Origin of the sequence: Pseudarthrobacter sp. NPDC092202, assembly GCF_044755505.1 — a bacterium.
GTDB lineage: Bacteria > Actinomycetota > Actinomycetes > Actinomycetales > Micrococcaceae > Arthrobacter.
Map to the genome: position 1 here is coordinate 168,608 of NZ_JBIVRG010000001.1, position 54,901 is coordinate 223,508.

A 54,901-nucleotide genomic window follows, 5' to 3' on the forward strand; every position below is an offset into this window, starting at 1 on the left:
AAGTCGTTGGTACGTCCGCTGCCCAAAAAGGGCGGCCGTAACAACACCGGTAAGATCACCACCCGTCACAAGGGTGGCGGACACAAGCGCCAGTACCGTCTGATCGACTTCCGTCGTCACGACAAGGACGGCGTGGACGCCCGCGTTGCTGAAATTGAGTACGATCCGAACCGTACGGCTCGCATCGCCCTCCTGCACTACGTTGATGGCACCAAGCGTTACATCATCGCCCCGAGCAAGCTGTCCCAGGGTGACTTCGTAGAGGCCGGCGCCAACGCTGACATCAAGCCTGGCAACAACCTGCCCCTGCGCAACATCCCGGTGGGTACCGTTATCCACGCAGTTGAACTGCGTCCGGGTGGCGGCGCCAAGATGGGCCGCTCCGCCGGCGCATCGATCCAGCTCGTTGCAAAGGAAGGCCGTTTCGCCCAGCTGCGCCTGCCTTCCGGCGAAATCCGCAACGTTGACGTGCGCTGCCGCGCAACCGTCGGCGAGGTCGGCAACGCCGAGCAGTCGAACATCAACTGGGGCAAGGCCGGCCGCATGCGCTGGAAGGGCGTCCGCCCGACCGTCCGTGGTGTCGCCATGAACCCGGTTGACCACCCGCACGGTGGTGGTGAGGGTAAGACGTCCGGTGGACGTAACCCCGTCAACCCCAACGGTCAGCGGGAAGGCCGCACCCGCCGCCCCAACAAAGAGAGCGACAAGCTTATTGTTCGTCGCCGTCGTACTGGCAAGAACAAGCGATAGGAGCCTGGACACATGCCACGCAGCCTGAAAAAAGGTCCTTTCGTCGACCAGCACCTCTTTGTGAAGGTAGCCAGGGAAAACGAAAAGGGCACCAAGAACGTCATCAAGACCTGGTCCCGCCGTTCGATGATCATCCCCGACATGCTCGGACACACGATCGCCGTACACGACGGACGCAAGCACATCCCGGTGTTTGTCACTGAGTCGATGGTCGGGCACAAGCTCGGCGAATTCGCTCCCACGCGGACATTCCGCGGCCATGTCAAGGACGACCGTAAGGGCAAGCGCCGCTAGGCGCCTGCACTTACGTCAAAGACGAGAGAAGGAAAGCAATGGAAGCCAAGGCAATTGCGCGCCACATCCGCGTAACGCCTATGAAGGCCCGGCGCGTCGTCAACCTTGTTCGTGGATTGCAAGCGAATGAGGCTCTGGCAATTCTGAAGTTTGCCCCCCAGGCAGCTTCAGAGCCGGTATTCAAGGTAGTACAGTCGGCAATCTCCAACGCCCGGGTCCTCGCGGACCGCGATGGCGTGGCGTTTGACGAAGGTGACCTCATCATCAGCGAAGCGTTTGTTGATGAAGGCCCGACCATGAAGCGGTTCCAGCCGCGTGCCCAGGGTCGCGCATTTCAGATCAAGAAGCGCACGAGCCACATCACCGTGGTAGTCGCTACCCCGGAGAAAGAGGAGGCTCGCTAAGTGGGACAGAAAGTAAACCCGCACGGGTTCCGACTCGGCATCACCACCGATCACGTATCGCACTGGTTCGCTGACAGCACCAAGGCCGGCCAGCGGTACAAGGACTTCGTTCGCGAAGACATCCGCATCCGCCAGCTCATGTCCACGGGCATGGAGCGCGCCGGTATCGCCAAGGTTGAGATCGAGCGCACCCGTGACCGCGTCCGCGTGGATATCCACACGGCCCGTCCCGGCATCGTCATTGGCCGCCGTGGAGCAGAAGCAGACCGCATCCGCGGCGAGCTCGAAAAGCTCACCGGCAAGCAGGTCCAGCTGAACATCCTCGAGGTCAAGAACCCCGAGATGGAAGCACAGCTTGTTGCCCAGGGCGTTGCTGAGCAGCTGACTTCACGTGTGGCATTCCGCCGCGCCATGAAGAAGGCCATGCAGTCCGCGCAGCGTGCAGGTGCCAAGGGCATCCGTATCGCCTGCTCCGGTCGACTGGGTGGCGCTGAAATGTCCCGCTCGGAGTTCTACCGCGAAGGCCGTGTGCCCCTGCACACCCTCCGCGCGAACATCGACTACGGCTTCTACGAAGCCAAGACCACCTTCGGCCGCATCGGCGTGAAGGTCTGGATCTACAAGGGTGACGTCACCGCCAAGGAACTGGCCCAGCAGGCCGCTTCCGCCCCGTCCCGCGGACGCTCCGGCGACCGTCCGGGCCGCCCGGGTGGCGCTGACCGTGGTGACCGCCGCCGTCGCAACGACCGCCCGGCCGCTGACGCAGCTCCTGCTGCCGAAGCACCGGCAGTTGAGGCAGCACCTGCTGCTGCAGAAGGAGGACAGGCTTAAATGCTTATCCCACGTCGAGTCAAGCACCGTAAGCAGCACCACCCGGGTCGTTCCGGCGCTGCTACGGGCGGTACCAAGGTCTCCTTCGGTGAGTACGGCATCCAGGCCCTGAGCCCGGCATACGTCACCAACCGTCAGATCGAGTCTGCCCGCATCGCGATGACCCGCCACATCAAGCGTGGCGGCAAGGTCTGGATCAACATCTACCCGGACCGTCCCCTGACCAAGAAGCCTGCCGAAACCCGCATGGGTTCCGGTAAGGGTTCACCGGAATGGTGGGTCGCAAACGTTAAGCCGGGCCGGGTTCTCTTCGAGATCTCCGGTGTCGAGGAATCGGTAGCCCGCGAGGCACTGCGCCTGGCAATCCACAAGCTCCCGTTGAAGGCACGCATTCTGCGTCGCGAAGGTGGTGAATAGAAATGGCAGTAGGATCCAAGGATCTGGCTCCCGCACAGCTGGACGGTTTCGACAACGAGCGTCTCGTTGAAGAACTCCGCAAGGCCAAGGAAGAGCTGTTCAACCTGCGTTTCCAGTCCGCCACCGGACAGCTGGAGAACCACGGTCGTCTGCGCGCGGTAAAGAAGGACATCGCCCGCATCTACACCGTTCTCCGTGAGCGCGAGCTGGGCATTCGTGCCGAGGTTGCCGCACCGGTTGTGGAAGCCAAGGAAGAAAAGAAGTCCAAGAAGGCAGCAACCAAGAAGGCCCCCAAGGCTGAGACGGTTGAGACCGAGGAGGATGCCAAGTGAGTGAAAAGGACGAGAACGTGACGGAAACTGCTACCGCAGCCACGGCTGAGCAGCGCGGTTACCGCAAGACGCGTCGCGGCTACGTGGTCTCTGACAAGATGGAAAAGACCATCGTTGTTCAGGTTGAGGATCGCGTGAAGCACGCCCTGTACGGCAAGGTCATCCGCCGTACCTCCAAGGTCAAGGCACACGATGAGAACAACACCGCCGGCATCGGCGACCTTGTTGTCATCGCCGAGACCCGTCCGCTGTCCGCCACCAAGAACTGGCGGCTCGTGGAAATCCTCGAGAAGGCCAAGTAGCACCTGCTGCTTAGCTGGAGGCCCCTGCTCCCTTCCGGGAGCGGGGGCTTCCTCGCGTTAAAGGGCGGCCTGCCGTCACACTGGCCCGGTTTTTGGGGCTTGCACGACGGCGGCGCCGCGGTTTCGCGGGGGAGTGGCACCAAAAGTGGGCCAGAAGGCTGCCGTACGTGGCGCCGTCGTTCCCCTCCCCGACGCTCTCTCACTTGATGTCGGTTTTCGGCGGACGCTCTCTCACCTCGCCGCCGAAAGTGAGAGAGCGTCGCCAGAAAACACGCATCAAGTGAGAGAGCGTCCGACGGCGGTGGGGCGGCTTCCGGGGGAGCGGCAGCAGACGCGGGACGTCTGCCGTGCGTGACGCTGTCGTCCGTCTTGCGGGGAGCGGCGCCGGGTGATATTGGGACTGACCGGAACTGTGCTAAGATTTTGAGTTTGTATGGCGCCTTTCGTGCGCCGTCATCAACCTCGTAAACAAGCGTGCCACGGCATAGTGCCCCCTTGCGCCCAGGACCAGTCCTGGACCGGATGGGAGCAACTGCTTCTGGCACGGGAGTTTAGGCCTGGTCTGGCAAAATCCAGGCAGGTCAAGAGACACCCCGATCAACCGTTCCGCAAGGCTCATTCCGTAGGAAGATTTTCGGTCTGAGAACCGGCGCGACGCAAGGAGTAAATAGTGATTCAGCAGGAGTCGCGACTCAAGGTCGCCGACAACACGGGTGCTAAGGAAATCCTTACCATTCGCGTTCTCGGTGGATCTGGCCGTCGCTACGCAGGCATCGGTGACGTCATTGTCGCCACCGTCAAGGATGCAATCCCGGGCGGCAACGTAAAGAAGGGCGATGTTGTCAAGGCAGTCATCGTCCGTACCAAGAAGGAACGCCGCCGTGCGGATGGTTCCTACATCAAGTTTGACGAGAACGCAGCTGTGATCCTGAAGGGTGACGGTGACCCCCGCGGTACCCGTATCTTCGGACCGGTTGGTCGTGAACTGCGTGACAAGAAGTTCATGAAGATCGTTTCTCTGGCTCCGGAGGTGCTCTAGTCCATGGCTGCAAAGATCAAGAAGGGTGACCTGGTTCAGGTCATCACTGGCGCCAAGGCTGAGCGCGGCGGCGACCGCGGCAAGCAGGGCAAGGTCCTGCGCGTCTTCACCGACACCAACCGCGTGTTGGTCGAAGGCATCAACCGCGTAACCAAGCACACCAAGGTCGGTCAGTCGCAGCGCGGCACCAAGACCGGTGGCATCGAGGTTGTTGAAGCCCCGATCCACATCTCCAACGTGGCTCTGGTTGACCCGTCCACCAAGAAGCCCACCCGCGTTGGCTTCCGCACTGAAACCGTTGAGCGTAACGGCAAGAAGCGCGAAGTCCGCATCCGCGTGGCCAAGAGCTCAGGGAAGGACATCTAATGACTGAGACTCTCGAGACTCCGGCAACGAAGATCGTTCCTCGTCTGAAGACCAAGTACGCAGAATCCATCAAGAGCACGCTCATTGAGGAATTCAAGTACCAGAACGTCAACCAGGTTCCCCGCCTCGTGAAGGTCGTTGTGAACATGGGTGTTGGAGATGCCGCCAAGGACTCCAAGCTGATCGACGGCGCCGTCCGCGACCTCACCCAGATCACCGGCCAGAAGCCGCAGGTAACCAAGGCCCGCAAGTCGATCGCACAGTTCAAGCTGCGCGAAGGCATGCCCATCGGTGCACACGCTACCCTGCGTGGCGACCGCATGTGGGAATTCCTGGATCGTCTTGTCACCCTGGCGCTGCCCCGAATCAGGGACTTCCGCGGTCTCTCCGGCAAGCAGTTCGATGGCAACGGCAACTACACCTTCGGTCTGACCGAGCAGGTTATGTTCCACGAAATCGACCAGGACAAGATCGACCGCGTCCGCGGTATGGACATCACGGTTGTTACCACTGCCAAGACCGATGACGAAGGCCGCGCGCTGCTCAAGGCGCTTGGTTTCCCGTTCAAGGCCGAAGACTAATCTAACTACGTAAAAGGTCCGGCGGCATGGCTTCTGACTCCGGTCAGCTGGCAGCACCGCGGAAACCGTTACGAGGAAGGGCACGAGCCCACCATGACAATGACAGATCCTGTCGCAGACATGCTTACGCGTCTGCGCAATGCAAACTCGGCATACCACGACACCGTGACCATGCCGTACAGCAAGCTCAAGGCACGCGTTGCTGACATCCTCAAGGCTGAAGGCTTCATTGCCGGCTGGAAGGAAGAAGACGCGGAGGTTGGCAAGAAGCTGACCATCGAGCTCAAGTTCGGACCGAACCGCGAGCGTTCAATCGCTGGCGTTCGCCGTATCTCCAAGCCGGGCCTGCGTGTTTACGCAAAGTCCACCAACCTGCCGCACGTGCTCGGTGGCCTGGGTGTCGCAATCCTGTCCACCTCTTCCGGCCTCCTGACTGACAAGCAGGCCGGCAAGAAGGGCGTGGGCGGCGAAGTCCTCGCGTACGTCTGGTAACGGGAAAGGAAGAGAATAATGTCACGTATTGGACGTCTCCCCATCACCGTTCCTGCCGGCGTTGAGGTCAAGGTTGACGGCTCTGTCGTCAGCGTCAAGGGCACCAAGGGCGAGCTGAACCACACTGTGGCCAGCCCGATCGAGGTCACCCTGGATGCAGACACCCTGACCGTCGCCCGCCCGAACGACGAGCGCGCCTCCCGTTCACTCCACGGCCTGACCCGCACCCTGATCTCCAACATGATCGAGGGCGTTACCAAGGGCTACGAGAAGAAGCTTGAAATCGTCGGTACCGGTTACCGCGTTCAGGCCAAGGGATCCGACCTGGAGTTCGCTCTTGGTTACAGCCACCCGGTCAACGTCACCGCACCGGACGGCATCACCTTTGCAGTTGAGACCCCGACCAAGCTCTCTGTTTCAGGTATCAACAAGCAGCAGGTCGGCGAGGTTGCTGCCAACATTCGCAAGCTGCGGAAGCCGGACCCCTACAAGGGCAAGGGCATCCGTTACGCCGGCGAAGTCATCCGCCGCAAGGTCGGAAAGGCTGGTAAGTAACCATGGCCATCTCAATTAACAAGAAGCGTACGAACAAGAGCAAGTCTGCTTCGCGCAGCCGCCGCCAGCTTCGTATCCGTAAGCGCATCTCCGGTACGGCTGTACGTCCGCGTCTGGTCGTCAACCGTTCCGCACGCCACGTATTCGTCCAGGTTGTCGATGACACCAAGGGCCTGACCGTAGCGAGCGCCTCCACTCTGGAAGCCGACCTTCGTGCATTCGACGGCGACAAGACCGCCAAGGCCAAGCGCGTTGGCGAACTGGTTGCCGAGCGTGCCAAGGCTGCCGGTATCGAAGCTGTTGTCTTCGACCGCGGTGGTAACAAGTACCACGGCCGGATCGCCGCCGTCGCTGACGGTGCACGTGAAGGTGGGCTGTCACTGTGACGGAAGCAAACAAGGAAAAGGACACTGTGTCTGCAGATCAGAAGGCTACTGAAGCCACAGCTGCCGCTGAGACCACTGCCCCCGCAGCTGCCGACGACCGCCGTGGCGGCGCTCGTCGCGGCGAGCGTGGCGACCGTGGCCAGGGCCGCGGCGACCGTGGTGGCCGTGGCGGCCGCGACGGCGGCCGTGAAGCCGAGAAGAGCCAGTTCGTAGAGCGCGTCGTTACCATCAACCGCGTTTCCAAGGTGGTCAAGGGTGGTCGTCGCTTCAGCTTCACCGCCCTGGTCGTCGTTGGTGACGGCAACGGCATGGTCGGCGTTGGCTACGGCAAGGCTAAGGAAGTTCCTGCCGCAATCGCGAAGGGCGTTGAAGAAGCTAAGAAGTCCTTCTTCCGCGTTCCCCGCGTTGGCAGCACCATCCCGCACCGCGTTCAGGGTGAGGCTGCAGCCGGCGTCGTAATGCTGCGTCCGGCTTCCGCCGGTACCGGTGTTATCGCCGGCGGCCCGGTCCGTGCAGTACTGGAGTGCGTGGGTATCCACGACATCCTCTCCAAGTCGCTCGGTTCCTCCAACGCCATCAACATCGTTCACGCGACCGTTGATGCCCTGAAGCGCCTCGAAGAGCCGGCAGCAGTGGCAGCACGCCGCGGCCTGCCCCTCGACGAGATCGCTCCGGCGGCCCTGGTGAAGGCACTCCTGAACCCGAAGGCAGGTGCCTAGTTATGGCTAAGAACCTGGTTCCCTCCGACGCTCAGTTGGAGATCACTCAGATCAAGTCCGCCATTGGCGGCAAGCAGAACCAGCGCGACACCCTCCGGTCCCTCGGCCTGAAGCGTATCGGACAGACCGTTGTCCGCACCGCCGATGCCGTGACCGTTGGAATGCTCAACACGGTTCCGCACCTGGTAAAGGTAGAGGAGGCGAAGTAAATGGCAGAGAAGAACACTGCTGACAAGGCACAGGCTGCTGAGAAGCAGAACGCCCTGAAGGTTCACCACCTGCGTCCCGCCCCGGGTGCCAAGACCGCCAAGACCCGTGTTGGTCGTGGTGAAGCATCCAAGGGTAAGACCGCTGGACGTGGCACGAAGGGTACTGCAGCCCGCTACCAGATCAAGGCTGGCTTTGCCGGCGGCCAGCTGCCGCTGCACATGCGCCTGCCGAAGCTGCGCGGCTTCAAGAACCCGTTCCGGGTTGAGTTCCAGGTTGTAAACCTGGACAAGCTCAACGAGCTGTTCCCCGAAGGTGGCGCAGTCACCGTGGAGAACCTGGTCGAAAAGGGCGCCGTTCGCAAGAACCAGCCCGTCAAGGTGCTGGGCACCGGCGATATCACCGTCAAGGTGGACGTCACCGCCCACGCATTCTCGGCCAGCGCTGCTGAGAAGATTGCCGCAGCAGGCGGAAGCGCCACCGCTCTCTAGAGCCGGTGGGCGCCTAGCCCGTTGTTGAACTCCCGGTCCTGGGGCTACCGCCCCGGGGCCGGGAGTTTTTCCATCCGCCCGGCGTTTTTTCGATGCCATCCGGCGCAGCGGCGCCCGGGCGGATTGTTCGCAGGGCGCATCCACCCGTTAGACTCGGTTGTCGGGATTTATAGATCCCCATCACACCACTCTTATTCACACCACAGGAGGACGCTTGCTTAGCGCATTTGGCCGGGCCTTTCGCACGCCTGATCTGCGACGCAAGTTGTTGTTCACGCTGGGAATCATCACCATCTTCCGCTTGGGTGCCTTCATTCCCTCGCCTGGTGTGAACTACCAGAATGTCCAGCAATGCTTGCAGAACGGTCAGACGGCAGAGGGGCTGTACCAGCTCGTTAACCTGTTCAGCGGCGGCGCGTTGCTCCAGGTGTCCATCTTCGCGCTGGGCATCATGCCGTACATCACGGCCAGCATCATCGTCCAGCTGCTCCGGGTGGTCATTCCCCGGTTCCAGCAGCTCTACGAAGAGGGCGCTTCAGGCCAGTCCAAGCTGACCCAGTACACCCGGTACCTCACCATCGCGCTGGGCCTCCTCAACGCCACCACGCTGGTATCGCTCGCGCGCTCCGGGCAGCTTCTTCCGGGGTGCAACCTGCCGATCATTCCTGACAGCAGCGTTATCACCACCATCCTGCTCATCATCACCCTGACGGCCGGCACCGGCCTGATCATGTGGATGGGCGAGCTCGTGACCGAGAAGGGCGTGGGCAACGGAATGTCCCTGCTCATCTTCACGTCCATCGCCGCCACGTTCCCCACGTCCCTGGGCGCCATCTGGAGCTCGCAGGGCCCCGGAACCTTCTTCATTGTCCTCGCGGTCGGCCTGCTGACAGTGGCCCTGGTTGTCTTTGTCGAGCAGTCGCAGCGCAGGGTCCCGGTGCAGTACGCCAAGCGGATGATTGGCCGCCGCACCGTGGGCGGCACCAGCACCTACATCCCCATCAAGGTGAACATGGCCGGTGTTATCCCGGTGATCTTCGCCTCCTCGATGCTCTACCTGCCGGGCCTGATTGCCCAGTTCAACCAGCCCGCGCAGGGCGAGCAGCTCCAGCCGTGGGTCGAATGGATCAACAACAACCTGGTCCGCGGCGACCAGCCGATCTATATGGTGCTGTACTTCGCCATGATCGTGTTCTTTACCTACTTCTATGTCGCGATCACCTTCAACCCTGAAGAGGTCTCGGACAACATGAAGAAGTACGGCGGCTTCATCCCGGGTATCCGCGCGGGGAAGCCGACCGCTGACTATCTGCAGTACGTGCTCTCCAGGATCACCCTGCCCGGAGCCCTGTACCTGGGCTTCGTGGCGTTGATCCCGCTGGTGGCACTGGTGCTGATCAACGCAAACCAGAACTTCCCGTTCGGTGGCACCTCGATCCTGATCATGGTGGGCGTTGGTTTGGAGACCGTCAAGCAGATTGATGCGCAGCTACAACAACGTCACTACGAAGGGCTTTTGCGATGACGAGAATGCTGATTATTGGACCTCCCGGTTCCGGAAAAGGAACGCAGGCGGAGCGGATTTCAGAGCGCCTCGGCGTTGTGGCCATCTCCACCGGCGACATCTTCCGCGCCAACGTGAAGGGCGAGACGCCGCTTGGCATCGAAGCCAAGAAGTACATGGACAACGGCGACTTCGTCCCTGACAGCGTCACCAACAAAATGGTCCGGGACCGGCTCAGCGAGTCCGACGTCGAAAACGGCTTCCTGCTGGACGGCTACCCCCGCACCACCGCCCAGGTGGACTACCTGGACGAGATCCTTGCCAAGGGTGAGGAAAAGCTCGACGTCGTCCTGCAGCTGACTGCCGACGATGAGGAACTGGTCCACCGCCTCCTGGGCCGGGCCAAGGAAACGGGCCGGAGCGACGACAACGAAGCCGTCATCCGCCACCGCCTTGACCTCTACCACGAGCAGACCGAAGCCGTGGTGGCGAAGTATGCCGAGCGCGGCATCCTGACCCAGGTGGACGGCATCGGCGGCATCGACGAAGTCACCGACCGCGTCATGCAGGCCATCAAGGCGGCACAGGCAGCCTGATTCAGGCGAACGTATTCCGAGGCTCCTCCCGGCAACCGGGAGGAGCCTCAGCCATTTGAAAGAAGGAACACCATGGCCTTTGGCCAGCCCCGCATCGAATACAAGACCAACGCCCAGATGCGCACCATGCACGAGGCAGGCCTTGTCCTGAGCCGTGCACTGGACGCAGCCGTTGCCGCAGCAGTGCCCGGTGCCACCACCAAGCACCTCGACGACGTCTTCGCCGCTGTCCTGAACGAAGCGGGCGCCAAGTCCAACTTCCTTGGCTACCACGGCTTTCCGGCCACGATCTGCACCTCGGTCAACGAAGAAGTGGTCCACGGTATCCCGGGCAGCCGGATCCTCAATGACGGGGACATCATCTCGATCGACGGCGGCGCGATCGTGGACGGCTGGCACTCCGACTCGGCCAGGACCGTCATCGTGGGCACGGCTGACCCGGAGGACCAGCGCCTCTCGGACGTGACCCGGGCAGCAATGTGGCACGGCATTGCAGCGTTGGCCACCGGAAAGCACGTCGGCGATATCGGGGCCGCGATCGACGATTACGTTTCGTCCGTTCCCGGCAAACCGCTGGGGATCCTCGAGGACTATGTGGGCCACGGCATCGGTTCAGAAATGCACATGGCTCCGGACGTGCTGAACTACCGCACCACGCACCGCGGCCCGAAGATCAAGCCAGGTCTGTGCCTGGCGATCGAGCCCATGCTGGTGCGCGGCGGCATTGAAACCGCGGTCCTGGAGGACGACTGGACAGTTGTCACCACGGACGGCAAGCGGTCGTGCCAGTGGGAGCACTCCGTGGCGGTCCATGAGAAGGGCATCTGGGTGCTGTCAGCGCCCGACGGCGGTGCGGAGCACCTGGTGCCCCTCGGCGTCACCCCGGTGCCCATCCCGTAGGCCGCAGCCAGCAGCGCGGCAGGCCCACAGCCCCACGGCTCAGCCCCAAGCAGCCCCAACAGAAGCGCCAGGTGCCGTTGTGATCCCACAACAACACCTGGCGCTTCTTGCATTCGGGAAAGTTACCCCAGCTTCGGCTTGACGTCCTTCTCGTAGATGCCTTCCAGCGTCTTCTTCAGGCTGGCCATGGTGGCCTTCACGTCCGCCTGCTGGGTGAGGATGGCAGCTGCCGCCTTGGCCAGTTCCTGGTCGGCGCCTGGGAGGAACACCCGGGCATTGTCCTGGACCCGGGTGACAGCCAGCTGGTCCACGGCGGTTTGGATCTGCGGCGTCTGGGCCAGGACCGCCTTCATGTCCGCCGACTCTCGGGTGGGCATGTAGCCGGTGGCCGCCGAGAAGGCTGCGCTGTTTTCCGGTTCGGTCATGAACTTCAGGAAGGTTCCGGCAGCCAGCTGCTCTTCCTTGCTGATGCCGCTCGGGATGCCCAGGCCGGCGCCGCCGGTGGGGCAGACGTTGGTCTCAGCCTTCGGTCCGCCGGGAAGGAAGCCCACGCCCACATTGAACGGTGCCGACTTCAGGACGCCAAGGAGGGACCCGGTGGAGGAGATCGTGGACGAGGTCAGACCGGCGGAGAAGTCGTCTGCAGCTTCCTTGGAGGAGACGCCGGCCCAGCCGTTCTTGTAGATGGAGTCCTGGGCCCACTGCAGCGCTTCGACCGCTTCGGGCGAATCGCAGGTGATTTCCCATTCCTTGGACCAGGAGCCGCCCCACCCCCACAGGTTGTTCTGCAGCGTCCAGCCCGCGTATCCGGCCAACGCCGGGTAGATGTAGGCGTACTGCGCTCCGGAGCTGGCTTTGAGCTTAGGTGCCCACTCACCGAATTCCTGCCAGGTTTTGGGTGCCCTGTCCGGCAGGCCGGCGGCCTGGAAGTGGTCCTTGTTGTAGTAGAACAGCGGAGTCGAGCGGCCATAGGGGAGGGCCCACTGCTTGTCGTTGTACTTGTAGTCGTCCACGAGCGACTGGCGGAAATCGTCCAGCTTGATGTCCAGCTGCTTGACGAGGGCATCCACCGGGATGATGCTGCCGTTGGTGAAGTACCGGAACCACCACACGTCGGAGAGGACCACGACGCCCGGGAGGCCCGATTTTGCCGCCTGGGAGGTCTGGAACTTCTGCGCGATTTCCTCGTAGTTCGCGCCGGCCGTGACCAGGTTGACCCTGATGTCCGGGTACTTGGCATGGAACTTCTCAATAATGGACTTTTCGACGTCCTGCGACTTACCGGGGTGGTTGGACCAGAAGTCGATTTTCGCGGCCGGCTTCACTCCGCTGAAGTCGAGGTCGGCGGCTTCGCTGGCCACGGGGGTGCCGCTGGTGGACGGGCCGCCGCAGGCTGCCAGGGCAGCGGCGGACGCCGTGACCCCGGCGAGTCCCAGGAAGTGCCTCCGATCGAGGTGCTGTGTCATTGCAGGTCCTTTCGTTGGGTGCCACATTGAGGAGTTGGGTGCTTCTTCTGTGATGAACGACGGCGGCACGGGCTTACCCGGTGACGCTGCCTTGGGTGAGCCCGGCCACGATGTAACGCTGGAGGGCTGCGAAGACGATGAGGATGGGGACGATCACCAGGACGGCCCCGGCCATGAGGATGCCCCATCCGGAGGCATTGCTCTCTGAGTTCTGGAGCAGCGTCAGGCCCACCGGCAGGGTCATGGTGTCCGGGCGGTCCGTGATGATTAGCGGCCAGATGTATTCGTTCCATTCGCTGACGATGGTCACCAGTGCCACCGTGGCGATGGAGGGAACGGAGATGGGCACCACGATCCGCCACAAGCGGCGCCAGTGGCCCGCCCCGTCGATTTCAGCCGACTCAAGGATGGAGTTGGGAAGGGTGAGGAAGTGCTGCCGGAGGAGGAAGGTGCCGAAGGCGGTGCCGAGGCCCGGCAGGATGATGCCCCACAGCGTGTTCTTCCCGCCCATGCCCGAGATCAGGATGTAGTTGGGCAGGATGGATACCTGGGGCGGCACCATGAGTGCAACCAGGATGAGCATGAAAATGGCGTTCTTGAACGGGAAGCGCACGAACACCAGTGCGTAGGCGGTGAGGATGGCCAGGACGACCTTGACGCTGGCGCCCGCCGCCGTGACGATGGCGCTGTTGAGGAAGAACTGGCCGAACGGCACGGTGGTCATGGCGATCTGGTAGTTCTGCAGGTTGAGGCCTTCAGGCAGGATCTCAAGATCCATGGTGATGATTTCACCGGGCTGCTTGAACGAGCTGAGCACCATCCACAGCAGCGGCAGGAAAACCACCAGGGTGGCCAGGATCAGCGGGACGTACCCGCCCAGGACGGCCTGTACCAGGTTGCGCCGGGAGAAGGGCCGGTCCCGGGCAATGGCCTGTTCTGCCGCCTGCGTGGGCGGGGCTGTGGGGTCCGGATTGACCGGTGACAGGGAGCTCACGAGTAGTGCACCTTCCGTTCCACGAAGCGCAGTTGGAACACGGTGATCACCAGGAGGATCGCGAACAGGATCACCGAGATGGCCGCGGAGTAGCCCGCCCGGTTGAAGGCGCCGAACGCCTGGAGGTAGGCCTCGTAGATGAGGGTGCTGGTGCCGGTTCCCAGCGGCGTCATGATCCTGATCAGGTCAAAGGCCTGCAGCGAACTGAGCATGCTGGTGATCAGCAGGAAGAATGTGGTGGGGGACAGGAGCGGCAGCGACATGGTGATGAAGCGCCGGAACCCGTTGGCGCCGTCGAGTGATGCTGCCTCCATGACATCCTGCGGCAGGGACTGCAGTCCTGCCAGGTACACCACCGCGCAGTATCCGAGGTTTTTCCAGACGTAGACCAGGATGACCATGACCAGGGAAAGCTGGGGGTCGTTAATCCACTGCGGGCTCTGCTGGCCGATGCCCCGGAGCAGCCAGGCGAGCACGCCGTAGCCGGGATCGAAAATGAAGAGCCACACCAGTCCCACGCCGACGCCGGACAAGACATAGGGAGCGAACACCGCGGAGCGGGCGAATGTGGTTCCCCGGACTTTCGCATTCAGTGCCAGGGCGATGAGCAGTCCGAGGATCATGGATCCGCCCACGGTCACCACCGTGAAGATTGCCGTGGTGCCCAAGACTTTGGAGGCGTCGTCGCTGGTGAAGAAGGTGACGTAGTTGTTGATGCCCACCACCGTGGCGGATGGCGACCCAAGGGTCCAGTCCAGCGTTGAGTAGTAGATGTTGCTGATCAGTGGCCGGTACGTGAAGACGGCGATCAGCACCAGGTTCGGTAAGGCGAGGGCGAGGAACACGAAGAAGTCACGCCGGGTTCTCTGCGTCCAGCGCCGGCGTCGGGGGATGGCTGCCGGCCCGGGCTTGGTGGGCTTGGTGGAAGGATGGGGTGCGAGTTGACGTGTCATGCGGTCTCTCACGGGATTCGTGCCTGCTCGTGGCTGGCCGTGGTCGGGGAAGTCTAGCCATTACTTCACCACAAGGTCAGCAGGCAGAAAGCCGCATTTGCCCTCGTCAGAGGACTGTTAGACGAGGCTTCGTTGCCCGTTAACGCTGTGTTGGATGCAGTCTTGCACAAAGTTTGGTTGAAAGGCAGGGACCCGCCCGTATTCATCCGTTTGATGGCCAAAAGGGGAGAATGGGTGCCATGGGAGCAATCACTGACGTACCCGGCCTGCGGGTGGGGCACCAGCAGAAGTCCGACGACGGTTGGCTGACTGGTGTCACGGTGGTCCTGCCGCCGCCGGGCACCTGCGGGTCGGTGGACGTGCAGGGCGGCGGACCTGCCACCCATGAAACTGATGCCCTGGATCCCACCACACTCGTCAGCACGGTGGACGCCGTTGTCCTCACCGGGGGCAGCGCCTATGGCCTCGCCTCCGCCGCCGGCGCCCAGCGGTGGTGTGAGGAGAACGGCCGCGGTTTTGCGGTGCCCGGGGGAGTAGTCCCTATCGTGCCGGCAGCCGCGATCTTCGATCTCGGCAGGGGCGGGGACTTTTCGGCGCGTCCGACGGCGGAGATGGGCTACGCGGCAACCGCCGCCGCTGCGGCGCAAACGGAAGGGCACGACGTCGGACGCGGCAACGTGGGTGCCGGCACCGGGGCAGTCATGGCCCGGACGTACAAAGGCGGGATAGGCACAGCTTCGGCCACGCTCGACAACGGCGTCGTGGTCGGTGCAATTGCTGTCGTCAACGCTCTTGGACTGCCGGTAACTCCGTCGGGGAATAGCGAACCTTCCGCGCGCTCGGTCGTGCCGCCCCAGGAGCCCCCTAACCTCGCAAGCTCGGCCAGGGAGCCCGGCTCGCGTGGGCCCACCTTAGACGCGCGCTTCCGGGCCGCGGAACCTGCCCACCTGGACGCGCCGTTCAATACCACCCTTGTTGTCGTGGCGACCAATGCCGTCCTGGATGTAGCCGAGTGCAAGAGAACCGCTTCTGCTTCGCATGCCGGGATTGCGAGGGCCCTGAACCCGTCGCATACGCTCGCCGACGGCGACACTGTTTTCTGCCTGGCTACCCAGGCCGTGGCACTCGACCGCAGCGATGAAGCTGCCCGCCAGCTCAGCCTCATAACGCTGCAGAGCGCGGCAGCCGACGTCGTACGTTTGGCCATCCTGGATAGCGTAGCCAGCGCGGAGGCCGTGAGCACTCCCGCCGGTGATTATGGTGTGTACGGCGCCCGGTAGGTTACCATTGCCGATTTAACTTTTCCGGTGATACCGAGTAGTGTTGTTTGTTGGTTGTCTGGACTGCCACGCCCTTTTGGGTCTGGAGCCGGCAATCGATCCAACCAAAACGTTCGTGGCCATGTCCGGTGCAATCCGGCGGGGCTGCGGCAACAACAGTTAGCGGAGGGTATGGCCAAGAAGGACGGGGTCATTGAGATCGAAGGCGTTGTGACCGAGGCGCTGCCTAACGCGATGTTTCGCGTTGAGCTCACCAACAAGCACATCGTTCTGGCACACATCTCTGGAAAGATGCGTCAGCACTACATCCGAATCCTCCCTGAGGACCGCGTAGTGGTGGAGCTGAGCCCGTACGACCTCACCCGTGGTCGTATCGTCTACCGCTACAAGTAAATTGCTGGGCGGCTTCAGTGCGAGCTGACTGCCGCTCCAGTTGACCAACTGTTACACGCAAAGGAATGCCATGAAGGTCAAGCCGAGCGTCAAGCAGATCTGCGAAAAGTGCAAAGTGATCCGCCGTAATGGCCGGGTCATGGTGATCTGCGAGAACCCGCGCCACAAGCAGCGCCAGGGCTAATTCCCTTCATCGGGAAATCCTGGGTTGCTAACCCACGCAAGTAAATAAAAGGCAGCACAAGCTGATCTGGGACGTATGGAGCCCGGGCAGCTAACCCCCGGTCGGAGGCTGGGGCCGTACAGCACGTGCGGGTGTACTGCCTACGACCTCCGGTTTATCAAGGAGTACTGCCACTATGGCTCGTCTCGCTGGCGTAGACATTCCCCGCGAAAAGCGGCTGGAAATTGCGCTTACTTACATCTACGGCGTGGGCAAGACCCGTGCACACGAAACCCTGGCTGCCACTGGCATCAGCGCCGACGTTCGCGTCAAGGACCTGACTGATGCACAGCTGGTTGAGCTGCGTGACTACATTGAAGGCAACTACAAGGTTGAGGGTGACCTTCGCCGCGAAGTAGCAGCAGATATCCGCCGCAAGGTTGAAATCGGCAGCTACGAAGGCCTGCGCCACCGCAAGGGCCTGCCCGTACGCGGACAGCGTACGAAGACCAACGCCCGTACCCGCAAGGGCCCGAAGCGCACCGTCGCCGGCAAGAAGAAGGCCCGTTAAAATCCCCGCCGGGATTAACGGACTTTCCCCCAATAACTTTCTGTAGGAGAAATAATGCCCCCGAAGACTCGTGGCGCGGTTCGCAAGCCGCGTAAGAAGGACAAAAAGAATATCGCGCTGGGCCAGGCGCACATCAAGAGCACCTTTAACAACACCATCGTTTCCATCACGGATCCGAGCGGCGCTGTTATCTCTTGGGCTTCCTCAGGTGAGGTTGGCTTCAAGGGCTCGCGTAAGTCCACCCCGTTCGCAGCCCAGATGGCTGCCGAAGCTGCTGCCAAGCGTGCCCAGGAGCACGGCATGCGCAAGGTTGACGTTTTCGTCAAGGGACCGGGTTCCGGACGCGAGACCGCGATCCGTTCGCTGCAGGCCGCAGGCCTCGAGGTTGGCTCCATCCAGGACGTCACCCCCGCTGCACACAACGGCTGCCGCCCGCCGAAGCGCCGCCGCGTCTAAGGCTGCCAACGCCGCATGAGCTTGCCCGGACCGCTGACGGTCCGGGCAAGCCCAGCGCGTTAAGTCTTCAGACCGAATTTCCACCACCTGTGTTGCGTCATATAGCGGATGCTCGCCGAAAGGAAACCTAAGTGCTCATTGCACAGCGCCCCACCCTCTCCGAAGAGGTAGTCTCCGAAAACCGTTCGCGTTTCATCATTGAACCGCTGGAACCGGGCTTCGGCTACACCCTCGGAAACTCCCTCCGCCGTACCCTGCTCTCCTCCATCCCCGGTGCTGCCGTAACCAGCATCCGGATCGATGGCGTGCTGCACGAGTTCACCACGGTTCCGGGTGTCAAGGAAGATGTCACTGAGATCATCCTGAACATCAAGAGCCTCTCGGTGTCCTCCGAGCACGATGAGCCGGTTGTTGCCTACCTGCGCAAGCAGGGCCCCGGAGTCGTCACCGCCGCGGACATCGCTCCGCCGGCCGGCGTCGAATTCCACAACCCGGATCTGCACATCGCCACGCTGAACTCGAAGGGCAAGTTCGAACTCGAACTGACCATCGAGCGCGGCCGCGGCTACGTTTCGGCAGCTCAGAACAAGTCCGGCGACGCAGAGATCGGCCGTATCCCGGTCGACTCCATCTACTCGCCGGTGCTGAAGGTTACTTTCCGCGTGGAAGCAACCCGTGTTGAGCAGCGCACCGACTTCGACAAGCTGATTGTCGACGTCGAGACCAAGCAGGCCATCGCCCCGCGCGATGCCGTCGCTTCCGCAGGCACCACCCTGGTGGAGCTCTTCGGTCTGGCACGTGAGCTGAACACCGCAGCTGAAGGTATCGAGATCGGCCCGTCGCCCACCGACGCTGCCCTGGCAGCCGACATGGCACTGCCGATCGAGGATCTGGACCTCACCGTCCGTTCCTACAACTGCCTCAAGCGTGAGGGCATCCACACCGTGGGTGAACTCGTTGCCCGCTCCGAGGCTGACCTGATGGACATCCGCAACTTCGGTGCCAAGTCCATTGACGAGGTCAAGGCAAAGCTGGTTGAACTGGGCCTGTCCCTCAAGGACTCGCCTCCCGGTTTTGACCTCGCAGCACGCGCCGCAGCAATCGAAGAGGACGACGCCGCCTTCGGCGACGACGAACTCTAAACCAGACCTTGGCCGGCGGGCCGCACCACGGTGTGCAGCCCACGGCTTCCATTTGAGGAGAAACAACTATGCCTACCCCCACTAAGGGTCCGCGCCTCGGAGGCGGCCCGGCTCACGAGCGCCTCATGCTCGCGAACCTGGCAGCATCCCTGTTCGAGCACAAGCGGATCACCACCACGGTGACCAAGGCCAAGCGCCTGAAGCCGTACGCAGAGCGCCTGGTGACCTTCGCCAAGCGTGGCGACCTCGCTTCCCGCCGCCGGGTCCTCGGCCTGATCAGCAACAAGGGCGTCGTCCACGAGCTGTTCACTGACATCGCCCAGGCTGTGGAGAACCGCGACGGCGGCTACACCCGCATCACCAAGATCGGCAACCGCAAGGGCGACAACGCTCCCATGGCCGTCATCGAACTGGTGCTTGAGCCGGTTTCCGCCAAGCAGGCCGTTGTAGCCGAGGCTACTTCCGCCGCCAAGCGCGACGCCGACAAGAAGGAAGCCGCTGCTGCCCCGGTTGCAGAAGAGGCTCCCGAGGCTGAGGCCGCCGAGGCCCCCGCAGCTGACGAAGCTGCTGAGGCACCTGCTGCTGAAGAAGCTGCAACCGAAGAGGCCCCGGCCGCTGAGGAAGCACCCGAGGCTCCCGCAGCCGAGGAAAAGGACGCGAAGTAATTCGCTGATTTTCTTCGCATAGACTTGAGTCTATGAACGACCAAAAACCCGCGGCCCCCGTATTGGGGGGCGGCGGGTTTTTGCGTGTCCGGCTTGATGTGTCCTACGACGGCGGCCCCTTCAGCGGGTGGGCGCTTCAGCCGGGCCGGAAGACCGTGCAGGGCGTCCTTGAGGAAGCCCTGCACCTGCTGGTCCGCCGGCCCATCCGCGTGACGGTCGCCGGCCGCACAGACGCCGGGGTGCATGCCCGCGGTCAGGTGGTCCACCTGGACCTGACGGAAGCCGAGTGGCAGGGACTGCCGCGGGGGCACGAACTCGATCCCGCCGTCGCCATGCTGCGCCGCATCCGGGGCGCGCTGAGCCGGATCCTGGGGGACTTGACAGGCGCCGTGGAGGTGCACAGCATCTCGCTGGCGCCGGAGGGCTTCGACGCCCGCTTCTCAGCCCTCTGGCGGCGGTACAGCTACCGGATCGCGGACGGCCCGGCCCTCTGGGACCCGCTGGAACGCTACTTCACCCTGTGGCACAAGAACCCGCTGGATGTGGTGCTGCTGAACGAGGGCGCGTCAAAGCTGCTGGGGCTCCAGAACTTCCTGTCCTTCTGCAAACCCCGCGAAGGTGCCACCACCATCCGTGAGCTCCAGCGCTTCGAGTTCGCGCGGGGGGAGGATGGCGTCATTGTGGCCACGGTGCAGGCCGATGCGTTCTGCCACAACATGGTGCGCGCCCTGATCGGTTCTGCCCTGTACGTGGGGGAGGGTCTCGAGGAACCCGGCTGGCTGCATGAGCGGCTCCTGGCGAAGAAGCGGGACGCGAAATCGGTGCTGGCCGCGCCGCATCCCCTCGTGCTGGAAGAGGTCGCCTATCCCTCGAACGACGAGCTGTTGGCCCGGGCGGAGCTGACCAGGGCGCTGCGCGAGCACTAATCCCCACCCGCACCCTAGCCTCGCAAGCTCGGCCAGGGAACCCTGCGGGCGTGGGCCCAGCCTTCAGAACGACGGCGGCGGCCCGTCCGCAGGCAGGGTCACGGTGAAGGTGCTGCCCTTCCCCTGCCCGCTCTCGCAGCTGATGGTGCCGCCGTGGCCCTCCACGATCATCTTGGTAATGGACAGGCCCAGCCCCGCCCCCGAAATGGAGGCTTTCTGGGCCGCTTCCGTGCGGAAGAACCGTTTGAAGACCCTGGCGCTGTCCTCCCGGGAGATCCCCATTCCGGTATCGCTGACGCTGAGTTGGACCCAGTCCCCACCGGCACGGGCGCTGATGCTGACCGTGCCGCCATCGGGAGAGTACTTAATGGCGTTGGAAACCAGGTTGTCCAGGGCCTGGCCGATCCGGAGCGGATCCGCGTAGGCCCACAGCGGCGAGGGAACGTCCGCAGTGAGCTGGATATGGGCCCGCTCGGCCAGGGCCTGCGCCGACCCCAGGGTGGTTTCCACCAGGCTGGCGAGGTCCGTCCTTTTCGGGTGCACGTTCAAGGCAGCCGACGCCGATGCGGACAGGTCCGCAACCAGCGCCAGCAGCCGCTCCGCGTTGCGCTGGACCACCCGCAAACGGTGGGTAAGCTGCGGCGGCAGTCCGCCGGCGTCGTCCAGCACCAGGTCTATGTTGCCGATGATGGAATTCAGGGGCGTCTTGAACTCGTGGGACACGTTGGAGACGAGCTCCTGGTTCGCTGCCAGCGCCTCCACCCAGCCGGTGACGTCGGTGTACACCACAACGGCGCCGTTGAAGCTGCCGTCGTCGCCCACCAGGGGCCTGGCCGCCGTCGACACCGCGCGCTGTTCCGCTCCCTCTCCGGCCCACACCAGGTAGTCCGCGAAGGATTCTCCCGCAATGGCGCGGCTGATGGGACGTTTCTCCGGCGGCAGCAGGGTCCGACGGTCCTGCCCGAAGATCAGCTGGTGCCCCTGTCCCGGTATGGCGCCATCCGCCTTGGTGGACGCGCGGAAATGCCGCTGTTGGTTGTTGGACACCAGGAAATGCCCGTAACGGTCGACGGCGGCAATGCCTACGTCTGTTGCGTCAAGGACCGTCTGGAGCAGCTTCTCCCGTTCCCGGCTTTCGTGCAGCAGTTTCCGCAGCTCCTTGTCCTTCTGCGCCAGTTCCTGCTGCTGGAGCCGGAGGTGCACGCTGGCGAAGCGGATGGCGAGGGAGACCGAGAGCATCATGAGGGGAAAGAGGAGCGTTGTGGTGACGTCCGAGGCAGTCAGGTAGGGGAAACGCCCGGCCAGGGACGGGACCATGATGAGCATGGTGCCGAAAAAACTCAGGACCAGGCTGCTGCGGGCCAGCATGCCCGAGGCAGAGAGCCAGATCACCGGGAAGACCGCCAGGACCGCCAGGCCAGGGAGCAGGGGAGCGGCGCCGTTCCGGAGCAGCCCGATCGCCAGGAAATCCAGGACCGGGATCAGCAGGTAGGGCCGGTGGGCCAGGCGCTCCCAGGGCACCAGGAGGCAGCCGAGGAAGAGGGCGCCGTGAAGGAGGATGCCGGACAGGTAGAGGGGGCTGTGGACCAGTGTTGGCCAAGCGAAGGGAGTGGCCGCAGCCAATGCCGCCACGATCAGTGTCAGCGGCAGCTGGCACAGGGCCACCTGCGCCCTAGGTCCGAGGCCACGGAAGAAGCGGGCAGGTCCGCGCTGGAACAGGTGCTCAGCCATAAAAGGGTTTCAGGCCCCGCTGGCTGGACCGGATGACAGGTCCGTAGGGGCACTGGAATTGCTGCGGCTCACTCCGGAGTATCCTCTCAGTTCATAATCCACACGTCTTGTCATAGTAATTGACTTTCCGAAATCAATGCAGAAAGGGATGTGATCAGCATGGCTTACTAGTAGCGTATAAATGGTTGGAGCGGGTATGGCATTGGCGCTGGGCTGATGGGGGGCCATGTCCGCCTGGCTCAGGGATATCAATGGACGAACTTGGTGTGGCTGTAGTAATTGAAGACGATGCCGATGTGCGCAACCTCCTTGAGGGCGTGCTGACCCAGGCAGGATTTGAAGTGCATACAGCGGTGGACGGACGAGCCGGTGTGGAAGTGGTCCGCAGCAAACAGGCCAATGTTGTCACGCTGGATATCGGGCTGCCGGACATCGACGGGTTCGAAGTATTGCGGCGGATCCGCCATTTCAGCAATGCCTACGTGGTGATGCTGACCGGCCGGACTGAGGAGCCGGACCTGTTGTCCGCCCTCAACGCCGGAGCGGATGACTACATTGCCAAACCCTTCCGGCCCAGGGAGCTCCGGGCACGGGTGGCGGCCATGATGCGCCGGCCCCGGCATGAGGTCAACGGTCAGAGGCCAGCGCCGGCGTGGGGAGCACCTGCCACCCCGGCTGCCGCGCCTGGCACCCACGACTCCGCCGTTTTGCAGCACAACGGCCTGACCCTCAACCACCGCACGCGGACGGTGGAGGTCAAAGGCGAGCCACTCGGGCTCACCCGCAGTGAATTCGACCTGCTCCATGTGCTGCTCCGAGGCGGCGGCGCGGTGTGCACCCGGGCTGACCTCGTACGGGCCGTGCGCGGCGAGTTCTATGACGAGGACACGTACATCAGCGAAGCGGACGAGCGCGCCGTCGAAGTCCATGTGGGCAACCTGCGGCGCAAGCTCAAGGAGGACCAGCTCTCGCCCCGCTGGCTGCAGACGGTCCGCGGCGTGGGCTACCGGCTGGCTCCGAAGAGGCCGTTCGAAGAGTAGGCGGGAATCAGTCGTTTTCCAGGATGTAGGTGGCCTGGAGTTCGGAGACGGTCTGCCCGCCGTCCGCCGCCACGCGCTTCATGAGCGCCTGGCCCTGGCCGAAGTCGCCCAGGCGGATCACGGACTCCAGCAGTTCGGCGAGTTTCGCCAGCCGCAGGCCCCCCACCATGGCGGAAGTGATCTTCAGGCTGATGACGGCGTCCAGGGCTGAGTCGCTGTCCTGGTTCTCCACGGCTGCTGCGAGCCGGGTGTAGCGCTGGTCCCACATGGCCGCATAGTCGCGGGCGAAGCGCTGGGCGAGGCCGGAGCCGGCCAGTTCGTCGTCCAGCTCCTCGAGGACGGCGGCGTCAACGAGCGGCAAGAGACCGGCCGCTTCCTGTGGCAGCGCGGCTCCGGCAGCTGAAGCGATCCCTGGCTGCAGAGAGCCCGCAGCGGCGGCCTCGCGGCTGGTGCCGGGATCTTGACTGTGCATTGTTCAAGGCTACTTCCTGAAATTCTTCCGTTGTCCTATTTCGGGTGATCCTGTGGAAACCTTGAGCCATATTTCAGCCCGGACTGCGCTGGCTTACTGTCCGCTGAAGGTAACCACGGTATTGATGACGGCCGGTCCAAGAATGGCAATAAAGAGAACCGGGAATATAAAGAAGAGCAGCGGAAACAGGATCATTACCGGGAGTTTCATCGCCTTTTCCTCAGCCCGCTGGCGCCGCTTTACCCTCATGACCTTGGCCTGGACCCGCAGCACGCGGCTGATGGCAATACCGTACGTGTCCGCCTGGACCACGGCCTGGACGAAGCTGCGCAGCTCCGGAATGTTGGTCCGTTCAGCCAGGGCGACATAGGACTCTCGGCGGCTGCGGCCCACCTGCATGTCCTGCAGGGTCCGTACCAGTTCTTCGGCCAACGGGCCCTTGCCGTTCTCTCCTGCGCGGGCCATGGCACCTTCGAAGCCCAGGCCGGCCTCCACGGAAATCAGCATCTGGTCCAGGGTGTTGGCCAGTTCCAGCTGCATGACCTTCTGGCGTTCCTGCCCCTTGCTGTAGAGCAGGAGGTCCGGGATGAAGTAGCCCAGGAACAGCAGGAACAGGCCTGCGAGTTTCATCAGCGGAGTGCTTCCGATGGCCGTCAGGTAGATGCCTACCGTGACGCCCGCCAGGCCTATCGCCAGCTTGGAGCCGAGGACCTTGCCCAGCGGCATCGAGGCGGGCCGCCCGGCGAGGGCCAGCAGCCGGTCAAGGAAGGCGACATATGCCGGGGGAGTGAGGCGCCGGCCGATGCCTTCGAGCATGCCGGATTTGTCGGCGTCGGCGTCGGCAACGGCCACGGGTGCGGCACCGCGGGACAGGAGGTCGTTGACGGCGACGCGGCCCTGCCTGTCCACTGTCAGGACGGACCAGGCCAAACCGGCGACGGGGATGCAGACCAGCAGGATGGAGAGGAGAACTGTCAGGTTCATGGGTTCCTCAGAACTTCAGGTCGATGATTTTGCGCATCCACAGGGCGCCGATGGTCATGAGGACAAACGAGGCCCCGATCATGGCCCAGCCCAGGGGATGGGTGAACATGGAGTTCATATAGTTGGGACTGACGGCGAGCAGCATGGCCACAATTCCGAACGGCATGGCGATGAGGATGTAGGCGGAGAACTTGCCTTCGGCGGCCAGGGCCTTGATGTGGCCTTTGATTTCGGCGCGCTCGCGGATGGTTTCGTTAACCTGGTCCAGGACGTCGGCCAGGTTGCCGCCCACCTCGCGGTTGATTTGGATGGCCTGCGAGATCCAGATGAAATCCTCGTTCTTCATCCGGTCGGCGGTGTCGTTGAGGGCGGCCAGCAGGTCGCGGCCCAGGCTGGTCTCCGTGATCACGCGCCGCATCTCCTCCGACGTCGGCTTCTGCGACTCCGCTGCCGCAGCATCAATGGCGCGCAGGATGCTGTGCCCGGCGCGGAGGCCGCCGGAGAGGAGCTGGAGGGTGTCTCCCAGCTGGCTGTCGAAGGTGGCCCGCCGTTTACCGGCCAGGAATCCCAAGACGAGTTTCCCAATGAAGGGCGCCAGCAGCGCCAGGAGCAGCCCCACCAAAGGGCCGACCGTGACCGTGCCTACCAGCATCCCCACGCCGGCGCCGATTCCCACCAGCAGGAAGAACTCGGCCTGGCTGAGCCGGAGCCCGGCGTTCTCGAGCTCGGGCCGGGCAAAGAGGGAGATGCTCCGGCCGGCGAGGAGCCGCTCAAAGGAACGGACGGCGGAGAGCGCCACGCGCGTAAGGGAGGACTGAGGGTCGGGATCAAAAGGACGACGGCGGTCCAGCGGCACGTCCGGCGCGCTGGGCAGAAGGATAGCGGCACCGAACAGGGCTACGGCTATCAGCAGGATGGCGGTTCCGGCAGCAAGGATCATGGCGGCCGTCACCGTCCGCCGTGGTTCTGGCCGGCGGTGGGTTGGCCCGCCGCCGCCTGGGGTCCGGCGAAAACGCCGGGGGAGACGTGGATGCCCAGGTCTTCGAACCGGTCGATGAACCGGGGCCGGATTCCGGTGGCCACGGGTTTGCCCAGGAAGCGGCCCTGCGCGTCCACTCCGGCGGAGTAGTCAAAGACGAAGGCGTCCTGGAGGGTCACGATGTCCCCTTCCATCCCCTGGACTTCGGTGACGTGGGTGATGCGGCGGGAGCCGTCACGGAGCCGGGAGATCTGCACAATGAGGTTGACGGCGGAGGCGATCTGTTCGCGGATGGCGCGCAGCGGCAGGTCCATGCCAGCCATCAGCACCAGGGTTTCCAGCCTGGCCACCGCGTCCCGGGGGGAGTTGGAGTGGACCGTTGAAAGGGAGCCGTCGTGGCCGGTGTTCATGGCCTGGAGCATGTCCAGTGATTCCCCGCCGCGGACCTCGCCCACCACGATCCGGTCCGGGCGCATACGCAGCGAGTTCCGGAGCAGTTCGCGGATGGTCACCTCGCCCTTGCCCTCGGTGTTCGGCGGGCGGCTTTCGAGCCGGACCACGTGCTGCTGCTGGATCTGGAGCTCCACGGCGTCCTCGATGGTGACGATCCGTTCGTCCGCGGGCAGGAAGGAGGACAGGACGTTCAGGAGGGTGGTCTTGCCGGTGCCGGTACCGCCGGAGACGATGATGTTCAGCTTCGCTTTAACGCAGGCGTTGAGCAGCTCGGCCATTTCGGGCGTGAGCGTGCCGAAATCGATGAGGTTGCGGACGGTCAGCGGGACCTTGCTGAATTTACGGATGGTCAGCGAGGATCCGCCCACGGCCAGCGGCGGGATCACGGCGTTGACACGGGAGCCGTCCTCGAGGCGGGCGTCCACCAGTGGTGAGGACTCGTCAATGCGGCGGCCCACCTTGGACACGATCCGCTCGATGACCTTCCGCAGGTGTTCCTCGGAGCTGAAGCGGGACTCCGTCAGGGTCAGCTTGCCCTTGCGTTCCACATAGATCTGGTCCATCCGATTGACCATGATTTCGGTGACGGCGGGATCGTCCAGCAGACGCTGGAGGGGGCCGAAGCCCAGGACGTCGTCGGAAATATCCTGGACAAGCCGGGTCCGCTCCTCAGGCGTCAGCGGAACCTGCTCGGCGTCGATGATCCGCGTCAGCTCCTCCTTGGCCGTGCTCCGCAGCTCCTGCTCGGTAGCCGTGGCGTCGTTGAAGCGCGCGCCCATCCGCTCGAAAAGCGCGGTGGCCGCGCGGTGCTTCATGGCGGCGAAGACGTCCACGGACTGTGCCTTGGGCACTGAGGGAGCTGAAGGCACTGTGGAGGCACCGGCGTCGGACGTTGGAATGACGACGGCGGGAGCGGCGGGAAGGTGCCGCGGCTCGCCCTCCCGGGTCCTGGCCGGGGCGGCCGCGGGACGCGGGGCTTCGAGCACGGCAACGCTGCCGCCGGCGGACTGATTGCGGTCCTGGACCGCGCTGATCCGTTCGGAGAGTTTCATCAGATGACCACCCTTCGGTGCAGTTTCCGCTGGGTCTGGGTACGCCACGCCGGGTTGAACCGCTCCACCAGCTGGCGGAGGCTCTTGACGGCCGGGTCCTTTTTGGATTCCTGGAGGACGGGGATGCCACGGTTGGTGGACAGGGCCACGGCGCGGGACCGGGGAACGCTGACGTCCACCGGGGCGCCGATGGTGGATTCGACGTCGCGGACGTTGAGGCCGGCCTTGGCGTCGGCCATGTTCAGGACCACGTGCCGGGATCCGGGCATGATCTCCAGCTGGCGGAGCACCTCCAGGCCTGAGCGGAGGCCGCGGAGGCTGGGGATGTCCATGGCGCTGACCCAGACAACGTCGGTGCATTGTTCCATGGCGGCGAGGCCGATTTCGGGCATGCCGGGTGCGGTGTCCAGGACCACGTACTGGAATTCCTGGGACAGCTGTTCCAGCAGATGGGTGATCTGGTCCGGCGTGATGTGGTCCGCGTCCACCGGGTTCGGCGGGGCGCACAGTGCGTAGATCCCGGCCGGGTGGACCGTGAGGAATGCCTTGAGGACCAGTGAGTCCTGGGCAGCCGCGGGCGTGACGGCGTCCGTGACGGTGTGCTCCGGGTTGAGGTACAGGCCGGAGGCTACGTCGCCGAACTGCAGGTCAAGGTCCACGATGACCACGCTCATGGGCGCGATCTGGCCGAGGCCGATGGCGATATTGGTTGCCAGGGTGGTCTTGCCGACGCCGCCCTTGGGTGAGAAGACGCCGATCACCAGGCCCTTTCCGCCGTTATCCGCCGCCTGCGTCTCGGGGCTCCGGTGGCGGGTGGCGAAGGACTGGCAGGCACGCTCCAGCAGCACGCGGATCTCGGCGGCGTCGGCCTGCGGGCTGAGGATGTCCCGGATACCGGCGCGCATGGCGTGGACCAGGAAGGACGGCTCGATGTCGCTGACCAGCACCAGGCTGAGGCCCGGGAGCTGGACGTCGAAGACCTTGGCGAACCGCAGCGCCTCATCGTAGGGGACGTCCGGGCCGATGATAAGGACTTCGGGCTGCTCCTGGTTGAGGAGGGCGAACAGTTCCGCGGGGCCCGCGGGGAGGATGTCCGAGGCGATGGTCTGCACGGAGCCGCGCAGGCCGTGGGCGACGGCGGCGCGCAGCTTCTGGTCGAACTCGCCGCTGGGGGAGAGGAGGACGAACCGGCTCACTTGTAGACCACTTCCTTGCGTTCGATCCGGGGTCCGTTGTCCTGGGCGTCGAGGGGTTCCTTGGTGAGCCAGAGGCTGCCGTTGATTGACGTGAAGATGATCTTGCTGGCGTCAACGTCGCTGACGGCCACGGTCAGCATGAGGGATCCTTCGGGGAGAGCAGTGTTCTCTTCGCCCTCGGCGGTCTCGGCGCTCGCAGCCCCTTGGACTCCGGTGACGAGAACCTTGCGGAGGGTGAGCTGGGTGGTGGCGTCCTCTGCTCTAGCCTTGTAGGCGCCGTTTTCGAAGTTCAGCGAGATGCCAACGTGGTCTCCGACATTGACCCGGCCGCCGACGACCCGCTGCGGCTCCAGCTGGAAGGAAACTTCCTGGAGGCCGGCGGGAACCTCGACGGCGCCGTGTTCCTTGACATCGGCGGGCGCGACGAGCCGCTCGGCCAGGAGCTGTTCCCCTGGAACCAAGTCCACGGCGCTGACGGTGTTGGCCTTGCCTTCAAGGGTGCTGAGGGCGCTGTCTGACTTGCCTGCTGCCGGGACCTTCTCGACAACCAGGGAGGCAGCCATGTCGTTGACCGGAGTGCCTGCGGGGATGGCGGTCTTGACCACCAGGACGTCCACGGGTTCGGTGGAGGCGAGGGCCCGCTGGTCCGCGCCGTTGGCGTAGAAGATGATGAGGAGGGCTCCCACGAGCGCCAGGGCAACCGCGGCCGTTCCGGCGAGCAGGCGAGACTTCACTTTCAGCTCCTGAATATCTGGGGTGGTGGCTAGAGGGTGGGACGGGCGATGATGGCGCCGTATTCGTCAACGGGCCCGAGGGTGTAACCGTCGGCGAGGGAAACGTATTTGACGAAGCTGCCGATGACGCCGCGGCACTCACCTCGGCATTCCGTGGCGGAGGTGACTCCCGTCGTCGTCGACGCCCTGTTTTGGAAGGTGTAGGGGAGGGACGAGTCTCCGCTGAACTTCCAGCCGGTGACCTTGAAAGCCGCGAAGGAGACAAGCCCGTAGACGGCGCCGGCGCCGGTTCCGGTGACCTTGTTGAACACCGGGAGGAGGACAATGACGTCCCGGCCGGCGGTGATGTCGCTGGCCCAGTCGTTGAGTTCTGTGGCGCAGTTTCCCGGCGCGTTGTTGCCGGGGTCGCTGCCGCCTTCGCTGACGGCTAGGTCGATGGTGCCGCCGCACGCACCGGCGTCCTGGACCAGCCAGCCGAAGCCGCCCTGCACTGCCGCTCCTGACGGGCCGTAGTTGCAGTCGGCGTTGGCGTTCTTTCCGTGTTCCTGGAGGAGCTGGAGCCCCGAGCCGATTTTGTCCTTTACCTGGCAGATGGAAAACGCCAGGGGGAACGCTGTACGGCCGGCCTGGGGGCTGCCCCAGACGGCCGATCCGCGGGCACCCACTTCTTTGGTGGGAACGCCGAGGACGTCCGCGAAGAAAAGGGAGACGGAGTTGTCCGTGCCGCCGGCCTCTTTCGCGGAGGTGGTGACACTGACTTTCCGGGCGGTTTTGTCGAGCTCGATGGTGTGCACCTTGCTCATGCCGTCCAGGGCGTTCTGGTCGGCGAGGCTCGCCGCGAGGGTGGACGTCGTGGAACACACCGGATCCGCTGCATTCCGTGCGCACTTCTGCGCCATGGCGATGGCGGAGGCGTCCGCGCCGTTCTGCAGTTGCGCGCGTTCCGAGTAGATCACCCCGACGTCGACGGCGATCGCTACGAACCCGAGGAGGGTCACCAGGAGGATGGCGACGATGACGCTGATGGCGCCTTTCTCGTTTGGTGCTTTGTCCGTGGTCAGCCGCCGCACAGCATGACCCCCTTGCCTGTCATGGGGAAGGGGCCTGCAATGCCGGTGATGGTGGACAGGTTGTACTTGATGGTGAGGGTCACCTGGGCGCCTGTGCTGCACGCGTTGGTGCTGAGCGTGATGTCCGAGGCGGGGATGGTGGTGCTGACGGAGGCTGCGGCGTTCTGGGCGGCTGTCTTTGCACCGGTTGGATCGTTGCCGATGGCCATCACCCGGACGCCGTCGCGGGCTGCGTTGGTGAGGGTGATCTGGGCGTTGTAGGCCCGGCCGAATTCGATGGTGCCCAGGACAAGCATCAAGAGGAGGGGCAGCAGGATGGCGAATTCGACGGCGGCTGCACCGCGTTCCGAATCGTGTGACACCTGCTGCACCTCCTCTTGGATGACTCGTGTTCTGTGCCTGCTTCTTTGAGGCGGTGCGGTTCCGATATGGGGGGCCGGAACCGAGCTGACTAAGGGGTGGTGGGCGCGAGCTCGTTGTTGACGGAGTCGAAGAATCCGTCGAGGGTGCCGCCCAGGGTGTTGACAGCAACGATGATGACGACGGCGATGAGGCCCACCATGATGCCGTATTCAACGGCGGTAGCACCCTTCTCTTCGTTGAGTCGGTTCTTGAGGTTGAAGCCGAGGGTCTGAAGTGTAGCGATGAGAGAAAGCATTTGTACTCCTGAGCGAGACGGATGGCTGGCCCTGCACCAGCACTAAAACGAAGGTAGCAAGCAGATTTGCCTCCAATCCCGGATCTTGGAGCATCCTGCGCAAAGGCTTTACGCGGTGTATTTCTCCTGCGCTTTTGCTGGGTTCTCGCTGCGCTAACGCTGGATTTCGCAAGGCAGTGGGCACACAAGCGGACCCCCTCGGTTCTGGGTGCCGAGGGGGTCCGGTATATGGGGCGCCTGGCGGCGCGGGGAAAAGATTTTAGAGCAGGGTCTGCATGATGTTGATGACTGCGGGGCCGAGAAGAACGATGAAGAGCACCGGGAAAATGAACATCAACAGCGGGAAGAGGACTTTGACGGGAAGCTTCATGGCTTTCTCTTCAGCGCGCTGGCGGCGCTTGACCCGCGACTGCTTTGCCTGTGTCCGGAGAACTTTGGCCAAGCCGATTCCGTACTTGTCCGCCTGAACCACCGCTCGGACGAAGCTGCGTAGCTCTGCCACTGAGGAACGATCTGCCATGGCCTGGTAAGCCTCTTGGCGCGGACGTCCTACCTGCATGTCCTGCAGGGTGCGGGTGAGTTCCTGCGCCAGCGGGCCTTCGCCGTACTGACCGGCGCGGGCCATGGCTGCTTCGAATCCGAGCCCCGCCTCCACGGAAATGAGCATCTGGTCCAGGGTATTGGGCAATTCCAGCTGAATAGCCTCTTGCCGCTTGATTCCCCTGTTGTAGACAAGGAGATCCGGCAGGAAATAACCCAGCCCTGTGATCAGTAAACCTATTCCGACGCTCTGAGGCGTTGGGGAACTCCTGAATACGAAGATCGCCAGTACGGCGCCGGCCAAGGCAAGGATGGGCTTGCCGATGATCAGTTTCTCCAAGGGCATTGAAACCGGACGTCCAGCCAACGCCAGCCACCGGTCCAGCTTCGCTTCGTAGCTGCCGGGAGTGAGCCGTTTGGCGATACCCAACATGGCAGGAGGACGAGCCGTCGCCGTCGGTCCGCTATGAGTGAAGCCCTGGCCCAAGTTGGTTTGAATGGCTAAGGCACCCCTCCGATCCAATGTGGCCAGGACCCAGGTGAAGTAGGTGAGAGGAAGAACCACGGCGGCAATGATGAGCCAGGCTATGGGTGTCATGACGATCCTCCTAGAACTTGATCTTTACGGTGCGGCTCATCCAGACGCCCCCGATGACAAACATGACAGCGCTAACGGCGATCATGATGTTGCCAAGAGGCTCCTCGATAAACACCCTCATGTACGTAGGGTTGATAACCGAGAGCATGAGGGCGACTGCCACCGGCATACCCATGAGCACGACGGCTGACATCTTGCCCTCTGCGCTCAGTGAACGCACTTGGCCCTTGATCTCGCTGCGCTCGCGGATGGTTCCCGCCACCTGCTCGAGCACCTCCGCCAGATCGCCGCCGACTTCGCGGTTGATCTGTATGGCTTGGCCGATCCAGCCAAAGTCCTCGCTGCCCATACGCTGCGCGGTTTCCTCCAAAGCCTGCCCCGGGTCCTTGCCTATGCGGGTCTCGTTGACAATCCGCAGGAGTTCTTCGGAGGTGGGCGCATCGGATTCCAAACCTGCGGCTTCCAGGGAACGCATAATGCTGTGGCCTGCCCTCAAGCCACCAATCAGCATCTGGATGGTGTCAATGAGCTGGGCTTCGAATTTACCCCGGCGCTTGTCCGTGCGAATGCTCAGAACCAGACGGGTAAGAAAGGGCGCCGCAGCCCCCAGGAGAATACCTATGACCGGGTTTGTGAACAGCGCGCCGAGGAAGCCAAGCAATACCGACGCCACGGCCACAAGGACGGTGAAGTCCGCCGGCGTCATTTTCACACCTGCGTTGTAGAGGAGGTCCCGGTTGAAGGGACCGCCGGACTTACCAAGTGCCCGGTCGACGTTGTCGACCAGCGTCTGTGAAACTTTGCTGAGGGACGAATTCTCGGGGCTGCTGCCCTTCGGACGTCTCCGGTCCAAGGGAATCGTGCCCGTTGTCGGTTTCAGGACCACAAAAAACAGGATGACCAGTGCGCCGAAGCACGCGAGTACCGCCACTCCGATGAGCAGGGGACTTTCCACAGCTACCGCCTCCCGAGAGGCGCCATGTCGACACCGAATACGGCAGGTGAGACACCAATTCCAAGCTCGGCGAAACGGTCGAGGAACCTGGGCCTGATGCCGGTCGGAATTGGCTTGCCCAGGAATCGGCCCTGGGGGTCCATTCCTGCTGAGTAGTCGAAGAGAAAGACGTCCTGGAGGGTGACGATATCGCCTTCCATACCTTGGACTTCGGTCACGTGGGTTACGCGACGGCTTCCGTCGCGGAGCCTGGTGACTTGGACAATGAGGTCCACGGCTGACGACACCTGTTCACGGATAGCCCGAAGCGGGAGGTCCATCCCGGCCATGAGAACCAGAGTCTCCAGCCTTGCGATCGCGTCCCTGGGCGAGTTAGCGTGCACCGTGGACAGTGATCCATCATGGCCTGTGTTCATAGCTTGCAGCATGTCCAAAGACTCGCCGCCCCGGACCTCGCCCACAATGATGCGGTCCGGCCTCATGCGGAGGGAGTTACGCACCAGGTCCCGAATGCCAATTGCGCCCTTTCCTTCGATATTCGGCGGGCGGCTTTCCAGTCGCACCACGTGGTCCTGCTGCAGCTGGAGCTCAACCGCGTCCTCGATCGTGACGATTCGGTCGTCTTCCGGAATGAAAGAGGACAAGACGTTCAACAGCGTGGTCTTGCCGGTACCAGTACCACCAGAAACGATGATGTTGAGCCGTGCCCTGACGCAGGCGCTAAGGAGTTCAGCCATCTCGACCGTTAGCGAACCCCACTCAATGAGGTTTCGCACGGTGAGCGGGACATGGCTGAACTTGCGGATGGTGAGTGAAGGGCCGTTCACAGCGAGTGGAGGAATGATCGCATTGACCCTCGACCCGTCTGCGAGGCGGGCGTCTACCAGGGGCGAAGATTCATCAATCCTGCGGCCCACCTTGGAGACAATTCGTTCGATGACTTTTCTCAGGTGATCGTCCGAGCTGAATTGGGACCCCGTCAGAGTCAGATGGCCACCCCGCTCGACATAGATTTGGTCAAAACGGTTCACCATGATTTCTGTGACGGACGGATCCTCGAGGAGCCGCTGCAAGGGTCCGAAACCCATGACCTCGTCGGCAATCTCACGGATGAGCCGCCGTCGCTCTTCGGGGGAGAGGGGTACCTGTTCTTCATCAATGACGGCTGAAAGTTCCTCCACTGCCGACGTGCGCAGTTCCTCTTCGGAAGACGAGGAATCCCCGAACCGGGTTCCCATCCTTTCGAAAAGTGCGAGCGCCGCCCGCTGTTTCAGTCCTGCGAGCGCGTCGACGACTGGCGCTGGAGGGGCGTAGGACGCGCCAAGCTGTGAGGCAAGCGGCGTACGCGGCGGTGCGGCGGGCGTGTCTGCCATGCCTTCAAAGGAGGGCGGCATCTCCCCTGTGCTCGTTGTTATAGCCGGCGTGACAACAGCTCCGCTGCTTTGCTTGGAAAGCCGATCTGAAAGTCTCACGATACAACCACCCTTCGATGGAGCTTATTTTGCGGGGACGACACCCATTGAGGATCAAAGCGGTCCACGAGACGCCTGAGGCCCTTGGCTGCTGAATCCCTGTTGCTGCTCTGCAGTACCGGAACCCCACGGTTAGTAGAGAACGGCAACGTGCGGGAACGCGGAACAACTGCATCGATAGGGACACCAATGGTTGCTTCTACGTCCTGGACAGACAAGCCGCTCTTGCGGTCGGCGAAGTTAAGGACTGTATGTCTTCCTTGTGGTACTAGTTGCAGCTCTTTCAGCACGCTGAAGCACTTACGGAGGCCACGAACACTCGGGACGTCCATCCCGCACACCCACACCCCGTCCGTTGCCTGTTCCAAGGTGGCAAGCACGTGTTCACCCAGCCCCGGAGCAGTATCCACCACCACGTACTTGAACTCGCCAGCCAACTGATTGATCAGCCGGCTGACATGGTCCGCCGTGATGTAATCCGATTCGGCCGGCGTCCGTGGTGCGCAAAGGGCATAGATACCGGCAGGATGTACTGTCAAAAAAGCTTTCAACACCATGGAATCCTGGGAGGCAGAGCCGTGGACGGCATCTGTTATGCAATGTTCTGGCTCTAGAAGGAGGCCGGAAGCCACGTCGCCAAACTGAAGGTCGAGATCCACTATGACCACACCCATTGGCGCTACCTTGCCGAGCCCAATGGCAAGGTTGGTCGCGACAGTCGTCTTGCCGACGCCGCCTTTAGGCGACATCACCGCTATGACACGGCCCCTCTCCTGCCCCGATTCGGCTGCCGGGGCCATCCCTCTGCGGCGGCTGGCCGCTGCCAGGCACGCGCGCTCCAGAAGCACCCTGAGATCGTTGACCACGATCTCAGGAGTCACCACGTCCCTGATCCCGGCGTGCATGGCACGGAGTACAAGGTCGGGGCTTGGTTCTGCAATGAGCAGCAGGCTGACTTCCGGGTATTGAAGGTCGAAGACGGTTGCAAGTTTGAGTGCGTCGTCCGGGGCAACGCCGGGGCCCAGGAGCAGGACCTCCGGCTGGGCGCCCGAGAGCTGCCGCAGTACGTCTTCCGGTCCTCCTGCCAGGACCTCCGGAGAAAGCGTCTGCAGCTCGCCGTGCAGTGCACCAGTTATTGCTTGCCTGACTCGTCCTTCAAAGTCCCGTACTGCAGTGATGGCGACGAAACGGCTCATTAGTACAGCCCTCCAAAGGTTGTAACCGGGGGGTCGCTCTTGGTGCTGGTGTCGGTCTGTTTGGCCAGCCAGATGGTGCCGAATTCTGCTCCGAAGACCAGCTTGGCGGCGTCTGCGTCAGTCCTGGCAACAGTGACAAACGCTGACCCGTTGGGCATTTCAACAGCGCTTCCAGTGGAGTCCGAGTCATTGGCGCTTCCGGACTTCGTTGTCTCCGGTGCGGCCTTCTGTACTGCCGTTACCAGGACATCGTGGAACAGGAGACCTGTGGACTGTTTCCAGCCTTTGACCTCTTCCGGAACGCGTGCGTTCTCGGGCATCCCGTCTTCAGACTTGAACGAGGTGTAAACGGTGACAGTGTCGCCCGCTTCAACACGCCCCCCCAAGAGACGTTCCGGCGAGAGAAGGAGCGTCACTTCCTCCATCCCGTCAGGTACGGGGACGGTCCCTGGCACCAGTTCGCGCGGGTCCACCAGCCGTGAGGTCAGGAGTTGCTCGCCTGGTTCTAAGGCAACCGATGTCACTTTTCCTGTTTGATCGCCGAGACCTTCTAGCGCCCCTTCGGGTACTGCTGACTGCGGGATAGCTGCCAATTCAACGTAGTTATTCAGGTCCTCTGCTTTTGTGCCGGCGGGTACTTGCTCTTTGACCACGAGAACATTCACGGGGTCGAGCCCCTGCGCTGCCCTATTGTCTGCACCCTGTACGTATACGACGAGAAGTACCGTTCCTATGACGGCCAGTACCAGCGCCGCGATGCCTCCCAGTAGGCGTGATTTCACTTGTTTACTCCTTCAGGTTTCATGCTGCTTCGAGAGCGGAGAGCCTGGTGGCTACTCCGAGAGCCAAACTTCGGTTGCCCCGAGGTTCGGTGCTCCACCGCTCGTCGCCAGTCCTTCTGCGAGGGAAACGTAGCGGGTGAAGTAACCCTGGATGCCACGGCAATTGCCAGTGCACTCGGGCGCCACGGGGTCCAGATTCGTCAAAGAGGGACCGCCGCCAAACTTGTATCCAGTAACTTGAAATGCGATGAAGCCGACAAGGCCATACGTTGCATGCTGGCCGGTGCCACTTGCAGTGCTGAAGATCGGAATGAGGATTGGCTCATCCATGAGGGTGGCGATTATTCCGTTGCACTCACTCGGGAAGTCATTGCCGGGATCGTTACCCACCTCTGCTGCTGCGAGATCGATATCTGCCGAGCAACCGGTGTCCCTGTCCAGCCACCCAAAACCGCCCTCCGCATATCCGTTCTGAGGGACGCACCCGGGGTAGTCCGGAGTGTTTTCGTCATAGCGCAGCAGGATATGAGTAGGAATGGGATCCCCTGTGAAGCTCCCGGTTGAATTGAGCTCAGCGAGTTGAGATGGTGACAGATACTGTTCGAAGACGCACTGGCTGATGGTCCAAGGTAGGGTTGTTGCCTCTGAGGGAGCTCCCCAAGTGGCTACGGCTGCAGCATGAATGACGGCCGTATCGTTGCCAAGGACTTTGGCAAAAAACAATGCAAAACTATCGTCCGTTGAGCCCGCCCCCTGTGCATTGGTTTCAACTCTTACGCTGTTGGAGGAGGGCTGCGTTACGGAGAAGGTTCCGCTGGAGGCGTCATTGGCGTTTTCGTCTGCAAGACGGTTGTCACTGTCGGCCATAGCTGTTGCGCAGTTGATTCCCTTTGCACAGTCGCCGGCAATGGCCAGGGCAGTCGCGTCTGCACCGTTTTGCAGTTGGGCTTTTTCCGCATACATGGCCCCGACATCGACAGCCAAAGCAGCAAAACCCAGCAGGACGACCATGGAAAAAGCGACAAGGACCGCTGCTGCTCCCCGCTCCTTGTCCGACGCTCCGGGAAATATCTTCACCTTGCTGCTGCTGCTCATCCTTAGCCCCCGCATCGCATTACTCCCACGCCGGTCAGTGTCATTGGAAAGAGTCCGCCAGTGTCAAGAAAGCCGGACAGTGACGGGAGGCTCACGCTGGTGGTGACTTCCACGTCAGCCCCTGATGTGCAGGTGCTGGCGTTATCGGTGACAGTCATAGCTAGGCCGTTCAGGGACGGAGCAGCCGCGAGTGCGGTTCCCTCGACATCCAAAGTGCTTTTGTTGTAGTTGATGGCGGCATGCCTGGCGCCTTCCCGGGCGGCTTGGGTCAAAGAATTCTGAACATTGAAGACCCGGCCAAATTCCATTGTCCCTATGAGGATGAGTAATAGAAGCGGCAGTAGCACTGCCATTTCTACCGCAACTGCACCGCGCTCTTTTGTTTTCGAATTCAAGACCGTCTCCCCGGGCTCGGTTTTCATGTGTGTCTGAGATGTCGCAATATCTCGACCTGGAGAATTGCATTGGCCCCGGGGACGGTCTACCGACGGTCCACGGGGCCAATGACATGTCCTGAGCTAGAGCTTGAGCGTGGTGTTGTCGAACAGGGTGTCAATACCGACACCCAAAGCAGCGGCACCAACAGCGACGATGATGGCGATGAGAGCGACCATCAGGCCGTACTCCACCATGGTGGCGCCCTTTTCCGACTCGAAGCGCTCCTTGATGCCGGCGATGAAAGCAGTCATTGAGACCATGAGAGAAGTCATTGTAATTTCCTTTAATTCGGTGAAATGGGTTTATTGGATTTCAACGAATTTCCAGCTGCCCCCATAAATCCTTAGCGGCTGGACTTCGCTAAGAAGAGATTGTCATTTGGGTGGTGAGGGCAACAATGCGTAGTGGTACTCGACTTTTTGAAGGGGCGTCAAAAGTACGTACTCGAACGATGGGGGCGGTACTCAGGTATGGAGCCGAGTACAGTCGCCCACTACTTGGAAGGAGGCGCCCCGGCGCAGAAAGGGGACTGGCCCGGCGCTATAAAGAGGACTACGGAATGAAGAGGCTGGCCCCAGCGAGAGCACCAAGCATGGAGGGCCCGTGGGCCACTTCTGATGGTTCTTTCGGGCCTTTTTTGCTGAGCAGCAACGCCGTGATCGCTCCGTTGAGGATGAACCCAAACAGGCCCCCGTAAAGGAGTTGGCTCCAACCTAGGTACCCGAGGTAGAGGCCGACAGGTGCCGCGAGCTTTACGTCGCCCATTCCGATGGCGCCCGGAGAAATGAGGCCCAAGCTGAGGTAGCAAGCAAACAGAATCAGGGCTCCGAGTGCCGAGCGAAGCAGGTCATCGGCCTGCATATTAAGAAAACCCGGCATAAGCAATAGCAGGAACCCGCCAGTAAGCAGCATGAACACGAGCGGGTTGGGCAGCAAATGCAGGGCGATATCGATCCGGGACAGCTGCACGCCGAGAATTGCCAGGAACAGGAAAGCCGGCAGCGCAAGTCCTAAGCCGAATCGCAAACTAAAGGCGACGCAAAGAACGGCGGTAATTGCCGCCGTCGTAATCCTGACAGGGACAGCAGGAAGGCCGCCCAACCGGGGAAGCCGCCTGGCGATGAGGTTCTCGGCGAGGGGAGAGAGGACCAGGCCAGCGATTGCGGCTGCTGTCACCAGAAGCCAACCGACGGAACCGTCAGTACCCGATGCAACCACGCGACCCCCTGCGTCCGTCAGGCCGGCAGTGTTTGGGCAACCTCCGGCTACCCCATTTTGACCCTGAACCCCTTAACGCGCTAATCTTGGGAGTCGTTGTGCGTGTCCTATTCCGATGGTGCGTGCCCGCTTGAGAATCCGGTTGCAGGATAACTACTCAACGTGCACATTCGGAACCACAGGATGACTGGTTACATAGAGCCCTCACCTCTGTTCCGGTAGCGCGCAGATAGTAGGTGCACGAGCTAGTGACACCTAAAAAAGAACGCCAGAACAAGAACGAGGCAAACACCGTGCGTACGTACACCCCGAAGCCCGGCGATATCAACCGCCAGTGGCACGTCATTGACGCCACAGACGTTGTCCTTGGTCGTCTCGCGAGCCAGACCGCAATCCTGCTGCGCGGCAAGCACAAGGCCACCTTTGCGTCCCACATGGACATGGGCGACTTCGTCATCATCATCAACGCTGAAAAGGTTGCCCTCACCGGCGCCAAGCTGGAGCAGAAGCGCGCATACCGCCACTCCGGTTACCCGGGCGGCCTGACCTCCGTCAACTACGCGGAACTCCTGGAATCAAACCCGGTCCGCGCCGTTGAGAAGGCGATCAAGGGCATGCTCCCCAAGAACTCCCTCGCTGCCCAGCAGCTGGGCAAGCTGAAGGTTTACCGCGGTGCTGAGCACCCGCACGCCGCCCAGCAGCCCAAGACTTTCGAAATCACCCAGGTCGCCCAGTAGTCCTGGCCACCAAACAACTTATCTATACAAGGAGAATCGTGGCTCAGAACGAAGAGACCACCGAAGCCGTTGAGGCTGAGGAAACCCTGACCAGCTACACCTCTGAAAGCTCAGCTGCTGACGCGGCTGCGCCGAAGAAGGAGCGTCCGGCCCTGACCGTTGCCGGCGCAGCTGTTGGCCGCCGCAAGGAAGCCGTTGCACGCGTTCGCGTTGTCCCCGGCTCCGGCAAGTGGACCATCAACGGCCGTGCGCTGGACAACTACTTCCCGAACAAGCTGCACCAGCAGGACGTCAACGAGCCGTTCAAGATCCTTGATCTCGAAGGTGCCTACGACGTCATCGCCCGCATCCACGGGGGCGGCATCTCCGGCCAGGCCGGTGCTTTGCGCCTCGGCATCGCCCGTTCGCTGAACGAGATCGACGTCGAGAACAACCGCGCCACCCTGAAGAAGGCCGGTTACCTGTCTCGCGACGCCCGCGTTATCGAGCGTAAGAAGGCCGGCCTCAAGAAGGCCCGCAAGGCTCAGCAGTACTCCAAGCGCTAAACCCGCTTACACAGAAGCCCGTCCCGCCATTGGCGGGGCGGGCTTCTGCCGTTTAGGGCCGCACGAGCACGTAGAGTTCTGCGCTCTCGGTGGTCTGGGCCGGGAAGTTCTGCCGCACCCACTGCACGATCCGCGCTGATTCGCCCTTGCCTTCAAGAGTTAGGGGCGGAAGGTCTTGGATGACGAGTGAACCCACTTTGCCTTCCGCAACGAAGTGCTGGAACTGCTCCAGTGTCGGAAACGGGTCTGTGCCGTCGAACCCGCCCACCGGCAGCACTGCGCGACCCAGTTCGAGCTGGTAGTTGGCGGCAGTTTCAGATCCCACGGTGGCTGTCACCCAGGTCGCCGAGGGGTGAAGGTTTCGAAGCACATCTGCTACGGCGGCCGGTGGAGCATCGCCAAACATCAGGGCCACATGCCCGGGCGTCAATTCGTCCCCCAGCTGTTGTTTTCCCGGGTGATCACTGCGGAGGCCGGCGATGGCCGGCCCCGCCACGACACCGGCTCCCGTGTGAGGACTGAGGACGGTATTGGCGGACCACAGGACAGGGCCGGTCAGTAAGGTCGCAAGGAGCACAATCGTTGAGACCTGATGTAAGGCCGGGGGGGATCCTGGCAAGAGGTAAATGGCGCTGGCCGTGGCCCACATGCCCAGCACCAAGAGGGGCACGCCCGGAAGTTCCGCCGTGGAACGAAGGGTAGTGGCATACGCCATGGTTGATGATGCCAGCAGGACCACGAATAAGACGCTACGGCTAGGCCGGTACGCCGTAGTGAATAGACAGGCGAAACCGGTGGCCGCCAAGATGCAAAGCGGAGGCACCGCAGTGAGGGAGTAATACGGATGTAAAGTTCCGGACATGAACGCCAGGACTGTAGCTGATGTGGCAAACCAGATGCCGCACATCAACATCACCATCCTGAGCCCCCGCGTGCCCTGGTGCTTCGCCAACCAGAAAGTGGCAATGACAAGACCGGCTAGGGCAAGCGGCAAGAACCAGCCGAACTGGCCGGAAAATTGCGGCTGGAGGAAACGCTGATAGCCCGCATCCAAGGCGTCGACCTTGGTTCCAGCCGTAAGTGTGCGGCCAGCTGCCTCGCCTGTGAGCCGCTGGAGGCCGTTGTAGCCTAAGGCGAGCTCTAACGAGCTGTTCGTCGTGGATCCTCCGATGAATGGCCGGTCAGCCGGATCCGTGATCTGCACCGCTAGGAGCCATGAGGCGCCAACAGCTATTGTCGCGGCTGCTGAGTACCCCAAGTGGAGGAGGCGCCGAGGCCAGGTGCTCCGCGCGAAAGCCAAATATGTGATGGCCAGCGCAGGAACAATTAGGCCAATCTGTAATTGTTTGGTGAGAAACCCAGCTCCTGCCATTACGCCCACGAGGGCCATGAGCCAGGGCCGCTCATATTCAATGGCCAAAGCAGTCACAAGTGCCGTGGCCACCATTATGAGAATCAGTAGGGCGTCTGGGTTGTTGTAGCGGAACATCACTGTACTCACCGGCGTCACGGCCATGAATGTCGCGCCCAGAAGCCCTGTAGTGACTCCCATGTATCGACGAACCAGAGCATAAACGAGGTAGACGGTTAATATCCCCATAAGTGCCTGCGGAAGAAGGATACTCCAGCTGTTTAATCCAAACAGTCGGACGGAGATTGCCATCACCCAGATGCTCATGGGTGGCTTGTCCACTGTGATGGCGTTTGCTGGGTCAGAAGAACCGTAAAAGAACGCCGTCCAATCCTGGGCGCCGGACATCGCTGCGGCCGAGTAGTAGGCGTTTGCCCACCCGTTTATATCCAAACCCCAGCAGTATAAAAAGCCTGTGAGCAGGAGAAGGGACAGCAGTGAAGCACGTTCCCATAGCGGAAGGGATTTAGCGCCCGGGAGAAAGCTGGTCGCCAGGTCACCTAGTCTCGATGTAAGAGTCTGATCTCTGGCTGCACTTATGGCAATTTTGATCGGAGTCACCATGCCCTTCACTTGACAGGTTCTCCAGCCGGCCAAAAGGTCCGTAGAGCAGGCCGTTCATGAACCCGCCGCACACGGAAAACCCAGAGCCGGAGGAGGACAAACCTCATGAGCGTGGCGAAGATGTTGGCCGCTGTCAGCGTGAGGAGTTCCAGGTTTGGCGCCGCGTCAGGGCTCGCTGCGTGGAGGATCAGCAACGACGAGGACGTTATGGTCCAGGCCAGTAGAAAAACAATCAAGCCCTGAAACTGTTGTGTGAACAATTTCGCCGGGCCACTTATCCCGAAGGTGAACCTGCGGTTAGCGGCTGTATTGCCGACAGCCGTTAGGAGCAGGGCCAGGAAATTGGCTTCCTGGGCCCCGAAAGGTCCTTGGAGAACTAGGTAAAGCAGGGCGAAAGCAAGCGTGGAGACAGCTCCGACCAGTCCAAAGCGGAGAACCTGGCCAAAAAAGCTGGGCCGGCCCGACGGCACGATGGGCCGACGCCCCAGCTCTGCATATATCGCCGCTACTGGAATTACTCCTTTCACCAGAGAACCGGCAACGCGGACCATGCCCCGCAGGTCGTCGAGAGCAGTTTGTTTGATATCCACACGGCTGTCCGGGTCATCCACCCAATCGACAGGAATTTCATGTATGCGCAGTCCAGAGCGCTCGGCAATGATCAGGAGCTCAGTGTCGAAGAACCACCCGTTGTCCTCCACATGGGGGAGGAGGCGCTTCGCAACGTCTGCGCGGATCGCTTTGAAACCGCACTGGGCATCCGAGAAACGCACCTGCATGGTCCGCCGGAGAAGGAAGTTGTAGGACCTTGAAATGAATTCGCGTTTGGGACCCCTGCTTACACGGGAACTTTGGCCCAGACGAGTGCCAATAGAAATGTCGGAATGCCCGGACAACAACGGAGCGACCAAGGGCAGCAGCGCAGCCATATCTGTGGAAAGATCCACGTCCAGATAAGCAAGGACCTTCGCGTCGGAGGCGCCCCAGGCATCCCTCAGGGCGTATCCGCGCCCTTTGACGTCAAGGCGGCGATACTCAACATTCGGCATGTGCTCGCTGAGTCGAGCGGCAATCACCGGAGTCCGGTCGGTGCTTGCATTATCGGCGATGGTTATTTTCCACGTCGACGGCATTTCGTGCGTCAAGTATTCGGCGAGCCTTGTGATGCTGTTTTCGAGTACCGCTTCTTCATTGAAGACCGGTACAACAATTTCGAGCGCCAAGCCCCCATAGCTAGGTGTCATGCATGGATCGTAGGGACGCCCAAATAGCCGTGGCGAGGCTTTTGGAGAAAGACAGGTAAGAACCAAAAGAACCAAGTAGTCCCAGTAATCGCCCCCGCTGGAACGCAGGTACTGAACAAGTAGAAGCGGCGGCGACATGCAGGCTACGCAGGTGCCACGCCGCCCATCCTCTAGACTTGACCGGTGTCTAGATTATTTGGAACTGATGGTGTCCGGGGCCTCGCGAACGGTCTGTTGACTGCGGAGCTGGCGATGCAGCTGGCCCAGGCGGCCGCCGTCGTACTCGGCCACGACCGCAACTCCAACGGGACGCGGCCGCGCGCCGTGGTGGCCCGTGACCCGCGCGCCAGCGGCGAGTTCATCGCTGCCGCGGTGGAGGCCGGGCTCTCCAGCTCAGGCGTGGACGTCTACGACGCCGGCGTCCTCCCCACGCCCGCGGCCGCCTACCTGGTGGCTGACCTGGACGCGGACTTCGGTGTGATGATCTCCGCCTCCCACAATCCAGCGCCGGACAACGGCATCAAGTTCTTCGCCCGGGGCGGCCAGAAGCTCCCGGACGACGTCGAGGACGCCATCGAGGCCCAGATGTCCAGGGAGGCAGTGCGCCCGGTCGGCGCTGACGTGGGCCGCATCCAGCGCTTCTCCGATGCCGAGGACCGCTACATCGTCCACCTCCTGGGCACCCTCCCGCACAACCTGGAGGGCATCAAGGTGGTCCTGGACTGCGCGCACGGCGCTGCCAGCGGCTGCTCGCCCCAGGTGTTCAAGGACGCCGGCGCGGACGTCATCGTCATCGGCGCGGACCCAGACGGCCACAACATCAACGACGGCGTCGGCTCCACCCACCTTGGCCCGCTCAAGGAAGCTGTGCTGAAGTACGGCGCCAACCTCGGAATTGCCCACGACGGCGACGCCGACCGCTGCCTCGCCGTGGACCACGAAGGCACCGAGGTGGACGGCGATCAAATTATGGCCATCCTCGCCGTGGCGCTTAAAGAGTCAGGGAAGCTCAAGGACGACGTCCTGGTGGCCACAGTCATGAGCAACCTCGGCCTGAAGATCGCCCTCCGCCAGGCCGGCATCAGCATCCGCGAAACGGCAGTGGGGGACCGCTACGTCTTGGAAGAGATGCGCGACGGCGGCTTCAACCTTGGCGGGGAACAGTCCGGGCACGTGATCTTCGCGGATTATGCAACCACTGGGGACGGCGTCCTCACCGGACTGCAGCTCGCCGCCCAGATCGCCCTGACCGGGAAGCCGCTGAAGGAGCTCGCCACGGTGATGACCAAGCTTCCCCAGGTGCTCATCAACGTCAAGGGCGTTGACCGCACCAGGGTGGGCAGCAACGAGGTCCTCGCCCAGGCCGTGGCGGCTGCGGAAGCCGCACTGGGCGATACCGGCCGCGTGTTGCTCCGCCCGTCCGGCACGGAACCGGTGGTGCGCGTGATGGTGGAGGCTGCGGACGAAGAAACCGCCCACTCCATTGCCGAACACCTGGCCCAGGTGGTCCGTGCCGAACTCGCCCTGGAATTGGTCAGCGAGTAACAAGCCGACGCAAACAAAAAGTGGCCCGTTTCCGGAAGGAAACGGGCCACTGTCGGTTGGAGAGGCAGTTAGGAAGTCCGGCTCTTGAGCGCATCCCGGATTTCAGTCAAAAGGGCGATCTGCGGGTCCTCTGCGGACTCCTCCTTCACGTCCTGGCCGATCCCCAGCCTGCGGTTCCGGCGTTCGATCATAAGGTTCATGGGCATCACCACCACAAAGTAGATGGCCGCGGAGATCAGCAGGAAATTGACGATCGCGGTCAATAGGACACCAAATTCGATGGCGTTGCCGTTGAAGTCCACCTTGCCGAAGCTGTCGAAGTTGGGTGACCCCACCAGGCCCGCAATGAACGGCATAAGCACCTTGTTCACCATCGCTGTCACCACCGCTCCGAAGGCGGTACCGATCACCACGGCGACAGCAAGGTCAACGACGTTGCCCTTCATAATGAAATTCTTGAATCCAGTAAGCATAGGAACCAAACTAGCTCACATCCCTAGGGATACGCCGGAGCCGCCTCCACGCCGAAGTACTCCTCCAGCGTGAAAATCCCGCGCGCAGCCATGTCCGTGGCTGCCTCCACGCCGATGTACCGCAGGTGCCACGGTTCGTAGTAGTACCCCGTGATGGGGTGGAACATCCACGGGTAGCGCACCACGAACCCGAACCGGTGCCCGTTCGCCTTGGCCCAGACGGCCGAGGGCTGGTCCGCAAAGCACGGCTGGAACCCGCACACGCCGTTGCCGTCGGCAATGTCGAAAGCCCAGCCCGTCTGGTGCTCCGAATAGCCGGGCCTGGCGCTGGCCGTGTCCGCATCGGCCTGGCCACGGGCGGCCACATAGCCGTTGTAGGTGGCCACTTGCGTGTTGTAAGAGCGGTAGCCGCTGGCCAGGACCATCGACACGCCCTCCAGCGCGGCCGCCGCGAACATCGCCTCCGCAGCAGCCGCCGTCGTCCTGTTTAGCAGCGCCGCCTCGCCGGAAGCGGTCATGGCGACGGCGGGACGCACGAGGTCAGCCGGGACGAACCCCGCCGGTACCACCGGTCGGTGCTTGTTCACGATCAGCCAGGGACTTGCCGGGTCCGTGAGGGAAAACTGGCGCGGCAGCGCGGCCGAGGGCGACGGCGTGGGGACCGGGGGAGCAGGCGCGGCAACTTCGGCGGCGGGCGCCGCCGTCGCGCTTTCCGCAACAGGGGAAGCAGATGGGGAAGGGGCAGGAGAAGCCGACGACGGCGGCACGGCGCTGGGTGCCTGCGGTGTGCAGGCTGCTAGCACAGTGAGTCCGGCGCCCGCTGCGAGGAAGCGCGTAAAGCTGCGCCGGCTCGCCGCCTGTCCGGAGGAGGGGGAGCAGTCGTGGCACACGTGTGTTAAACCTTGCGGAGGAGCATGCGGCGGATCGAGTGGTCCGCGTCTTTCGTCAGAACCAGCTGCGCCCGGCCCCGGGTGGGAAGGACGTTCTCCTCCAGGTTGGGCTCGTTGATGCGCTTCCAGATGTCCCGCGCCGTGGTCTCCGCCTCGTCATCGGACAAGGTGGCGTAGCGGTGGAAGTAGGACTCCGGCTGCGCGAACGCGGTGCTGCGCAGCTTGCGGAAGCGGTCCACGTACCATTCCTCGATGTAGGACGTCTTGGCATCCACGTAGATGGAGAAGTCGAAAAAGTCACTCAGCGCCAGGCCCTGCCGGCCGTCGTGCCTCGGACGCGCCGGAGCCAGCACGTTCAGCCCCTCGACGATCAAAACGTCGGGCCGGCGGACCACCACTTCCTTGCCCGGAACGATGTCGTACGTGACATGCGAGTACCAGGGCGCGCGCACTTCCTCCGCTCCGCTTTTGATTTCGCTCACAAAACGGAGCAGCGCCCGGCGGTCATAGGACTCCGGGAAGCCCTTGCGTTCCAGCAGCTGGCGCCGCTTGAGCTCAGCCAAAGGATAGAGGAAGCCGTCCGTGGTGATCAGTTCCACGTTGGGGGTGCCGGGCCAGCGCCTGAGCATTTCACGGAGCACGCGGGCAATGGTGGACTTGCCAACCGCCACGGACCCCGCCACGCCGATTACGAACGGCGTGCGCTGAGTGTGTTCGCCCAGGAACGTGGTGGTCGCGGCGTGCAGCTGCCCGGCGGCCTCCACATACAGGTGCAGGAGCCTGGAAAGCGGAAGGTAGACCTCACGGATCTCCTTCATGTCCAGGGGGTCCCCGAGGCCACGGAGACGGACAATGTCCTCTTGGTTAAGAGGCTGTTCCATCTCGTCTGCGAGCCGGGACCAGGTCTGCCGGTCCAGCTCGACGAACGGGGAGACACCCTCCCCGTTCGCCTCGTTGCGTTGCAAAGTCACGTTAGAGATTCTGCCCCTCGCCCGGCACATAGCGAAATGCGGCCCGGCCTGCGCGCGGCGCCAACCGCAACATTCCGCCTCTGCAAGGAACGGCAGCCGGTTTAGATCTGGGGCGCCCCTGCCGATAGTCTTGAGCCTATGTGTGGAATCGTGGGATATGTGGGCCGTTCAGTTGACGGCGGAATTGCCGGTCACAGCGCGCTGGATGTTGTTCTTGAGGGACTGCGCCGCCTGGAGTACCGGGGCTACGACTCCGCCGGGGTCGCCGTGGTGTCCAAGGGCGCCATCGAGTCGCGGAAAAAGTCGGGGAAGCTGAGCAACCTGATCGCCGAGCTGGAGGCTAATCCTTTGCCGGAGACGGTGACGGGGATCGGCCACACCCGGTGGGCCACGCATGGCGGGCCGACGGACCGTAACGCGCACCCGCACCTGGCCGACGGCGGCAAGCTCGCCGTGATCCACAACGGCATCATTGAAAATTTCGCCGAGCTCAAGCTCGAGCTGCTGGATAAGGGCGTGACCTTCCTGTCCGAGACGGACACCGAGGTTGCCGCCGCGCTGCTGGCAGATATTTACCGGAACAAGCTCGCCGGGGACACCGCCGAGGGGCGCCTGACCCGTGCCATGGAACTGGCCTGCCAGCGGCTGGAGGGCGCCTTCACGCTCCTGGCTGTCCACGCCGACCAGCCCGACGTCGTGGTGGCCGCCCGCCGCAACTCACCCCTGGTGGTGGGCCTGGGCGAGGGCGAGAACTTCCTGGGCTCGGACGTGTCCGGGTTCATCGACTACACCCGCCGGGCCGTGGAGCTGGGGCAGGACCAGATCGTCACCATCACCGCGGACACCGTGGAGATCACCGACTTCTTCGGCAACCCGGCCGCGGGCAAGGAATACCACGTGGACTGGGACCCTGCCTCGGCAGAAAAGGGCGGCTTCAGCTCGTTCATGGAGAAGGAAATCCATGACCAGCCCGACGCCGTGGCGCAGACCCTGCTGGGCCGCTCCGACATCAACGGCAAGCTGACCCTGGATGAGCTCCGGATCGATCCTGAGCTGCTGAAGCAGGTCAACAAGATCATTGTGCTGGCCTGCGGCACCGCCGCGTACGCGGGCATGGTGGCGAAGTACGCGATCGAGAACTGGTGCCGGATCCCCACCGAGGTGGAGCTCGCGCACGAGTTCCGCTACCGGGATCCGATCCTGGACGCGAACACCCTGGTGGTGTCCATCAGCCAGTCCGGGGAGACCATGGACACCCTGATGGCCGTCCGTTACGCCCGGGAGCAGGGCGCGAAGACCATCTCCATCTGCAACACCAACGGCTCCACCATCCCGCGTGAGTCCGACGCCGTGCTCTACACGCACGCGGGCCCGGAGATCGCGGTGGCCTCCACCAAGGCGTTCCTGGCGCAGATCACCGCCGCGTACCTGCTGGGCCTGTATTTGGCACAGCTGCGCGGAAACATCTTCTCCGGCCAGATCAAGGACGTCCTCGCTGACCTGAACAAGATCCCGGCGAAGATCCAGAAGATCCTGGACAACGCCGGGCCCTTGCGTGAACTGGCCCGGTCCATGGCGAATGAGAAGTCGGTGCTGTTCCTGGGCCGCCACGTCGGCTACCCGGTGGCGCTGGAGGGTGCGCTGAAGCTGAAGGAAATCGCCTACATCCACGCCGAGGGCTTCGCCGCCGGTGAGCTCAAGCACGGCCCGATCGCCCTGATCGATGAGGGCCAGCCGGTGTTCGTGGTGGTCCCGTCCCCGCGCGGCCGCGATTCCCTGCACGCCAAGGTGGTCTCCAACATCCAGGAAGTCCGCGCCCGCGGCGCCCGCACCTTGGTCATCGCCGAGGAAGGCGACGAAGCCGTGAAGGCCTACGCCGAGTACGTCTTCTACGTCCCCGAAACCCCCACCCTGCTCATGCCCCTGCTGACCACCGTCCCGCTGCAGATCTTCGCCGCGGAACTGGCCCAGGCAAAGGGCTACGACGTGGACCAGCCCCGCAACCTCGCCAAGAGCGTCACGGTCGAGTAGCGACCGGCCGGACTGATTCCGGTACTGATCCAACAGGGAAGCCCCGGGCCCAGCGCCCGGGGCTTCCCTCGTATCCGGGGCCTTGCCAGGCGCGCTGCGCACGGCGGGCCAAGGCCGTCCACGTAGAGTAGTGCCATGATTGTTGGCATTGGCGTAGACGTTGTAGACATCGAGCGGTTCGGCCGCCAGCTTGAACGCACCCCGGGCCTCCGGGACCGGCTGTTCGTTCCCGCCGAGCGTGAGCTGAACACCCGGTCACTGGCTGCCCGGTTTGCCGCCAAGGAAGCTGTTGCCAAAGTCCTCGGTGCGCCTGCCGGCATGAACTGGCAGGACTGCTGGATCGGCCTTGACCAGAACGGACCCACCGTGCAGGTCAAGGGCACCGTGCTGGCTGTTGCCGAGGCCAAGGGCGTCAAGCGCTGGCACCTCTCCATGAGCCACGACGGCGGGATCGCCACGGCCACCGTCCTGGCCGAAGGCTGACCACGCTCAGGCCCCCACAGGAACTGGCACCATGATCAGCGCCTACACCGGAACCCAGGTCCGGCAGGCTGAGGAACCGCTCCTCGCCTCCGGACTGGGCGACGTCCTCATGCAGCGTGCCGCCTACGGCCTGGCCAACGCCGTCATCAGGGAACGCCGGTCCCGCGGCCTGTCCATCTACGGCGCCAGCGTCTGCGTCCTCACGGGCAAGGGCAACAATGGCGGGGACGGCCTGTACGCCGCGTCCTTCCTTGCCGCGCGGGGAATGCGCACGACGGCGGTGCTCACCGGAGACACTGCCCACCCCCAGGCGCTGGCTGCCTTCGAGCGTGCCGGCGGCCGGGTGCACCGTCTTGCCGGGGCGGCACCCGCCGCACTCGCCAGAGAAGCGGCAAGTGCCGACGTCGTCATCGATGCCGTCCTGGGCACAGGCGCCAAAGGCGGGCTGCGGGGGAGTGCTGCCGCGCTGGTTGAAGCCGTCGCCGAGCTGAAGGCAGGCCGGGACGGACATGCCTTGATGGTTGCCTGCGACCTTCCCAGCGGCCTGGACGCCGATACCGGCGAGGTTTTCCAGCCGGTGCTCCCGGCGGACCTGACCGTCACCTTCGGCGGTGCCAAAAGCGGATTGCTGGTTGACCCCGGCGCCGACTACGCCGGCCAGGTGCTGGTGGTGCCCATCGGCATCGAGGAGCACCTGCCGCAGCCTTCGCTCCGCCGGCTCGAGGACGGGGACCTGACGCGGCTGCTGCCGCACCCTGCCCGGCGCGCCCACAAGTACTCCCGAGGAGTACTCGGAGTTGTTGCTGGCTCCGTGGACTATCCCGGGGCCGCTGTGCTGGCCTGCCGCGGTGCCCTGGCCGCGGGCGTGGGGATGGTCCGCTACCTCGGCCCGCCCGAAGTCGCGGACCTGGTGAGGCAGGCGTGCCCTGAGGTTGTCTGCAGCACCGGCGCCGTCGCGGACAACCGGGTGCAGGCCTGGCTGGTGGGGTCCGGCATGGGCCCGGAGCACCATGACCAGCTCCAGCGCGCCCGTGACGCCGTGGACTCCGGCCTGCCCGTCGTGGCGGACGCCGGCGCCCTTCCCGCTCTTCCCGAAATCCTTGGCCCGCACGTTGTCCTCACGCCCCACGCCGGCGAGCTGGCCGTGCTGCTGCAACGCCTGGGCGGATCCGAGGACCGGGACGTGGTGGAAGGCGGAACCCTGGCCGCGGTACGCCGCGCCTCGGAACTGACCGGCGCCACCGTGCTGCTCAAAGGAGCCACCACCCTGGTGGCCGCACCCTCGGGCGATATTTTCAGCCAGGCGGACGGCACGCCTTGGCTGGCAACGGCCGGCAGCGGTGACGTCCTTGCTGGCGTCATCGGTGCGCTGCTCGCCCAGGCGGGGCCCGACGTCGGGCGCTTCAGGGAAGCGGGCGTTGAACCGGACGTGCGCTGGGCCGTCCTTGCCGCGCTGGGAGCCGCCCTGCACGGCAAAGCGGGACGGACGGCGTCGGACGCCAGCGCCGGGGGACCGGTCACTGCGGGAGGCATCGCAGACTCCCTACCCCAGACTTGGGGTAAAGTAAGCACGCTTAGTAACCCAGAGGCGCGGAAACGTAATAGTCACACCCAACCGTTACGGTAGGCATTAGTTCGCACCGGCAGCAGGGCGCGCCTGCTCTACTGCTGCCGAATCACAAAGAGGAGCATTATGGAAGTCTGGCCCGGATCGGCTTATCCCCTTGGCGCCACCTATAACGGAACCGGCACCAACTTTGCCCTGTTCAGCGAACGAGCAGAAAAAGTCGAACTTTGCCTTTTCGATGAGGACGGCAAGGAAACCCGCATCGAGCTGGACGAAGTGGACGGTTACGTCTGGCACTGCTACATCCCGCAGGTCCAGCCCGGACAGAAGTACGGCTACCGGGTCCACGGCCCGTACGATCCTGCCTCCGGCAACCGCTTCAACCCCAACAAGCTCCTGCTGGACCCCTACGCCAAGGCCGTCCACGGCCAGGTCGACTGGGATCCCTCGCTGTTCACCTACAACCTGGGCGAGCCGGACTCCATCAACAATGAGGACTCCGCCAGCCACATGATGATGGGCGTGGTCATCAACCCGTTCTTCGACTGGGACGGCGACCAGAACCTGCGGATCCCGTACCACCAGTCCGTGATCTACGAAGCGCACGTCAAGGGCCTCACCCAGCTGCACCCGGAAATTCCCGAGGAACAGCGCGGCACCTACGCCGGCGTGGCGCACCCCGCCGTCATCTCACACCTGCAGAAGCTCGGCGTGACCGCCATCGAACTGATGCCCGTGCACCAGTTCGTCAACGACGGCACCCTGCAGGACAAGGGCCTGAACAACTACTGGGGCTACAACACCATCGGCTTCTTCGCGCCGCAGAACACCTACAGCTCCACCGGGGACACCGGCCAGCAGGTCCAGGATTTCAAGGCCATGGTCCGCTCCCTGCACAAGGCCGGCATCGAGGTCATCCTGGACGTGGTGTACAACCACACCGCGGAAGGCAACCACCTCGGCCCCACCCTGTCCTTCAAGGGCATCGACAACGCCGCCTACTACCGGTTGATGGAGGGCGACGAGAAGCACTACATGGACTACACCGGCACGGGCAACTCCCTGAACGTCCGCCAGCCGCACTCCCTCCAGCTGCTCATGGATTCGCTGCGCTACTGGGTGTCCGAGATGCACGTGGACGGCTTCCGGTTCGACCTCGCCTCCACCCTGGCCCGCGAGTTCTATGACGTGGATAAGCTGTCCACCTTCTTCGAACTCATCCAGCAGGACCCGGTAGTGTCCCAGGTCAAGCTCATCGCCGAGCCGTGGGACGTTGGACCCGGCGGCTACCAGGTGGGCAACTTCCCGCCGCAGTGGACGGAATGGAACGGCAAGTACCGCGACACCGTCCGCGACTTCTGGCGCGGCGAGCCCGCCACCCTGGGCGAGTTTGCTTCCCGCATCACCGGCTCCGCGGACCTGTACGAGCACTCCGGCCGCCGCCCCGTGGCATCCATCAACTTCGTCACCGCGCACGACGGCTTCACCCTCGCGGACCTGGTGTCCTACAACGAGAAGCACAACGACGCCAACGGCGAGGACAACAACGACGGCGAATCCCACAACCGGTCCTGGAACTGCGGCGTCGAAGGTCCCACGGACGATCCCGAAGTCCTTGGCCTCCGCGCCCGCCAGCAGCGGAACTTCATCGCCTCGCTGCTGCTGTCCCAGGGCGTCCCCATGCTCCTGCACGGCGACGAAATGGGGCGCACCCAGCAGGGCAACAACAACGGCTACTGCCAGGACTCCGAGCTGACCTGGATCAACTGGGACACCGTGGACCAGCCGCTGATCGAGTTCACGGCGGCCGTCAACGCGCTCCGCGCCAAGCACCCCACCTTCCGCCGCAGCCGCTTCTTCGACGGACGCCCGGTCCTGCGGGGCGAAGGCGAACGGCTGCCGGACATCGTATGGCTGGACCCGGAGGGCGAGAACATGAAGCCCGAAGCCTGGGACAGCGGCTTTGGCCGGTCCGTGGGCGTCTTCCTGAACGGGCACGGCATCCAGGGCAAGGACAGCCGCGGCCGGAGGATCACCGACGTGAACTTCCTGCTGTACTTCAACGCCCACGATGACACCGTGAAGTTCACCCTGCCCTCGGACGAGTACGCTCCGGCCTGGGACGTCATCATCGACACCGCCGGGCAGAACGCGGACACGGAACCGGTGGCCGCCGGGCAGCCGCTGCCGGTGGAAGCAAAGTCCCTGGTGGTCCTCCGTGCGCACACCGTCGAGGAAGTGGAACCCGACCACTCCGTGGCGGCCTCCCTGGCGGCATTGACCCAGACCTCCACCAGCGAGACTGAATCGCTCACCACCCCCATGGTGGCCGAGCCCGGAAAAACCACCAAGATCGGGGAGCGGAAGGCTACGGCGAAGTGAGGGTCCCGGCATCCACCTACCGCCTGCAGATCCGTCGCAGCTTCACCCTGTTCGATGCCGCCGAAAAGGTCCCCTACCTGAAGGACCTCGGCGCTGACTGGGTGTACCTCTCGCCCATCCTGACCGCGGAGCAGGGCTCGGACCACGGCTATGACGTGACCGACCCCTCCGCGGTGGACCCGGAGCGTGGCGGGCCCGAGGGGCTGCTCGCCCTGTCCAAGGCTGCCCGCGAACACGGCATGGGTGTCCTGGTGGACATCGTGCCCAACCACGTGGGCGTCGCCACGCCCGTGCAGAACCCCTGGTGGTGGTCCCTGCTGAAGGAAGGCCAGGGCTCGCCCTACGCCGACGCCTTCGACGTCGACTGGGACCTGGCCAGCGGGAAGATCCGGCTGCCCATGCTCGGCTCCGACGATGACCTGGACAAGCTGGAAATCAAGGACGGCGAGCTCCGGTACTACGACCACCGGTTCCCGCTGGCTTCCGGAAGCTACTCCGACGGCGATTCACCCGAGGAGGTGCACAGCCGCCAGCATTATGAGCTGATGGACTGGCGCCGGGCGGATGCGGAGCTGAACTACCGGCGTTTCTTCGCGGTCACCACACTGGCCGGGATCCGGGTGGAAACGCCCAGGGTCTTTGAGGAAGCACATGCCGAGGTGGGCCGCTGGTTCAAGGAGGGGCTGGTGGACGGCCTCCGGGTGGACCACCCGGACGGCCTGGCCGATCCCGCCGGCTACCTGCGCTGGCTGAAGGACCTCAGCGGCGGAGCGTACGTCCTGGTGGAAAAGATCCTGGAGCCGGGCGAAACCCTGCCCCAGGACTTCGCCACCGAGGGAACCACCGGCTACGACGCCCTCGCGGACGTGGACCGGTTGTTCGTTGACCCTGCAGGCCAGCAGGAGCTGGACGAGCTGGATGCGAAGCTTCGCGGCTCCGACACCCCCGCGGACTACGCGGAGATGATCCGGAGCACCAAGCGCATGATCGCGGACGGCATCCTGCGGTCCGAGGTCCTGCGCCTGGCCCGGCTTGTTCCGGAGTCCTACGGGCTTGCGGTGGACCAGGCAGCCGATGCCGTTGCCGAGATCATCGCTGCGTTCCCGGTGTACCGGACGTACCTGCCCACCGGCGCCGGGATACTTAAGGAAGCGTGCGAATCAGCGGCGGCCCGGCGGCCCGACCTCGAGGTTGCCGTGGGCACGCTGCTGCCGCTGCTC

Annotated in this window: 63 protein-coding genes (2 of these 63 cut by a window edge); 36 read left to right on the forward strand and 27 right to left on the reverse strand. The window is 63.2% G+C overall.

Annotated elements, in window-relative coordinates:
- The 19 genes from rplB to map all read left to right on the forward strand — a co-directional run.
- On the forward strand, positions 1-750 hold the 3' portion of the coding sequence (rplB, locus tag ACIQF4_RS00825; protein ID WP_400516295.1) for a 50S ribosomal protein L2. Its footprint begins 90 nt before the window's first position; only the last 750 of its 840 coding nucleotides appear in the window; its start codon lies off the left edge, out of view; it ends in the stop codon at positions 748-750.
- A 12-nt stretch (positions 751-762) separates the two neighbouring features.
- Positions 763-1,044 carry a 30S ribosomal protein S19 gene (gene rpsS / locus ACIQF4_RS00830; RefSeq protein ID WP_003803803.1) on the forward strand — a complete coding sequence of 94 codons (282 nt, stop codon included), beginning with the start codon at positions 763-765 and terminating at the stop codon, positions 1,042-1,044.
- 38 nt (positions 1,045-1,082) lie between these two features.
- The gene (gene rplV / locus ACIQF4_RS00835) at positions 1,083-1,448 is read left to right on the forward strand and encodes a 50S ribosomal protein L22 (protein ID WP_009358304.1); all 366 of its coding nucleotides are present in this window, start codon (positions 1,083-1,085) and stop codon (positions 1,446-1,448) included.
- Entirely contained in the window at positions 1,449-2,279 is an 831-nt protein-coding gene (gene rpsC / locus ACIQF4_RS00840; RefSeq protein WP_079596673.1) for a 30S ribosomal protein S3, read from the forward strand.
- On the forward strand, positions 2,280-2,696 hold the full coding sequence (gene rplP, locus ACIQF4_RS00845) for a 50S ribosomal protein L16 (RefSeq protein ID WP_013601829.1): 417 nt from the start codon (positions 2,280-2,282) through the stop codon (positions 2,694-2,696). It begins immediately after the preceding gene.
- Positions 2,697-2,698: 2 nt separating this feature from the next.
- Positions 2,699-3,028, forward strand: coding sequence for a 50S ribosomal protein L29 (rpmC, locus tag ACIQF4_RS00850; RefSeq protein ID WP_102975107.1), 330 nt, complete (start codon positions 2,699-2,701; stop codon positions 3,026-3,028).
- The gene (gene rpsQ / locus ACIQF4_RS00855) at positions 3,025-3,330 is read left to right on the forward strand and encodes a 30S ribosomal protein S17 (protein ID WP_013601827.1); all 306 of its coding nucleotides are present in this window, start codon (positions 3,025-3,027) and stop codon (positions 3,328-3,330) included. Before rpmC ends, rpsQ begins: the two co-directional genes overlap by 4 nt.
- A gap of 670 nt (positions 3,331-4,000) precedes the next feature.
- A complete protein-coding gene (gene rplN, locus ACIQF4_RS00860) occupies positions 4,001-4,369 on the forward strand; it encodes a 50S ribosomal protein L14 (RefSeq protein ID WP_009358299.1) in 369 nt (122 codons plus the stop codon).
- A gap of 3 nt (positions 4,370-4,372) precedes the next feature.
- A complete protein-coding gene (gene rplX, locus ACIQF4_RS00865; RefSeq protein ID WP_188809610.1) occupies positions 4,373-4,735 on the forward strand; it encodes a 50S ribosomal protein L24 in 363 nt (120 codons plus the stop codon).
- Positions 4,735-5,316: a 50S ribosomal protein L5 gene (rplE, locus tag ACIQF4_RS00870; protein ID WP_102975105.1), complete on the forward strand. Its 582-nt coding sequence runs from the start codon at positions 4,735-4,737 to the stop codon at positions 5,314-5,316. The genes rplX and rplE overlap by 1 nt, the downstream gene beginning before the upstream one ends.
- Before the next feature lie 93 nt (positions 5,317-5,409).
- Entirely contained in the window at positions 5,410-5,808 is a 399-nt protein-coding gene (gene rpsH / locus ACIQF4_RS00875; protein WP_041652213.1) for a 30S ribosomal protein S8, read from the forward strand.
- An 18-nt stretch (positions 5,809-5,826) separates the two neighbouring features.
- A complete protein-coding gene (gene rplF, locus ACIQF4_RS00880) occupies positions 5,827-6,363 on the forward strand; it encodes a 50S ribosomal protein L6 (RefSeq protein WP_102975104.1) in 537 nt (178 codons plus the stop codon).
- 2 nt (positions 6,364-6,365) lie between these two features.
- Entirely contained in the window at positions 6,366-6,749 is a 384-nt protein-coding gene (gene rplR, locus ACIQF4_RS00885; RefSeq protein WP_079596676.1) for a 50S ribosomal protein L18, read from the forward strand.
- Entirely contained in the window at positions 6,746-7,468 is a 723-nt protein-coding gene (rpsE, locus tag ACIQF4_RS00890; protein WP_174176732.1) for a 30S ribosomal protein S5, read from the forward strand. Before rplR ends, rpsE begins: the two co-directional genes overlap by 4 nt.
- A 2-nt stretch (positions 7,469-7,470) precedes the next feature.
- On the forward strand, positions 7,471-7,677 hold the full coding sequence (gene rpmD, locus ACIQF4_RS00895; RefSeq protein WP_066277852.1) for a 50S ribosomal protein L30: 207 nt from the start codon (positions 7,471-7,473) through the stop codon (positions 7,675-7,677).
- Positions 7,678-8,166: a 50S ribosomal protein L15 gene (gene rplO / locus ACIQF4_RS00900; RefSeq protein WP_400516296.1), complete on the forward strand. Its 489-nt coding sequence runs from the start codon at positions 7,678-7,680 to the stop codon at positions 8,164-8,166. It abuts the gene before it with no gap.
- Positions 8,167-8,380: 214 nt separating this feature from the next.
- Complete coding sequence (secY, locus tag ACIQF4_RS00905; protein WP_350002067.1) at positions 8,381-9,691, forward strand: preprotein translocase subunit SecY; 1,311 nt, start codon at positions 8,381-8,383, stop codon at positions 9,689-9,691.
- 5 nt (positions 9,692-9,696) lie between these two features.
- Positions 9,697-10,266 carry an adenylate kinase gene (locus ACIQF4_RS00910; RefSeq protein WP_350002143.1) on the forward strand — a complete coding sequence of 190 codons (570 nt, stop codon included), beginning with the start codon at positions 9,697-9,699 and terminating at the stop codon, positions 10,264-10,266.
- Positions 10,267-10,338: 72 nt separating this feature from the next.
- Positions 10,339-11,166 carry a type I methionyl aminopeptidase gene (gene map / locus ACIQF4_RS00915; protein WP_350002065.1) on the forward strand — a complete coding sequence of 276 codons (828 nt, stop codon included), beginning with the start codon at positions 10,339-10,341 and terminating at the stop codon, positions 11,164-11,166.
- A 122-nt stretch (positions 11,167-11,288) separates the two neighbouring features.
- Here the strand turns inward: map and ACIQF4_RS00920 are convergent, their stop codons facing one another.
- From ACIQF4_RS00920 to ACIQF4_RS00930, 3 genes are all read right to left on the reverse strand, one after another.
- Positions 11,289-12,632, reverse strand: a complete 1,344-nt coding sequence (locus tag ACIQF4_RS00920) for an ABC transporter substrate-binding protein (protein ID WP_400516297.1) — start codon at positions 12,630-12,632, stop codon at positions 11,289-11,291.
- Positions 12,633-12,705: 73 nt separating this feature from the next.
- Positions 12,706-13,560, reverse strand: coding sequence for a carbohydrate ABC transporter permease (locus ACIQF4_RS00925; protein ID WP_350002142.1), 855 nt, complete (start codon positions 13,558-13,560; stop codon positions 12,706-12,708).
- A 62-nt stretch (positions 13,561-13,622) separates the two neighbouring features.
- Positions 13,623-14,579, reverse strand: a complete 957-nt coding sequence (locus ACIQF4_RS00930) for a sugar ABC transporter permease (RefSeq protein ID WP_350002062.1) — start codon at positions 14,577-14,579, stop codon at positions 13,623-13,625.
- Between the two features lie 239 nt (positions 14,580-14,818).
- Here ACIQF4_RS00930 and ACIQF4_RS00935 point away from each other — a divergent pair, with 239 nt between their 5' ends.
- From ACIQF4_RS00935 to ACIQF4_RS00970, 8 genes are all read left to right on the forward strand, one after another.
- A complete protein-coding gene (locus ACIQF4_RS00935; protein ID WP_400516298.1) occupies positions 14,819-15,859 on the forward strand; it encodes a P1 family peptidase in 1,041 nt (346 codons plus the stop codon).
- A gap of 171 nt (positions 15,860-16,030) precedes the next feature.
- The gene (gene infA / locus ACIQF4_RS00940) at positions 16,031-16,252 is read left to right on the forward strand and encodes a translation initiation factor IF-1 (protein WP_009358723.1); all 222 of its coding nucleotides are present in this window, start codon (positions 16,031-16,033) and stop codon (positions 16,250-16,252) included.
- Positions 16,253-16,322: 70 nt separating this feature from the next.
- Positions 16,323-16,436: a 50S ribosomal protein L36 gene (gene rpmJ, locus ACIQF4_RS00945; RefSeq protein WP_009358722.1), complete on the forward strand. Its 114-nt coding sequence runs from the start codon at positions 16,323-16,325 to the stop codon at positions 16,434-16,436.
- Positions 16,437-16,611: 175 nt separating this feature from the next.
- Positions 16,612-16,986 (forward strand): 30S ribosomal protein S13, encoded by a 375-nt coding sequence (rpsM, locus tag ACIQF4_RS00950; RefSeq protein WP_003803743.1) that lies wholly within the window; start codon positions 16,612-16,614, stop codon positions 16,984-16,986.
- 54 nt (positions 16,987-17,040) lie between these two features.
- Complete coding sequence (rpsK, locus tag ACIQF4_RS00955) at positions 17,041-17,442, forward strand: 30S ribosomal protein S11 (RefSeq protein WP_018760435.1); 402 nt, start codon at positions 17,041-17,043, stop codon at positions 17,440-17,442.
- A gap of 131 nt (positions 17,443-17,573) precedes the next feature.
- Positions 17,574-18,584 carry a DNA-directed RNA polymerase subunit alpha gene (locus tag ACIQF4_RS00960; RefSeq protein WP_013601812.1) on the forward strand — a complete coding sequence of 337 codons (1,011 nt, stop codon included), beginning with the start codon at positions 17,574-17,576 and terminating at the stop codon, positions 18,582-18,584.
- 68 nt (positions 18,585-18,652) lie between these two features.
- Positions 18,653-19,249, forward strand: a complete 597-nt coding sequence (rplQ, locus tag ACIQF4_RS00965) for a 50S ribosomal protein L17 (protein WP_231454765.1) — start codon at positions 18,653-18,655, stop codon at positions 19,247-19,249.
- 32 nt (positions 19,250-19,281) lie between these two features.
- Positions 19,282-20,175: a tRNA pseudouridine synthase A gene (locus tag ACIQF4_RS00970; RefSeq protein ID WP_400516299.1), complete on the forward strand. Its 894-nt coding sequence runs from the start codon at positions 19,282-19,284 to the stop codon at positions 20,173-20,175.
- A gap of 63 nt (positions 20,176-20,238) precedes the next feature.
- On the opposite strand, the gene ACIQF4_RS00975 is transcribed toward ACIQF4_RS00970, so the two are convergent.
- Positions 20,239-21,906 carry a sensor histidine kinase gene (locus tag ACIQF4_RS00975; protein WP_400516300.1) on the reverse strand — a complete coding sequence of 556 codons (1,668 nt, stop codon included), beginning with the start codon at positions 21,904-21,906 and terminating at the stop codon, positions 20,239-20,241.
- A gap of 251 nt (positions 21,907-22,157) precedes the next feature.
- Between ACIQF4_RS00975 and ACIQF4_RS00980 the strand changes: the two genes are divergently transcribed.
- On the forward strand, positions 22,158-22,946 hold the full coding sequence (locus tag ACIQF4_RS00980) for a response regulator transcription factor (protein WP_350002055.1): 789 nt from the start codon (positions 22,158-22,160) through the stop codon (positions 22,944-22,946).
- 7 nt (positions 22,947-22,953) lie between these two features.
- On the opposite strand, the gene ACIQF4_RS00985 is transcribed toward ACIQF4_RS00980, so the two are convergent.
- From ACIQF4_RS00985 to ACIQF4_RS01070, 18 genes are all read right to left on the reverse strand, one after another.
- Positions 22,954-23,418, reverse strand: coding sequence for an Hpt domain-containing protein (locus tag ACIQF4_RS00985; RefSeq protein WP_350002053.1), 465 nt, complete (start codon positions 23,416-23,418; stop codon positions 22,954-22,956).
- 93 nt (positions 23,419-23,511) lie between these two features.
- Positions 23,512-24,402 (reverse strand): type II secretion system F family protein, encoded by an 891-nt coding sequence (locus ACIQF4_RS00990; protein ID WP_400513844.1) that lies wholly within the window; start codon positions 24,400-24,402, stop codon positions 23,512-23,514.
- A gap of 7 nt (positions 24,403-24,409) precedes the next feature.
- Positions 24,410-25,342 (reverse strand): type II secretion system F family protein, encoded by a 933-nt coding sequence (locus ACIQF4_RS00995; RefSeq protein WP_400513845.1) that lies wholly within the window; start codon positions 25,340-25,342, stop codon positions 24,410-24,412.
- Between the two features lie 8 nt (positions 25,343-25,350).
- A complete protein-coding gene (locus tag ACIQF4_RS01000; RefSeq protein ID WP_400513846.1) occupies positions 25,351-26,886 on the reverse strand; it encodes a CpaF family protein in 1,536 nt (511 codons plus the stop codon).
- Positions 26,886-28,082: a CpaE family protein gene (locus tag ACIQF4_RS01005; protein WP_400513849.1), complete on the reverse strand. Its 1,197-nt coding sequence runs from the start codon at positions 28,080-28,082 to the stop codon at positions 26,886-26,888. The genes ACIQF4_RS01000 and ACIQF4_RS01005 overlap by 1 nt, the downstream gene beginning before the upstream one ends.
- Entirely contained in the window at positions 28,079-28,816 is a 738-nt protein-coding gene (locus ACIQF4_RS01010) for a Flp pilus assembly protein CpaB (protein ID WP_400513850.1), read from the reverse strand. The genes ACIQF4_RS01005 and ACIQF4_RS01010 overlap by 4 nt, the downstream gene beginning before the upstream one ends.
- Before the next feature lie 29 nt (positions 28,817-28,845).
- Positions 28,846-29,886, reverse strand: a complete 1,041-nt coding sequence (locus ACIQF4_RS01015; RefSeq protein ID WP_400513852.1) for a pilus assembly protein TadG-related protein — start codon at positions 29,884-29,886, stop codon at positions 28,846-28,848.
- Positions 29,874-30,248 (reverse strand): TadE/TadG family type IV pilus assembly protein, encoded by a 375-nt coding sequence (locus ACIQF4_RS01020; RefSeq protein ID WP_400513854.1) that lies wholly within the window; start codon positions 30,246-30,248, stop codon positions 29,874-29,876. Before ACIQF4_RS01020 ends, ACIQF4_RS01015 begins: the two co-directional genes overlap by 13 nt.
- A gap of 89 nt (positions 30,249-30,337) precedes the next feature.
- A complete protein-coding gene (locus ACIQF4_RS01025) occupies positions 30,338-30,544 on the reverse strand; it encodes a Flp family type IVb pilin (RefSeq protein ID WP_350002040.1) in 207 nt (68 codons plus the stop codon).
- Positions 30,545-30,803: 259 nt separating this feature from the next.
- Positions 30,804-31,682, reverse strand: a complete 879-nt coding sequence (locus ACIQF4_RS01030) for a type II secretion system F family protein (RefSeq protein WP_400513856.1) — start codon at positions 31,680-31,682, stop codon at positions 30,804-30,806.
- Positions 31,683-31,692: 10 nt separating this feature from the next.
- A complete protein-coding gene (locus ACIQF4_RS01035; protein ID WP_400513857.1) occupies positions 31,693-32,637 on the reverse strand; it encodes a type II secretion system F family protein in 945 nt (314 codons plus the stop codon).
- 2 nt (positions 32,638-32,639) lie between these two features.
- Positions 32,640-34,010 carry a CpaF family protein gene (locus tag ACIQF4_RS01040; RefSeq protein ID WP_400513859.1) on the reverse strand — a complete coding sequence of 457 codons (1,371 nt, stop codon included), beginning with the start codon at positions 34,008-34,010 and terminating at the stop codon, positions 32,640-32,642.
- A 95-nt stretch (positions 34,011-34,105) separates the two neighbouring features.
- Entirely contained in the window at positions 34,106-35,305 is a 1,200-nt protein-coding gene (locus ACIQF4_RS01045; protein ID WP_400513861.1) for a CpaE family protein, read from the reverse strand.
- Entirely contained in the window at positions 35,305-36,087 is a 783-nt protein-coding gene (locus tag ACIQF4_RS01050; RefSeq protein ID WP_400513862.1) for a Flp pilus assembly protein CpaB, read from the reverse strand. The genes ACIQF4_RS01045 and ACIQF4_RS01050 overlap by 1 nt, the downstream gene beginning before the upstream one ends.
- Positions 36,088-36,138: 51 nt before the next feature.
- Positions 36,139-37,182: a pilus assembly protein TadG-related protein gene (locus ACIQF4_RS01055; RefSeq protein ID WP_400513864.1), complete on the reverse strand. Its 1,044-nt coding sequence runs from the start codon at positions 37,180-37,182 to the stop codon at positions 36,139-36,141.
- A 2-nt stretch (positions 37,183-37,184) separates the two neighbouring features.
- Positions 37,185-37,604 (reverse strand): TadE/TadG family type IV pilus assembly protein, encoded by a 420-nt coding sequence (locus tag ACIQF4_RS01060; RefSeq protein WP_400513866.1) that lies wholly within the window; start codon positions 37,602-37,604, stop codon positions 37,185-37,187.
- Positions 37,605-37,700: 96 nt separating this feature from the next.
- Positions 37,701-37,892, reverse strand: a complete 192-nt coding sequence (locus ACIQF4_RS01065; protein WP_377194730.1) for a Flp family type IVb pilin — start codon at positions 37,890-37,892, stop codon at positions 37,701-37,703.
- Between the two features lie 280 nt (positions 37,893-38,172).
- A complete protein-coding gene (locus ACIQF4_RS01070) occupies positions 38,173-38,796 on the reverse strand; it encodes a prepilin peptidase (RefSeq protein ID WP_400513869.1) in 624 nt (207 codons plus the stop codon).
- A gap of 335 nt (positions 38,797-39,131) precedes the next feature.
- Between ACIQF4_RS01070 and rplM the strand changes: the two genes are divergently transcribed.
- Both rplM and rpsI read left to right on the forward strand, forming a co-directional pair.
- A complete protein-coding gene (rplM, locus tag ACIQF4_RS01075; protein WP_015937805.1) occupies positions 39,132-39,575 on the forward strand; it encodes a 50S ribosomal protein L13 in 444 nt (147 codons plus the stop codon).
- Between the two features lie 38 nt (positions 39,576-39,613).
- A complete protein-coding gene (rpsI, locus tag ACIQF4_RS01080; RefSeq protein ID WP_050684362.1) occupies positions 39,614-40,120 on the forward strand; it encodes a 30S ribosomal protein S9 in 507 nt (168 codons plus the stop codon).
- 52 nt (positions 40,121-40,172) lie between these two features.
- Here the strand turns inward: rpsI and ACIQF4_RS01085 are convergent, their stop codons facing one another.
- Together ACIQF4_RS01085 and ACIQF4_RS01090 are read right to left on the reverse strand one after the other, a co-directional pair.
- Entirely contained in the window at positions 40,173-41,798 is a 1,626-nt protein-coding gene (locus ACIQF4_RS01085; protein ID WP_400579823.1) for an ArnT family glycosyltransferase, read from the reverse strand.
- 302 nt (positions 41,799-42,100) lie between these two features.
- The gene (locus ACIQF4_RS01090; protein ID WP_400513873.1) at positions 42,101-43,339 is read right to left on the reverse strand and encodes a glycosyltransferase; all 1,239 of its coding nucleotides are present in this window, start codon (positions 43,337-43,339) and stop codon (positions 42,101-42,103) included.
- Between the two features lie 183 nt (positions 43,340-43,522).
- On the opposite strand from ACIQF4_RS01090, the gene glmM reads away from it, so the two are divergent.
- On the forward strand, positions 43,523-44,884 hold the full coding sequence (glmM, locus tag ACIQF4_RS01095) for a phosphoglucosamine mutase (RefSeq protein WP_400513874.1): 1,362 nt from the start codon (positions 43,523-43,525) through the stop codon (positions 44,882-44,884).
- Positions 44,885-44,952: 68 nt separating this feature from the next.
- Here glmM and mscL read toward each other — a convergent pair whose 3' ends face one another.
- The 3 genes from mscL to coaA are packed head-to-tail and all read right to left on the reverse strand — an operon-like array spanning position 44,953 to position 47,248.
- Positions 44,953-45,357: a large conductance mechanosensitive channel protein MscL gene (gene mscL, locus ACIQF4_RS01100; protein WP_104184295.1), complete on the reverse strand. Its 405-nt coding sequence runs from the start codon at positions 45,355-45,357 to the stop codon at positions 44,953-44,955.
- A gap of 23 nt (positions 45,358-45,380) precedes the next feature.
- Positions 45,381-46,247 carry a D-alanyl-D-alanine carboxypeptidase family protein gene (locus ACIQF4_RS01105; protein ID WP_400513876.1) on the reverse strand — a complete coding sequence of 289 codons (867 nt, stop codon included), beginning with the start codon at positions 46,245-46,247 and terminating at the stop codon, positions 45,381-45,383.
- Positions 46,248-46,252: 5 nt separating this feature from the next.
- Positions 46,253-47,248, reverse strand: coding sequence for a type I pantothenate kinase (gene coaA / locus ACIQF4_RS01110; protein ID WP_350002012.1), 996 nt, complete (start codon positions 47,246-47,248; stop codon positions 46,253-46,255).
- Between the two features lie 108 nt (positions 47,249-47,356).
- On the opposite strand from coaA, the gene glmS reads away from it, so the two are divergent.
- The 5 genes from glmS to treY form a co-directional block, all read left to right on the forward strand.
- The gene (gene glmS, locus ACIQF4_RS01115) at positions 47,357-49,249 is read left to right on the forward strand and encodes a glutamine--fructose-6-phosphate transaminase (isomerizing) (protein WP_400513877.1); all 1,893 of its coding nucleotides are present in this window, start codon (positions 47,357-47,359) and stop codon (positions 49,247-49,249) included.
- Between the two features lie 135 nt (positions 49,250-49,384).
- On the forward strand, positions 49,385-49,732 hold the full coding sequence (locus ACIQF4_RS01120) for a holo-ACP synthase (RefSeq protein WP_066277757.1): 348 nt from the start codon (positions 49,385-49,387) through the stop codon (positions 49,730-49,732).
- Positions 49,733-49,763: 31 nt separating this feature from the next.
- Positions 49,764-51,359 (forward strand): NAD(P)H-hydrate epimerase, encoded by a 1,596-nt coding sequence (locus ACIQF4_RS01125; RefSeq protein ID WP_400513878.1) that lies wholly within the window; start codon positions 49,764-49,766, stop codon positions 51,357-51,359.
- Positions 51,360-51,425: 66 nt separating this feature from the next.
- A complete protein-coding gene (gene glgX / locus ACIQF4_RS01130; protein WP_231454733.1) occupies positions 51,426-53,681 on the forward strand; it encodes a glycogen debranching protein GlgX in 2,256 nt (751 codons plus the stop codon).
- Positions 53,678-54,901, forward strand: the 5' portion of a protein-coding gene (treY, locus tag ACIQF4_RS01135; protein WP_400513880.1) for a malto-oligosyltrehalose synthase. The gene runs 1,104 nt beyond the window's last position; the window shows 1,224 of its 2,328 coding nt (coding positions 1-1,224); it begins with the start codon at positions 53,678-53,680; its stop codon lies beyond the right edge, outside the window. Before glgX ends, treY begins: the two co-directional genes overlap by 4 nt.

What these genes read in the sequence shown, in the direction of transcription:
- rpmJ (WP_009358722.1), top strand. Translation starts at nt 16,323, where the DNA reads ATGAAGGTCAAGCCGAGCGTCAAGCAGATCTGCGAAAAGTGCAAAGTG.
- rplE (WP_102975105.1), top strand. Translation starts at nt 4,735, where the DNA reads ATGACTGAGACTCTCGAGACTCCGGCAACGAAGATCGTTCCTCGTCTG.
- map (WP_350002065.1), top strand. Translation starts at nt 10,339, where the DNA reads ATGGCCTTTGGCCAGCCCCGCATCGAATACAAGACCAACGCCCAGATG.
- ACIQF4_RS01040 (WP_400513859.1), bottom strand. Translation starts at nt 34,010, where the DNA reads ATGGCAGACACGCCCGCCGCACCGCCGCGTACGCCGCTTGCCTCACAG.
- ACIQF4_RS01125 (WP_400513878.1), top strand. Translation starts at nt 49,764, where the DNA reads ATGATCAGCGCCTACACCGGAACCCAGGTCCGGCAGGCTGAGGAACCG.
- rpsK (WP_018760435.1), top strand. Translation starts at nt 17,041, where the DNA reads ATGCCCCCGAAGACTCGTGGCGCGGTTCGCAAGCCGCGTAAGAAGGAC.
- ACIQF4_RS01030 (WP_400513856.1), bottom strand. Translation starts at nt 31,682, where the DNA reads ATGACACCCATAGCCTGGCTCATCATTGCCGCCGTGGTTCTTCCTCTC.
- ACIQF4_RS01085 (WP_400579823.1), bottom strand. Translation starts at nt 41,798, where the DNA reads ATGAGCATCTGGGTGATGGCAATCTCCGTCCGACTGTTTGGATTAAAC.
- mscL (WP_104184295.1), bottom strand. Translation starts at nt 45,357, where the DNA reads ATGCTTACTGGATTCAAGAATTTCATTATGAAGGGCAACGTCGTTGAC.
- ACIQF4_RS01000 (WP_400513846.1), bottom strand. Translation starts at nt 26,886, where the DNA reads ATGAAACTCTCCGAACGGATCAGCGCGGTCCAGGACCGCAATCAGTCC.
- ACIQF4_RS01025 (WP_350002040.1), bottom strand. Translation starts at nt 30,544, where the DNA reads ATGCTTTCTCTCATCGCTACACTTCAGACCCTCGGCTTCAACCTCAAG.
- ACIQF4_RS00995 (WP_400513845.1), bottom strand. Translation starts at nt 25,342, where the DNA reads ATGATCCTTGCTGCCGGAACCGCCATCCTGCTGATAGCCGTAGCCCTG.
- rpsM (WP_003803743.1), top strand. Translation starts at nt 16,612, where the DNA reads ATGGCTCGTCTCGCTGGCGTAGACATTCCCCGCGAAAAGCGGCTGGAA.
- ACIQF4_RS00975 (WP_400516300.1), bottom strand. Translation starts at nt 21,906, where the DNA reads ATGGCTGAGCACCTGTTCCAGCGCGGACCTGCCCGCTTCTTCCGTGGC.
- glgX (WP_231454733.1), top strand. Translation starts at nt 51,426, where the DNA reads ATGGAAGTCTGGCCCGGATCGGCTTATCCCCTTGGCGCCACCTATAAC.
- ACIQF4_RS01045 (WP_400513861.1), bottom strand. Translation starts at nt 35,305, where the DNA reads ATGAGCCGTTTCGTCGCCATCACTGCAGTACGGGACTTTGAAGGACGA.
- ACIQF4_RS01060 (WP_400513866.1), bottom strand. Translation starts at nt 37,604, where the DNA reads ATGAAAACCGAGCCCGGGGAGACGGTCTTGAATTCGAAAACAAAAGAG.
- ACIQF4_RS00980 (WP_350002055.1), top strand. Translation starts at nt 22,158, where the DNA reads ATGGACGAACTTGGTGTGGCTGTAGTAATTGAAGACGATGCCGATGTG.
- ACIQF4_RS01055 (WP_400513864.1), bottom strand. Translation starts at nt 37,182, where the DNA reads ATGAGCAGCAGCAGCAAGGTGAAGATATTTCCCGGAGCGTCGGACAAG.
- rpmD (WP_066277852.1), top strand. Translation starts at nt 7,471, where the DNA reads ATGGCTAAGAACCTGGTTCCCTCCGACGCTCAGTTGGAGATCACTCAG.
- rpmC (WP_102975107.1), top strand. Translation starts at nt 2,699, where the DNA reads ATGGCAGTAGGATCCAAGGATCTGGCTCCCGCACAGCTGGACGGTTTC.
- glmS (WP_400513877.1), top strand. Translation starts at nt 47,357, where the DNA reads ATGTGTGGAATCGTGGGATATGTGGGCCGTTCAGTTGACGGCGGAATT.
- rplO (WP_400516296.1), top strand. Translation starts at nt 7,678, where the DNA reads ATGGCAGAGAAGAACACTGCTGACAAGGCACAGGCTGCTGAGAAGCAG.
- ACIQF4_RS00985 (WP_350002053.1), bottom strand. Translation starts at nt 23,418, where the DNA reads ATGCACAGTCAAGATCCCGGCACCAGCCGCGAGGCCGCCGCTGCGGGC.
- coaA (WP_350002012.1), bottom strand. Translation starts at nt 47,248, where the DNA reads ATGTGCCGGGCGAGGGGCAGAATCTCTAACGTGACTTTGCAACGCAAC.
- ACIQF4_RS01065 (WP_377194730.1), bottom strand. Translation starts at nt 37,892, where the DNA reads ATGACTTCTCTCATGGTCTCAATGACTGCTTTCATCGCCGGCATCAAG.
- ACIQF4_RS00970 (WP_400516299.1), top strand. Translation starts at nt 19,282, where the DNA reads ATGAACGACCAAAAACCCGCGGCCCCCGTATTGGGGGGCGGCGGGTTT.
- ACIQF4_RS00910 (WP_350002143.1), top strand. Translation starts at nt 9,697, where the DNA reads ATGCTGATTATTGGACCTCCCGGTTCCGGAAAAGGAACGCAGGCGGAG.
- ACIQF4_RS01120 (WP_066277757.1), top strand. Translation starts at nt 49,385, where the DNA reads ATGATTGTTGGCATTGGCGTAGACGTTGTAGACATCGAGCGGTTCGGC.
- rplQ (WP_231454765.1), top strand. Translation starts at nt 18,653, where the DNA reads ATGCCTACCCCCACTAAGGGTCCGCGCCTCGGAGGCGGCCCGGCTCAC.
- infA (WP_009358723.1), top strand. Translation starts at nt 16,031, where the DNA reads ATGGCCAAGAAGGACGGGGTCATTGAGATCGAAGGCGTTGTGACCGAG.
- ACIQF4_RS00920 (WP_400516297.1), bottom strand. Translation starts at nt 12,632, where the DNA reads ATGACACAGCACCTCGATCGGAGGCACTTCCTGGGACTCGCCGGGGTC.
- ACIQF4_RS00935 (WP_400516298.1), top strand. Translation starts at nt 14,819, where the DNA reads ATGGGAGCAATCACTGACGTACCCGGCCTGCGGGTGGGGCACCAGCAG.
- rplV (WP_009358304.1), top strand. Translation starts at nt 1,083, where the DNA reads ATGGAAGCCAAGGCAATTGCGCGCCACATCCGCGTAACGCCTATGAAG.
- ACIQF4_RS00930 (WP_350002062.1), bottom strand. Translation starts at nt 14,579, where the DNA reads ATGACACGTCAACTCGCACCCCATCCTTCCACCAAGCCCACCAAGCCC.
- ACIQF4_RS01090 (WP_400513873.1), bottom strand. Translation starts at nt 43,339, where the DNA reads ATGACACCTAGCTATGGGGGCTTGGCGCTCGAAATTGTTGTACCGGTC.
- ACIQF4_RS00990 (WP_400513844.1), bottom strand. Translation starts at nt 24,402, where the DNA reads ATGAACCTGACAGTTCTCCTCTCCATCCTGCTGGTCTGCATCCCCGTC.
- rplP (WP_013601829.1), top strand. Translation starts at nt 2,280, where the DNA reads ATGCTTATCCCACGTCGAGTCAAGCACCGTAAGCAGCACCACCCGGGT.
- rplF (WP_102975104.1), top strand. Translation starts at nt 5,827, where the DNA reads ATGTCACGTATTGGACGTCTCCCCATCACCGTTCCTGCCGGCGTTGAG.
- rplX (WP_188809610.1), top strand. Translation starts at nt 4,373, where the DNA reads ATGGCTGCAAAGATCAAGAAGGGTGACCTGGTTCAGGTCATCACTGGC.
- rplR (WP_079596676.1), top strand. Translation starts at nt 6,366, where the DNA reads ATGGCCATCTCAATTAACAAGAAGCGTACGAACAAGAGCAAGTCTGCT.
- rpsH (WP_041652213.1), top strand. Translation starts at nt 5,410, where the DNA reads ATGACAATGACAGATCCTGTCGCAGACATGCTTACGCGTCTGCGCAAT.
- rpsS (WP_003803803.1), top strand. Translation starts at nt 763, where the DNA reads ATGCCACGCAGCCTGAAAAAAGGTCCTTTCGTCGACCAGCACCTCTTT.